General features: G+C 66.8%; 53 protein-coding genes and 1 tRNA gene (2 of these 54 running past the window's edge). 16 read left to right on the top strand and 38 right to left on the bottom strand.

Annotated features, from left to right (window positions below):
* The 5 genes from dnaQ to ACSJJU_RS04880 all read right to left on the bottom strand — a co-directional run.
* A protein-coding gene (gene dnaQ, locus ACSJJU_RS04900) for a DNA polymerase III subunit epsilon (protein WP_435914092.1) crosses the window boundary here: on the bottom strand, positions 1–25 show its beginning. The gene continues 653 nt to the left of window position 1, outside the view; only the first 25 of its 678 coding nucleotides appear in the window; it begins with the start codon at positions 23–25; the stop codon falls past the left edge of the window.
* Between the two features lie 67 nt (positions 26–92).
* Positions 93–746 (bottom strand): dephospho-CoA kinase, encoded by a 654-nt coding sequence (gene coaE, locus ACSJJU_RS04895; protein WP_435914091.1) that lies wholly within the window; start codon positions 744–746, stop codon positions 93–95.
* A complete protein-coding gene (locus ACSJJU_RS04890; RefSeq protein ID WP_435914090.1) occupies positions 743–1588 on the bottom strand; it encodes a shikimate dehydrogenase in 846 nt (281 codons plus the stop codon). The genes coaE and ACSJJU_RS04890 overlap by 4 nt, the downstream gene beginning before the upstream one ends.
* 169 nt (positions 1589–1757) lie before the next feature.
* Positions 1758–2390, bottom strand: a complete 633-nt coding sequence (locus ACSJJU_RS04885) for a Maf family protein (RefSeq protein WP_435914089.1) — start codon at positions 2388–2390, stop codon at positions 1758–1760.
* Positions 2380–3240, bottom strand: coding sequence for a pyruvate, water dikinase regulatory protein (locus ACSJJU_RS04880; protein WP_435914088.1), 861 nt, complete (start codon positions 3238–3240; stop codon positions 2380–2382). Before ACSJJU_RS04880 ends, ACSJJU_RS04885 begins: the two co-directional genes overlap by 11 nt.
* 284 nt (positions 3241–3524) lie before the next feature.
* On the opposite strand from ACSJJU_RS04880, the gene hemE reads away from it, so the two are divergent.
* The 4 genes from hemE to ACSJJU_RS04860 all read left to right on the top strand — a co-directional run bounded on the left by hemE (position 3525) and on the right by ACSJJU_RS04860 (position 7289).
* Positions 3525–4544, top strand: coding sequence for a uroporphyrinogen decarboxylase (gene hemE / locus ACSJJU_RS04875; protein WP_435914087.1), 1020 nt, complete (start codon positions 3525–3527; stop codon positions 4542–4544).
* Between the two features lie 153 nt (positions 4545–4697).
* A complete protein-coding gene (gene hemJ / locus ACSJJU_RS04870) occupies positions 4698–5150 on the top strand; it encodes a protoporphyrinogen oxidase HemJ (protein ID WP_435914086.1) in 453 nt (150 codons plus the stop codon).
* A gap of 150 nt (positions 5151–5300) precedes the next feature.
* The gene (rho, locus tag ACSJJU_RS04865; protein ID WP_435914085.1) at positions 5301–6557 is read left to right on the top strand and encodes a transcription termination factor Rho; all 1257 of its coding nucleotides are present in this window, start codon (positions 5301–5303) and stop codon (positions 6555–6557) included.
* 90 nt (positions 6558–6647) lie between these two features.
* Positions 6648–7289 (top strand): YjbE family putative metal transport protein, encoded by a 642-nt coding sequence (locus ACSJJU_RS04860; RefSeq protein ID WP_435914084.1) that lies wholly within the window; start codon positions 6648–6650, stop codon positions 7287–7289.
* A 425-nt stretch (positions 7290–7714) separates the two neighbouring features.
* Here ACSJJU_RS04860 and ACSJJU_RS04855 read toward each other — a convergent pair whose 3' ends face one another.
* The 4 genes from ACSJJU_RS04855 to ACSJJU_RS04840 all read right to left on the bottom strand — a co-directional run bounded on the left by ACSJJU_RS04855 (position 7715) and on the right by ACSJJU_RS04840 (position 10835).
* The gene (locus tag ACSJJU_RS04855) at positions 7715–8686 is read right to left on the bottom strand and encodes a quinone oxidoreductase family protein (protein ID WP_435914082.1); all 972 of its coding nucleotides are present in this window, start codon (positions 8684–8686) and stop codon (positions 7715–7717) included.
* Positions 8683–9600, bottom strand: a complete 918-nt coding sequence (locus ACSJJU_RS04850; RefSeq protein WP_435914081.1) for a glycerophosphodiester phosphodiesterase family protein — start codon at positions 9598–9600, stop codon at positions 8683–8685. The genes ACSJJU_RS04855 and ACSJJU_RS04850 overlap by 4 nt, the downstream gene beginning before the upstream one ends.
* Before the next feature lie 3 nt (positions 9601–9603).
* Positions 9604–10305, bottom strand: a complete 702-nt coding sequence (locus ACSJJU_RS04845; RefSeq protein ID WP_435914080.1) for a dienelactone hydrolase family protein — start codon at positions 10303–10305, stop codon at positions 9604–9606.
* A gap of 77 nt (positions 10306–10382) precedes the next feature.
* Positions 10383–10835 (bottom strand): methylated-DNA--[protein]-cysteine S-methyltransferase, encoded by a 453-nt coding sequence (locus ACSJJU_RS04840; protein WP_435914079.1) that lies wholly within the window; start codon positions 10833–10835, stop codon positions 10383–10385.
* 116 nt (positions 10836–10951) lie between these two features.
* Between ACSJJU_RS04840 and mnmE the strand changes: the two genes are divergently transcribed.
* From mnmE to ACSJJU_RS04815, 5 genes are all read left to right on the top strand, one after another.
* On the top strand, positions 10952–12262 hold the full coding sequence (gene mnmE / locus ACSJJU_RS04835; RefSeq protein ID WP_435914078.1) for a tRNA uridine-5-carboxymethylaminomethyl(34) synthesis GTPase MnmE: 1311 nt from the start codon (positions 10952–10954) through the stop codon (positions 12260–12262).
* A gap of 261 nt (positions 12263–12523) precedes the next feature.
* Complete coding sequence (mnmG, locus tag ACSJJU_RS04830) at positions 12524–14407, top strand: tRNA uridine-5-carboxymethylaminomethyl(34) synthesis enzyme MnmG (RefSeq protein WP_435914381.1); 1884 nt, start codon at positions 12524–12526, stop codon at positions 14405–14407.
* 5 nt (positions 14408–14412) lie between these two features.
* A complete protein-coding gene (rsmG, locus tag ACSJJU_RS04825) occupies positions 14413–15051 on the top strand; it encodes a 16S rRNA (guanine(527)-N(7))-methyltransferase RsmG (RefSeq protein ID WP_435914077.1) in 639 nt (212 codons plus the stop codon).
* Positions 15048–15848, top strand: coding sequence for a ParA family protein (locus ACSJJU_RS04820; RefSeq protein WP_435914076.1), 801 nt, complete (start codon positions 15048–15050; stop codon positions 15846–15848). Before rsmG ends, ACSJJU_RS04820 begins: the two co-directional genes overlap by 4 nt.
* A 29-nt stretch (positions 15849–15877) precedes the next feature.
* Positions 15878–16828, top strand: a complete 951-nt coding sequence (locus tag ACSJJU_RS04815) for a ParB/RepB/Spo0J family partition protein (RefSeq protein ID WP_435914075.1) — start codon at positions 15878–15880, stop codon at positions 16826–16828.
* Between the two features lie 250 nt (positions 16829–17078).
* Here the strand turns inward: ACSJJU_RS04815 and ACSJJU_RS04810 are convergent, their stop codons facing one another.
* The 5 genes from ACSJJU_RS04810 to ACSJJU_RS04790 all read right to left on the bottom strand — a co-directional run bounded on the left by ACSJJU_RS04810 (position 17079) and on the right by ACSJJU_RS04790 (position 22200).
* On the bottom strand, positions 17079–17507 hold the full coding sequence (locus tag ACSJJU_RS04810) for a GNAT family N-acetyltransferase (protein WP_435914074.1): 429 nt from the start codon (positions 17505–17507) through the stop codon (positions 17079–17081).
* A 157-nt stretch (positions 17508–17664) separates the two neighbouring features.
* Positions 17665–18687: a DNA polymerase III subunit delta gene (gene holA / locus ACSJJU_RS04805; RefSeq protein WP_435914073.1), complete on the bottom strand. Its 1023-nt coding sequence runs from the start codon at positions 18685–18687 to the stop codon at positions 17665–17667.
* A complete protein-coding gene (gene lptE, locus ACSJJU_RS04800; RefSeq protein ID WP_435914071.1) occupies positions 18684–19181 on the bottom strand; it encodes an LPS assembly lipoprotein LptE in 498 nt (165 codons plus the stop codon). Before lptE ends, holA begins: the two co-directional genes overlap by 4 nt.
* The gene (gene leuS, locus ACSJJU_RS04795; RefSeq protein ID WP_435914070.1) at positions 19181–21736 is read right to left on the bottom strand and encodes a leucine--tRNA ligase; all 2556 of its coding nucleotides are present in this window, start codon (positions 21734–21736) and stop codon (positions 19181–19183) included. The genes lptE and leuS overlap by 1 nt, the downstream gene beginning before the upstream one ends.
* A 23-nt stretch (positions 21737–21759) precedes the next feature.
* Complete coding sequence (locus ACSJJU_RS04790; RefSeq protein ID WP_435914069.1) at positions 21760–22200, bottom strand: DUF3576 domain-containing protein; 441 nt, start codon at positions 22198–22200, stop codon at positions 21760–21762.
* 255 nt (positions 22201–22455) lie between these two features.
* Between ACSJJU_RS04790 and ACSJJU_RS04785 the strand changes: the two genes are divergently transcribed.
* Positions 22456–23187 (top strand): porin, encoded by a 732-nt coding sequence (locus tag ACSJJU_RS04785; protein ID WP_435914068.1) that lies wholly within the window; start codon positions 22456–22458, stop codon positions 23185–23187.
* Positions 23188–23322: 135 nt separating this feature from the next.
* Here the strand turns inward: ACSJJU_RS04785 and ACSJJU_RS04780 are convergent, their stop codons facing one another.
* Positions 23323–23892, bottom strand: coding sequence for a thiamine phosphate synthase (locus ACSJJU_RS04780; RefSeq protein WP_435914067.1), 570 nt, complete (start codon positions 23890–23892; stop codon positions 23323–23325).
* A gap of 38 nt (positions 23893–23930) precedes the next feature.
* Here ACSJJU_RS04780 and ACSJJU_RS04775 point away from each other — a divergent pair, with 38 nt between their 5' ends.
* Positions 23931–24611 (top strand): YggS family pyridoxal phosphate-dependent enzyme, encoded by a 681-nt coding sequence (locus tag ACSJJU_RS04775; protein WP_435914066.1) that lies wholly within the window; start codon positions 23931–23933, stop codon positions 24609–24611.
* A 225-nt stretch (positions 24612–24836) separates the two neighbouring features.
* Here the strand turns inward: ACSJJU_RS04775 and ACSJJU_RS04770 are convergent, their stop codons facing one another.
* From ACSJJU_RS04770 to ACSJJU_RS04745, 6 genes are all read right to left on the bottom strand, one after another.
* Positions 24837–25361: a L,D-transpeptidase family protein gene (locus ACSJJU_RS04770; RefSeq protein WP_435914065.1), complete on the bottom strand. Its 525-nt coding sequence runs from the start codon at positions 25359–25361 to the stop codon at positions 24837–24839.
* An 89-nt stretch (positions 25362–25450) separates the two neighbouring features.
* Entirely contained in the window at positions 25451–26275 is an 825-nt protein-coding gene (locus ACSJJU_RS04765) for a hypothetical protein (RefSeq protein ID WP_435914063.1), read from the bottom strand.
* A gap of 184 nt (positions 26276–26459) precedes the next feature.
* Positions 26460–27551 (bottom strand): GTP cyclohydrolase II, encoded by a 1092-nt coding sequence (gene ribA, locus ACSJJU_RS04760; protein WP_435914062.1) that lies wholly within the window; start codon positions 27549–27551, stop codon positions 26460–26462.
* A complete protein-coding gene (locus ACSJJU_RS04755; RefSeq protein WP_435914061.1) occupies positions 27548–28342 on the bottom strand; it encodes an exodeoxyribonuclease III in 795 nt (264 codons plus the stop codon). Before ACSJJU_RS04755 ends, ribA begins: the two co-directional genes overlap by 4 nt.
* Before the next feature lie 387 nt (positions 28343–28729).
* A complete protein-coding gene (locus ACSJJU_RS04750) occupies positions 28730–29389 on the bottom strand; it encodes a LolA family protein (protein ID WP_435914060.1) in 660 nt (219 codons plus the stop codon).
* A 337-nt stretch (positions 29390–29726) separates the two neighbouring features.
* Complete coding sequence (locus ACSJJU_RS04745) at positions 29727–32018, bottom strand: DNA translocase FtsK 4TM domain-containing protein (RefSeq protein WP_435914380.1); 2292 nt, start codon at positions 32016–32018, stop codon at positions 29727–29729.
* A gap of 324 nt (positions 32019–32342) precedes the next feature.
* Between ACSJJU_RS04745 and ACSJJU_RS04740 the strand changes: the two genes are divergently transcribed.
* Positions 32343–33569, top strand: coding sequence for a UbiH/UbiF/VisC/COQ6 family ubiquinone biosynthesis hydroxylase (locus tag ACSJJU_RS04740; protein WP_435914058.1), 1227 nt, complete (start codon positions 32343–32345; stop codon positions 33567–33569).
* Positions 33570–34110: 541 nt separating this feature from the next.
* On the opposite strand, the gene ACSJJU_RS04735 is transcribed toward ACSJJU_RS04740, so the two are convergent.
* The 5 genes from ACSJJU_RS04735 to ACSJJU_RS04715 form a co-directional block, all read right to left on the bottom strand.
* Positions 34111–34470, bottom strand: a complete 360-nt coding sequence (locus ACSJJU_RS04735; RefSeq protein ID WP_435914056.1) for a gamma-butyrobetaine hydroxylase-like domain-containing protein — start codon at positions 34468–34470, stop codon at positions 34111–34113.
* On the bottom strand, positions 34467–34682 hold the full coding sequence (locus tag ACSJJU_RS04730; RefSeq protein WP_435914054.1) for a Trm112 family protein: 216 nt from the start codon (positions 34680–34682) through the stop codon (positions 34467–34469). The genes ACSJJU_RS04735 and ACSJJU_RS04730 overlap by 4 nt, the downstream gene beginning before the upstream one ends.
* Complete coding sequence (locus ACSJJU_RS04725; protein WP_435914053.1) at positions 34682–35347, bottom strand: LON peptidase substrate-binding domain-containing protein; 666 nt, start codon at positions 35345–35347, stop codon at positions 34682–34684. The genes ACSJJU_RS04730 and ACSJJU_RS04725 overlap by 1 nt, the downstream gene beginning before the upstream one ends.
* Positions 35348–35396: 49 nt before the next feature.
* A complete protein-coding gene (gene trxA / locus ACSJJU_RS04720) occupies positions 35397–36314 on the bottom strand; it encodes a thioredoxin (RefSeq protein WP_435914051.1) in 918 nt (305 codons plus the stop codon).
* Between the two features lie 127 nt (positions 36315–36441).
* Positions 36442–36972: a prolyl-tRNA synthetase associated domain-containing protein gene (locus ACSJJU_RS04715; protein ID WP_435914049.1), complete on the bottom strand. Its 531-nt coding sequence runs from the start codon at positions 36970–36972 to the stop codon at positions 36442–36444.
* Between the two features lie 76 nt (positions 36973–37048).
* On the opposite strand from ACSJJU_RS04715, the gene ACSJJU_RS04710 reads away from it, so the two are divergent.
* Positions 37049–37123: transfer RNA gene (locus ACSJJU_RS04710), tRNA-Gly, on the top strand.
* 163 nt (positions 37124–37286) lie between these two features.
* Here the strand turns inward: ACSJJU_RS04710 and ACSJJU_RS04705 are convergent.
* Positions 37287–38321: an Ldh family oxidoreductase gene (locus ACSJJU_RS04705; protein ID WP_435914047.1), complete on the bottom strand. Its 1035-nt coding sequence runs from the start codon at positions 38319–38321 to the stop codon at positions 37287–37289.
* Positions 38322–38513: 192 nt separating this feature from the next.
* Between ACSJJU_RS04705 and ACSJJU_RS04700 the strand changes: the two genes are divergently transcribed.
* Positions 38514–38840, top strand: coding sequence for a YnfA family protein (locus ACSJJU_RS04700; protein ID WP_435914046.1), 327 nt, complete (start codon positions 38514–38516; stop codon positions 38838–38840).
* 15 nt (positions 38841–38855) lie between these two features.
* Here the strand turns inward: ACSJJU_RS04700 and ACSJJU_RS04695 are convergent, their stop codons facing one another.
* Both ACSJJU_RS04695 and ACSJJU_RS04690 read right to left on the bottom strand, forming a co-directional pair.
* Positions 38856–39248: a response regulator gene (locus tag ACSJJU_RS04695; RefSeq protein ID WP_435914045.1), complete on the bottom strand. Its 393-nt coding sequence runs from the start codon at positions 39246–39248 to the stop codon at positions 38856–38858.
* A gap of 181 nt (positions 39249–39429) precedes the next feature.
* Positions 39430–39978, bottom strand: a complete 549-nt coding sequence (locus ACSJJU_RS04690) for a MarR family winged helix-turn-helix transcriptional regulator (RefSeq protein ID WP_435914044.1) — start codon at positions 39976–39978, stop codon at positions 39430–39432.
* 609 nt (positions 39979–40587) lie between these two features.
* On the opposite strand from ACSJJU_RS04690, the gene ACSJJU_RS04685 reads away from it, so the two are divergent.
* Complete coding sequence (locus ACSJJU_RS04685) at positions 40588–45387, top strand: NAD-glutamate dehydrogenase (RefSeq protein ID WP_435914043.1); 4800 nt, start codon at positions 40588–40590, stop codon at positions 45385–45387.
* Positions 45388–45523: 136 nt separating this feature from the next.
* Here ACSJJU_RS04685 and ACSJJU_RS04680 read toward each other — a convergent pair whose 3' ends face one another.
* The 3 genes from ACSJJU_RS04680 to ACSJJU_RS04670 all read right to left on the bottom strand — a co-directional run bounded on the left by ACSJJU_RS04680 (position 45524) and on the right by ACSJJU_RS04670 (position 48475).
* Positions 45524–45949, bottom strand: a complete 426-nt coding sequence (locus tag ACSJJU_RS04680) for a hypothetical protein (RefSeq protein WP_435914042.1) — start codon at positions 45947–45949, stop codon at positions 45524–45526.
* Positions 45950–46342: 393 nt separating this feature from the next.
* Positions 46343–47239, bottom strand: coding sequence for an FRG domain-containing protein (locus tag ACSJJU_RS04675; RefSeq protein WP_435914041.1), 897 nt, complete (start codon positions 47237–47239; stop codon positions 46343–46345).
* 246 nt (positions 47240–47485) lie between these two features.
* Complete coding sequence (locus tag ACSJJU_RS04670) at positions 47486–48475, bottom strand: malate dehydrogenase (RefSeq protein ID WP_435914040.1); 990 nt, start codon at positions 48473–48475, stop codon at positions 47486–47488.
* A 230-nt stretch (positions 48476–48705) separates the two neighbouring features.
* Here ACSJJU_RS04670 and ACSJJU_RS04665 point away from each other — a divergent pair, with 230 nt between their 5' ends.
* Complete coding sequence (locus ACSJJU_RS04665) at positions 48706–49164, top strand: acetyltransferase (RefSeq protein WP_435914038.1); 459 nt, start codon at positions 48706–48708, stop codon at positions 49162–49164.
* A 223-nt stretch (positions 49165–49387) separates the two neighbouring features.
* Here ACSJJU_RS04665 and ACSJJU_RS04660 read toward each other — a convergent pair whose 3' ends face one another.
* From ACSJJU_RS04660 to ACSJJU_RS04635, 6 genes are all read right to left on the bottom strand, one after another.
* Complete coding sequence (locus ACSJJU_RS04660) at positions 49388–50059, bottom strand: LysE family translocator (RefSeq protein WP_435914037.1); 672 nt, start codon at positions 50057–50059, stop codon at positions 49388–49390.
* Between the two features lie 518 nt (positions 50060–50577).
* Positions 50578–51024, bottom strand: coding sequence for a hypothetical protein (locus ACSJJU_RS04655; RefSeq protein ID WP_435914036.1), 447 nt, complete (start codon positions 51022–51024; stop codon positions 50578–50580).
* A 408-nt stretch (positions 51025–51432) separates the two neighbouring features.
* Positions 51433–53022, bottom strand: a complete 1590-nt coding sequence (gene purH, locus ACSJJU_RS04650) for a bifunctional phosphoribosylaminoimidazolecarboxamide formyltransferase/IMP cyclohydrolase (protein WP_435914035.1) — start codon at positions 53020–53022, stop codon at positions 51433–51435.
* A gap of 71 nt (positions 53023–53093) precedes the next feature.
* A complete protein-coding gene (locus ACSJJU_RS04645; protein ID WP_435914033.1) occupies positions 53094–54839 on the bottom strand; it encodes a heparinase II/III family protein in 1746 nt (581 codons plus the stop codon).
* Complete coding sequence (gene rpe, locus ACSJJU_RS04640; RefSeq protein ID WP_435914031.1) at positions 54836–55531, bottom strand: ribulose-phosphate 3-epimerase; 696 nt, start codon at positions 55529–55531, stop codon at positions 54836–54838. The genes ACSJJU_RS04645 and rpe overlap by 4 nt, the downstream gene beginning before the upstream one ends.
* Positions 55532–55581: 50 nt before the next feature.
* Positions 55582–55917 carry the 3' portion of an RsmB/NOP family class I SAM-dependent RNA methyltransferase gene (locus ACSJJU_RS04635; RefSeq protein WP_435914030.1) on the bottom strand. Its footprint extends 939 nt past the window's final position, so only the last 336 of its 1275 coding nucleotides appear in the window; its start codon lies beyond the right edge, outside the window; it ends in the stop codon at positions 55582–55584.

Raw genomic sequence — 55917 nt, 5'->3', positions numbered from 1 at the left:
CCGTATCGAAGACGACCTCGCGCATGATCCTGCCTGTTGTCCCGCCTGTTGTTCTTGTTGTTTTTGGTGGTTTTTACGTCTGTTTTCTTCGCCTAACGGCACTGCATCCGACGCCGGGCCTTCCAGCCCGGCTGGCGCGGCGGCCACTGTCTCGCTTTTCTGCCGCGAAGGCAACGGATGATGCGCTCAACCGCAGCGTTGGCGGGCGCAAGGCCAAGGCCCGAGGGGATGATGAAGTCGGCGCGCGAACGCTTCTCCCGGTCCGGCATCTGCTTGGCGAGGATCTGCCGGAACTTCTCCTCCGTCATGCCGGGGCGGGAGAGCACCCGCTGGCGCTGGATATGGAAGGGCGCGGTGACCACCGCCGTTGCGTCGCAGACGCGCCAGCCGCCGCTCTCGAACAGCAAGGGCACGTCCAGCACCACCAGCGGACGGCGGGCGCGGGCCTGCGCCGCCAGCCAGTTCTGCCGCGCGGCGTGGACCATGGGATGGATGATGGCCTCCAGCCTCTTCAGCGCGGCCGGGTTGCCGAACACCATCGCCCCCAGCTTCTGGCGGTTGAGCCCTTCCGGCCCGGTGGTGCCGGGGAACGCCGCCTCGATGAGCGGCAGCGCCTTGCCGCCCGGTCCCTGGAGCCGGTGCACCACCGCATCCGCATCGAACACCGGCACGCCGTGACGGCGAAACATGCGCGTCGCCGTCGATTTGCCCATGCCGATGGAGCCAGTGAGCCCGAGGATGATCATGCCAGCAGCCGTGCCCTCAAGTCCGCCTCGCTGACCGGATCGCGCGGCGGCTCGGCGTCGAAGAACAGGCGGAAGGCATCCGCCGCCTGCCCCACCAGCATGGACAGGCCGTCAACCGTGCGCAGCCCCCGCGCCCGCGCCTGCCGCAGCAGGTCCGTCTCCAGCGGGACATAGACGATGTCATAGACCACCGCATCCTGCGCCACCGGCGCAAGATCCAGCTCCAGCGGGGGATAGCCCTTCATGCCGAGGCTCGACGTGTTGACCACGAGCGCCGCCCCCTCAAGCGCCTGCCCCGCCGCCTCGAAGCCGTAGACCGCGCCGGGAAGCCCGAACTCGGCCCGCAGCGCCTCCGCCTTGTCCCGCGAGCGGTTGATGAGGCGCACCTCGGAGACGCCCAGCGCCTTCAGCGCCGCCAGCACCGCCCGCGCCGCGCCGCCCGCCCCCACCACACAGGCCGGGCGGCCCGCCAGCGCGGCACCGCGCAGCGGCTCGGCAAAGCCGGTCACGTCCGTGTTGTAGCCGACGAGCCGCCCCTCGGCCGTCACCACCACCGTATTGACCGCGCCGATGGCCCGCGCCTCGGGCGTGATCTCGTCCAGCGCTTCCATCACCGCCTGCTTGTGCGGAATGGTGACGTTCACCCCCCGCAGCCCCAGCGCCGGCAGGGCGCGAATGGCAGTCTGCAACCCTTCCGGTGCCACCGGAAAACGCGCGTAATGACCGTCCATCCCCAAAGCCTCCAGCCAGAAGCCATGGATGACCGGAGACTTGGAATGGCTGATCGGCCAGCCAATGACAGCGGCTACAGGCGGATTGGGCCGGGTGTGGGATGCGGACATGAGCGACAGGACCGTTTCTCTTTGTTCTCTTTGTTTTTCTTTGCAGGGGTCATGGACCCCTGCGACCCCCTTCGTTTTAGCGGTACGTGTGTCCAGAGTGCGCTGGAGACACGGCCCTGTAAACTAAAGGGAGGTGCAGGAGGGGCAAGCCCCTCCTGCATAAAAACACTTACCGAATCAAAACCTTGCGTTCCCGCAGGTAGTCCAGCACCGCCAGCAGCGGCAGGCCGAGGATGGTGAAGAAGTCTCCGTTGATGCGGGAGAACAGCTGCGCGCCCCGCCCTTCCAGCCGGTAGCAGCCCACGCAGCCGAGGATCGCCTCGCCTTCGTGGGCGAGGTAGTCGTCCAGGAACTCTGGCGTGAAGGCGCGCATGGTAAGGGTCGCCGTATCGACGAAGCGCCACACCGCCTGGCCGTTCTGGGCGATGACGGCGGCGGAGATGAGCTTGTGCTCCTGCCCCCGCAGCATTTCCAGATGCTGGCGGGCTTCCTCCAGCGAGCGCGGCTTGTCGAGCATGTCCGCCTTGCCGAAGCTGAGCACCTGATCGCACCCCAGCACCAGCGCGCCGGGGATGCGGCTCGAGATCTTCAGCGCCTTGGTTTCGGCCAGCGCGTCGGCGATGGCGCGGGGGCTGGCCTTCTGCGCCTTGAGGCTGGCTTTCAGTTCGTCCTCGTCGACGCGGGGCGGGATCGCCTCGAACGGCACGCCTGCGGCCGTCAGCATGGCCTGGCGGCTGGCGCTGGTGGAGGCGAGGATCAAGGCGGGCGCGGCCGGTCCGCCCGGTGCCGGATCAGTTGCCATTTCCGTTCCCGTTCCCGTTTCCATTCCCGTTCCCGCCCAGCGCTTCCTGGCGCTGGACCAGATAGTTGAGGATCGCCGCCGCCGTTTCCTCGATCGAGCGGCGGGTCACATCGATAACGGGCCAGCCGTGCTGCGTAAACAGGCGGCGGGCGAAGGTGATCTCGGCCGACACCTCGTCCTCGCGCACATAGTCGCTGTCGGTGGGCTGGTTGAGGGTGAGCAGTCGGTTGCGGCGGATCTGCACCAGACGCTCGGGCGAGGTGGTGAGGCCCACCACCAGCGGCCGGGTGAGCTGAAACACCTCCGGCGGCAGGGGAATGCCGGGCACCACCGGCACGTTGGCGGTCTTGTAGCCGCGGTTGGCGAGATAGATGCTCGTCGGCGTCTTGGAGGTGCGGGAGACGCCGAGAAGCACGATATCCGCCTCGTTCAGCGTTTCCGCCGACTGGCCGTCGTCATGGGCCATGGTGAAGTGCATGGCCTCGATGCGGTTGAAGTAGGCCGCGTCGAGCGCGTGCTGGCGGCCGGGCAGACCGCGCGCGGCCTGGCCCAGCGTCTGGCTGAGCGCTTGCAACACCGGGTCGAGCACGGAAATGGCGGGCAGCCCCAGCTGCAGGCACCGGCTTTGCAGGCGGTCGCGCGTGGCCGGATTGACCAGCGTGTAGAGCACCAGGCCCGGCCGCTGGGCGATTTCCTCCATCACCCGTTCGATCTGCCGTTCGGAGCGGATCATCGGCCAGAAGTGTTTCACGGCCTGCACACCCTCGAACTGGGCAAGGCACGCCTTGGCGACGGACTCGAGGGTTTCGCCTGTGGAGTCCGACACGAGATGAAGATGAAGCCTGGTCATAAGCCTGTGGATAACTGTGTGGAACGCGCCTTGGTGGACAGGGTGTATCCCGGGCATCCACGCCAGCCGGTGAGTCGTGCCCAACTTATCCCCAAATTGTCCGCATGGGGATGAAATTTAAGGCTTCCTGGGGATATTGGGGATAACTCGGGGGAAGAAGCGGAATCCCTTGGCAAACGCGACCGAAAGTTCCATGGCCACGTTGTGGATTAGTGGATAAACCCGATTCACACCGCACAACCACAGCCACAGACTCTCAGATTCATAAAGGAAGGAAGTAGGTAGTGGAGACGAAGCCCCTGTTACGTGTGCTCGCCGGCGAGCGGCTCGATCCGCCACCTGTCTGGCTCATGCGCCAGGCCGGCCGTTACCTTGGCGAGTACCGCGAAGTGCGCGCCCGCGCCGGCTCCTTCCTCGATCTCTGCTACACGCCGGATCTGGCGGCCGAGGTAACGCTGCAACCGATCCGCCGCTTCGGCTTCGATGCGGCCATCCTGTTCAGCGACATCCTGGTGGTGCCGCACGCGCTGGGGCAGACGCTGTGGTTTGCGGAAGGCGAAGGCCCCCGGCTCGCGCCCCGCATGGCGGAGACCGCGCTCGAGGCGCTCACCCCCGCGCCCGAGCGGCTGGAGCCGGTGCTGGAGACCGTGCGCCAGGTGAAGGCGGCCCTGCCGCCGGAGGTGACCTTCATCGGCTTTGCCGGGGCGCCCTGGACCGTTGCCACCTACATGGTGGAGGGGCGCGGCAGCCGCGATCAGGCGACGGCCCGCTCCATGGCCTATCAGGAGCCGGAGCGGTTCGGGCAGCTCATCGATGCCATCGTTGACCAGACCATCTCCTACCTCCTCGGCCAGATCGCGGCGGGCGTGGAAGTGGTGCAGATCTTCGACAGCTGGTCCGGTACCCTCTCGCCCGAGCAGTTCCGCGCCTGGGTGATCGCGCCCACCAGACGCATCGTCGATGCCATCCGCGAGAAGCACCCCGGGTTCCCCGTCATCGGCTTCCCCAAGGGCGCGGGCGCCAAGCTGGTGGAATACGCGCGGGAGACCGGCGTCTCGGCCGTCGGGCTCGACGAGACGGTGGACCCGGCGTGGGCCAATGCGGCGCTGCCGAAAGGGCTTCCCGTTCAGGGCAATCTCGACCCGCTCGCCCTGCGCGCGGGCGGCGCGGCGCTGGACCGCGCGGTGGACGCGATCCGGGAAGCCCTTGACGGCCGCCCGCATATCTTCAACCTCGGGCACGGAATTCTGCCGGACGTTCCGGTTGCGCACGTGGAGCAGCTGTTGTCCCGCTTGCGCGGTTAGGATTTGATACGTTTTGCGAGGGTCTCGGACCCTCGCGCTCCCTTGTCATGACAGGGCCGCGCCCCGTCCACGCGCACGGGCCCATGAAACAAAAGGGAGGTTGCAAGGAGGGTCCGGGACCCTCCTTGCGAGGAAAACAGGAGACCAGTGAACGTGGAAGGGTTTCTCGGCGGCGCCTACCTGTGGGTGAAGGCATTTCATCTCATATCGGTGATCTTCTGGATGGCGGGCATGTTCATGATGCCGCGCTTCTTTGCCTATCATGCGGAGGAGAATGCGGCGCACGGGGTGGGCTCGGCCCCTGATCTGACCTGGCGCGAGCGCGAGCGCCGCCTGATGCGGATCATCATCAACCCGGCGATGATCCTCGCCTGGCTGCTGGGGCTTGCACTGGCGTTCGATCTGGGCTGGCAGGGCGGCTGGCTGCACGCCAAGCTGGTGATCGTGCTGCTGCTTTCCGCCTACCACGGCTTCCTTTCCCGCTGGCGCAAGGCCTTTGCGGCCGGGAACAACCCGCGCTCGACCCGCTTCTACCGGGTCGTCAACGAGCTACCGACTCTGGCGGTTGTGCTGATCGTCATTCTGGTGATCGTAAAGCCGTTCTGATCTGTTTTGTCGTCAAGCGACGCTTGACTTCTTCCACAGTGCTGCTTACGTGCACGGGAGCCCTGCGCCGTCCTGGCGCGGCTCCCTTCCCTACATCTTCCGCGTGCACCGAAACAGACAGACCGCGGACCCCTACCATTAGGCACAGCTATGCATTTGCATGACCTGAAGCGGAAAACGCCGGCCGAACTTGTGGCGATGGCCGAAGAGCTGGGTGTCGAGAACGCGTCCACCCTGCGCAAGCAGGACCTGATGTTCTCCATCCTCAAGCAGATGGCCGAAACCGACGTCCAGATCATGGGCGCCGGCGTCATCGAAGTCCTCCCGGACGGCTTCGGTTTTCTGCGGTCGCCCGAGGCCAACTATCTGGCCGGTCCCGACGACATCTACGTCTCCCCCTCCCAGGTTCGCCGCTTCGGTCTGAGAACGGGCGATACGGTTGAAGGCGAGATCCGCGCTCCCAAGGAAGGTGAGCGTTACTTTGCCCTGACCAAGGTTTCGACCATCAACTTCGACGAGCCGGAAGTGGTTCGTCACCGCGTCAACTTCGACAACCTGACGCCGCTCTATCCGAACGAGAAGTTCACCCTCGATCTCTACGATCCGACCCGCAAGGACATGTCCTCGCGCGTCATCGACATCATCTCGCCGCAGGGCAAGGGCCAGCGCGCCCTCATCGTCGCCCCGCCGCGCACCGGCAAGACGGTTCTGCTCCAGAACATCGCCCACGCCATCACCGCCAACCACCCGGAAGTCTACCTCATCGTTCTGCTGATCGACGAGCGCCCGGAAGAAGTGACCGACATGCAGCGCTCGGTGCGCGGCGAGGTCATCTCCTCCACCTTCGACGAACCGGCGGCGCGCCACGTGCAGGTGGCGGAGATGGTCATCGAGAAGGCCAAGCGCCTCGTCGAGCACAAGCGCGACGTGGTGATCCTGCTGGACTCGATCACCCGCCTCGCCCGCGCCTACAACACCGTGGTGCCCTCCTCGGGCAAGGTGCTGACCGGCGGTGTGGACGCCAACGCCCTCCAGCGGCCGAAGCGCTTCTTCGGCGCGGCCCGCAACGTGGAGGAAGGCGGCTCGCTCTCCATCATCGCCACCGCGCTGATCGATACCGGCAGCCGCATGGACGAAGTGATCTTCGAAGAGTTCAAGGGTACCGGTAACTCCGAAATCATCCTTGACCGCAAGGTGGCCGACAAGCGCATCTTCCCGGCCATCGACGTGGGCAAGTCCGGCACCCGCAAGGAAGAAATGCTGGTGGACAAGGCCACCCTGTCCAAGATGTGGGTGCTGCGCCGCATCCTCATGCAGATGGGCACCGTGGACGCCATGGAGTTCCTGCTCGACAAGATGAAGGACTCCAAGACCAACGAGGATTTCTTCGCCGCGATGAACCAGTAAGGCCGGACGGCGTCCTTTCCCGAAAAGGGTGCCGTCGGCTTTTGCGGCGGGTTCTTTCAGGCCGGTTACGGCCGAGCAGAGGACGGTATCGTGGAGTCAATCATCCAAGCCCTGTCGGATCCGGCGGCCCTGGCTGCCTTCTTCCAGGTGGTGCTCATCGACATCACCCTGGCGGGCGACAATGCCATCGTGGTCGGCGCGCTGGCGGCAGGCCTGCCGAAGCAGGACCAGAAGAAGGTCATCTTCATCGGCATCCTGGCGGCGCTGGTGCTGCGCATCTTCTTCGCCCTGGTGGCCTCCCAGCTGCTGGAGATCATCGGCCTCCTGCTGGCGGGCGGCATCCTGCTGCTGTGGGTGGCGTGGAAGATGTGGCGCGAACTGAACCCGGCCTCGCCGCACAAGGTGCAGGGATCGGACGAGTTCCCCGTGGACGAAGGCGTCAAGACGCCCAAGTCCTTCGCCCAGGCCGCCTGGGCCGTGGCGCTGGCGGACGTGTCCATGAGCCTCGACAACGTGCTGGCAGTCGCCGGCGCGTCGCACGAGCATCCGTGGGTCATGGTGTTCGGCCTGGTGCTGTCCGTGGCCCTGATGGGCGTGGCCGCCGGGTTCATCGCCCGCGTCATCGACCGGTTCCGCTGGCTCGCCTACATCGGCCTCCTCGTGATCGTCTACGTCGCCCTCTCCATGATCTGGGACGGCTGGCACCAGATCTCGCCCTACGTCGGCGGGTAAGACACAGCGCCAGACAGAAAACAGCGGGCGTCGGGAGCCATCCCGGCGCCCGTTCTGTTTGGGGGCCCGTTCTGTTTGGGTTTATTTGATTTTTTCTTTGCAGGGGTCTTTTTTTGCAGGGGTCTTGGACCCCTGCACCCCATTCGTTTTCAGGGCCGCGTTTCCGGTGCGTCCCTTTCGTCGCCTTGAAAGAAAAGGGCCGTGCCCTTCATCACGCGCACAGCCCTTTCATCGCCCGGAAAGAACGGGGCCGCGCCCTTCGCCACACGCACGGCCCTTTCATCGCCCGGAAAGAACAGGGCCGCGCTCTTCATCACACGCACGGCCCGATAAACAAAAGGGAGGTGCAGGAGGGTCCAAGACCCTCCTGCAAAAAATCCCCCTGCATAAAGACAATCCAGGATCAGGAACTCCCGGACCAGCCCCTACGGCTCGATGATCGTGCACCCGGTGGTCTTGCGGGCGGCGAGGGCGCGGTGGGCCTCGGCGATGTCGGCGAGTTTGAAGGTTTGCTCGATTTCCACCTTGAGTTCGCCGTTCAGGATCTTGCCGAACACCTGTGCGCAGTAGCGCTCCCGTTCTTCCGGCGTCGCGTAGTAGTGGATGAGCGTTGGCCGGGTGACGTAGAGCGATCCTTTGGTGGAGAGGATGCCGAGGTCAACGCCGGTGACCGGGCCGGAGGCGTTGCCGAAGGAGACCATCAGGCCGCGCGGCTGAAGGCAGTTGAGGGACGCCTCGAAGGTGTCCTTGCCGACGGAATCGAACACCACCGGCACGCCCCGGCCGCCGGTGAGTTCCTTCACGCGGGTTGCCACGTCCTCCTCGCGGTAGAGGATCACATGGTCGCAGTCGTGGGCGCGGGCCAGCGCTGCCTTCTCGGGGCTGCCTGCCGTGCCGATGACGGTCGCGCCGATGGACTTGAGCCACTGCACTGCCAGCAGCCCCACGCCGCCCGCTGCGGCGTGCCACAGCACCGTCTCGCCTGCTTTGACGGGGTAGGTGCGGCAGACCAGATATTCGACTGTACAGGCCTTCAGGAGGCTTGCAGCGGCAATGCGGTCGTCCAGCCCTTCGGGCAGCTTCACCACCCGGTCCGCCGCGATGGTGCGGTACTCGGCATAGGCGCCGACCGGCCCCCAGGCGTAGGCGACGCGGTCGCCCTTGGCGAGGTGCGTCACCCCCTCGCCCACGGCCTCGACCACGCCGGCGCCTTCCTGACCCGGCGTGAACGGCAGCGGCAGCGGATAGAGCCCGCTGCGGTGGTAGGTGTCGATGAAATTGAGGCCGATGGCGGTGTGGCGCACCAGGATTTCGCCGGGCGCGGGTGTGGGCGTGGGCAGGTCGACGAGTTCCAGAACCTCCGGCCCGCCGGTGCGGGAGACCTGAACGGCTTTCATGGCGTGTCCTTCGTATTGCTGTTCCGGGAGTGGCTGATGGCCTGCTGTACGATCCCAGCCCTGTCGCTGGCGATGACAGTGACGCCCTGGCGCACCAGATCACTATACTCGGCCGGGTCACCATCGGCCAGATATAGGTCGTCCAGCCGGACGCGGGCGCGCCCGTTGGTGCCGAAGGCCGCCTCCACCCCGTGCCGGCGCAGCGCCTCCCACAGCGACGGGCTGGGCTTCTGCGTGCCGGTCCAGGCGATGAGCCGGGAGAGATCGAAGCCCCGGCGTTGCAGGTCCCTGAGGTCCCTGACCGAGCGGATCGGGGTTGAGACCATCACCCTCGGGTCGAGCCGGTGCACCCGGAGCGCGTCCGACAGGCGATAGGTGACGATGATGACCTGCCCGGCCATCTGCTCCGCGTCCACCGTCTGGAGGACAGCCTCCACCCGGGTGCGGGGCTTGATGTCGAGTTGCAGCCAGGCGCCCCGCGTCCGTGCCCAGCGCAGCGCCTCGGCGAGGGTGGGTACGGTTTCCTCCAGCGGATTGCCGTGCCGGTCCTTGAGGCGGCAGGCGCGCACCTGCGCCAGCGTGGCGGCGCTGACGGGGCCTTCGCCGGTGGTGGTGCGCTCCAGCCGGTCGTCGTGGAGCAGCACCAGCGCTCCGTCCGCCGTGGTGGCCACATCCACTTCCATCAGCTGGATACCGGCCTCCCACGCGGCCTGGAGGCCGGAGAGCGCATTCTCCAGCGTATGGGGGTCCGGCCGGCCCCGGTGAGCGGCGGCGATGCCGGCCTTCCGCTCGCGCAGCCGGTCGAGCTGCACGGTCAGGTCGGCCGGAGCCGCTAGGGCGTCGGCGTCCGGCGAGGCGGCCGCCGACGCGCCGTCGCGTTCCGCCGCGCCGTCGCTCTCCGGGGCGACGCTCACCGGTTACTTCAGGTGTTCGGCGAAGAATTCCGCCGTGCGGCCATGGGCCAGATCGGTGGCCTGCCGGTCGAAGTGCTTGCCGTTGATGCGGGTGAAGGCGTGGTTCACGCCCGGGTAGTCGTAGAGGGTCACCAGCGGGTGATCGTCGAGCGCGGCGTGGATCTGCTTCTGCGCCTCCTTGCTGACGAACTCGTCTTCCTCGGCGATGTGCATCAGCAGCGGCTTGGTGATGCTGGCGGCCTCGTCCAGCATCGACTCGATGGTGACGCCATAGTAGCTCACGTTGGCGTCCGCGTTGGTGCGGGTGGCGCAGAGGTAGGCCATCCGCCCGCCAAGGCAGAAGCCGACCGTGCCCACGTTGCCGGTGCAGCCGTGGGTCTGGCGCAGGGTATCGATCGCCGTCTGGAGGTCTTCGACGCCCTTGTCCACGTCGAACCCGTTCAGCAGCGCGAAGGCCTTGTTCCATTCCTCCTGGGTCTTGTCCGTGATCTGGACGCCCGGTTCCTGCCGCCAGAACAGGTCCGGCGCGAGCGCGAAATACCCCTTCTCGGCCCAGGCGTCGCACTTGGCGCGCACGTCATGGTTCACGCCGAAGATTTCCTGGATCACCACGATGCCGGGGCCGGTGCCGCTGGCCGGTTCAGCCAGATAGGCGGAAAACTCGCCCGAGCCGTCGCTTGCCGTAAGAGTGATCTCGCGTCCCATTGATCTCTCCTTATGATTCTGAAAATGCTCGAAAAAAATCAGATACGCCGGAAAAGCGCCCGGTCAATGGCTAACGATCAGTGATCAAGGGCGCCTTCCAGGCGCAGCAACAGGGTCTTGGTCTCCGTGCCGTCGCCGAAGCTGTAGTAATCGGAGCCGGGCGTGCTGCTCAGCACTCGGTGGCAGGGAATGAGGATGGGGATCGGGTTGTTGGCGCAGGCCTGCCCCACGGCGCGGGCCGAGGTGCCCAACTCCTTGGCGATTTGTCCGTATGTTTTGGTCTGCCCATAGGGGATGGCGGCCATGGCCTGCCAGATCTGCTGGCGGCGCGGCGTGCCCCAGGGCGCCAGCGGCAGGGTGAACTGCCGGAGCTTGCCGTCGAAGTAGGCGTCAAGCTGCTCCCGGGCCGTCCGCAGCAGGGGCGTTTCCTCCTGCGCGCTGCCCCAGCCCCACTCGACCGCGACGATCTGGCCCTCGTCCTCGCACAGGGTAATGTCGCCGATGGGGGTATGAAGCGAAAGGGTGGGCATTGCGGCCTCCTGCGAACAGAACGACAGTGGCCGAAGTCTTAGCACGAACAGGTGCTTGCGGGGGAAGATCTGATCGGCGTATCCCGCAGGCGAACGGCAAGGAAGGTGGCAGACCGATGAGCGAGACGATCTTCGCCCTGTCCTCGGGGCGCGGCCCGGCGGGCGTGGCGGTGGTGCGCGTCTCGGGCGCGAAGGCGGGCGAGGCGGTCCGGCTCCTGACCGGCGGGCCGCTCCCCCCGCCCCGCACGGCGGCGCTGCGCCTTCTGCGCGACCCGCAGGACGGCGAGGTGATCGACCAGTCCCTCGTGCTGTGGTTCCCCGCCCCCCACAGCTTCACCGGCGAGGACGTGGCGGAGCTGCACGTGCACGGCGGCCCGGCGGTGGTCTCCGGGGTGCTGGCGGCCCTCGGGCGGCAGCCGGGGCTGCGCCCTGCCGAGCCGGGCGAGTTCACCCGCCGCGCCTTCCTCGCGGGCAAGATGGATCTGACCCAGGTGGAGGGCCTCGCCGACCTCATCAACGCCGAAACCGAAGCCCAGCGGCGGCAGGCGCTGCGCCAGATGCAGGGCGTGCTCGCCGACCTCTACGAGGGCTGGCGCGAGCGGCTGGTGCGGGCGCTGGCCTATGTGGAGGCGGACATCGACTTCGCCGATGAGGATGACGTGCCCGAGCACGTCTCGGCGCAGGTGAAGGATCAGATCGCCCGGCTCTCGGCCGAGATCGCCCGGCATCTGGCGGACGGCAGCCGGGGCGAGCGCCTGCGCGACGGGCTGAGCGTCGCCATCATCGGCCGGCCGAACGCGGGAAAATCAAGCCTTCTCAATGCCTTGGCCAAGCGGGACGTGGCCATCGTCTCCAACATCGCCGGCACCACCCGCGATGTGATCGAGGTCCACCTCAACCTCGGCGGCTACCCGGTCACGCTGATCGATACGGCGGGCCTGCGGGAGACCGACGACCCCGTCGAAGCCGAAGGCGTCGCCCGTGCCCGCGCCCGTGCCCGGGCCGCCGACCTGCGCCTCCACCTCACCCCCTGCGGCGAGGAACCGGCCGCAACGGCGGCGGAAGGTGAAAGCCTCTCCGTCATCACCAAGATCGACCTCGGCGGCCTGCCCCCCGGCTGGCACGACGGCCGCTTCCACATCTCCGTCGTAACCGGCCAGGGCCTTGCCGAACTGGTCGCCCACCTCGCCGTCTGGGCAGGCAAGGCCCTGGGCGGCGGCGAATCCGTGCTCCTCACCCGCGAGCGGCACCGGCACGCGCTTGAGGCCTGCCGCGCCCACCTGGAAGCAGCCCTCACCCAGCCCGACCTTGTTCTGATGGCGGAAGACATGCGCCTCGCCGCCCGGGCGCTCGGGCGCATCACCGGCCGCGTCGACGTGGAAGACCTGCTCGACGTCATCTTCCGGGATTTCTGCATCGGGAAGTGAGGTTGGCGTTTTCCCACGAAAGGGGGTCTCGGACCCCCTTTCGATCCCCCTTTCGTTTCAAAGGGCCGCGCCCGTTCGATACCGCGCACGTCCCGATAAGATAAAGGGAGGTTGCCAAAAGGGTCCGCGACCCTCCTGCAATGAAACCCTCAGCGGCAATGTTCCACGTGGAACACTCACCCCGCGCACCACACCCACTGTTTCACGTGGAACACTGCCTCCCTGTTTGACTTCCGCCTGGCAAAACCATACTGATGGGCGATCATGCCAAGCTACGACGTTATCGTTATCGGCGGGGGTCACGCCGGCTGCGAAGCCGCGGCGGCGGCCGCGCGCATGGGCGCGAGGACTGCGCTTGTCACCCACAGGGTGGAGACCATCGGCGAGATGTCGTGCAACCCGGCCATTGGCGGGCTTGGCAAGGGGCATCTGGTTCGCGAAATCGACGCGCTGGACGGAGTGATGGGCCGGGTGGCGGACGCGGCGGGCATTCAGTTCCGCCTGCTCAACCGCCGCAAGGGTCCGGCGGTTCAGGGCCCGCGCGCGCAGGCGGACCGCAAGCTGTATCGCCGCGCGATGCAGGACGTGATGCTCAACTACCCCAATCTGACGGTGGTTGCGGCAGCCGCGGAAGACCTGACCTACAGCGAGACGGAGTCCGGCCCGGTCATCTCCGGTGTGGTGCTGGCGGACGGCACCCGGCTGGCGGCGGGCGCGGTGGTGCTGACCACCGGCACCTTCCTGCGTGGCGTTATTCATATCGGCGAGACGCAGATTCCGGCGGGCCGTGTGGGCGAACAGCCGTCCGTTGGCCTGTCCGACACCCTGAAGCGGTTTGGTTTCGCGCTCGGGCGGCTCAAGACCGGCACTCCGGCCCGTCTCGACGGGCGGTCCATCGACTGGGCCGGGCTGGAGGCCCAGCCGGGCGATGACCCGGCGGTGCCGTTCTCCTTCCTGACCGGGGCGATCACAACCCCTCAGGTATCCTGCTACATCACGCGGACCACGGCGAAAACGCACGAGATCATCCGCGCCAACATTCACCGTGCCCCCATGTATGCGGGGCGGATCGAGGGCGTCGGCCCGCGCTATTGCCCATCCATCGAGGACAAGGTGATGCGCTTTGCCGACAAGGACAGCCACCAGATTTTCCTCGAACCGGAGGGGCTGGACGACGCCACCATCTACCCCAATGGCATTTCCACCTCCCTGCCGGAGGAAGTCCAGGACGCCTTCCTGCGCACCATTCCGGGCCTGGAGCGGGTGAAGATCCTGCGCCCCGGTTACGCCATCGAGTACGATTTCGTCGATCCGCGGGAGCTGAAGCCCAGCCTCGAGACGCTGAAGGTGAAGGGCCTGTTTTTCGCCGGGCAGATCAACGGTACCACTGGCTACGAGGAAGCGGCAGCGCAGGGTCTGCTGGCCGGTCTCAATGCGGCCCGGGTGGCGGGCGGCAGCGCCGAGCCGTTCCTCATCGACCGCGCCGACGCCTACCTTGGCGTGATGGTGGATGACCTGACGACCCAGGGCACGCGCGAGCCCTACCGCATGTTCACCTCCCGCGCCGAGTATCGCCTGCGGCTGCGGGCGGACAACGCCGATCAGCGCCTCACCCCGCTGGGCATTGCCGCCGGATGCGTCGGCGCCGAGCGCGCCGCTGCGTTCCGCCGCAAGATGGACGCCTTGCAGGAGGCGCGGGCGATGGTGGAAGGCCGCGCCCTCTCTCCCACGCAGGCGGCGCGGCATGGTCTCAGCGTCAATCAGGACGGCATCGTCCGCACGGCGTTCGAGCTGATGCGCTACCCGGATATCGATTGGGCGCGGCTGTGCACGGTGTGGCCGGAGCTGGCCGAGGTGGACCCGGCGGTGGCCGAGCAGATCGAGATCGACGCCAAGTACGCCACCTACATCGACCGTCAGCGGGAAGATATCGAAGCGTTCCGCCGCGATGAGGCCCTGACCCTGCCGCAGGATCTGGATTACGCCGCGGTGATGGGCCTGTCCGCCGAGTTGCGGGAAAAGCTGTCGGTGGCCCGTCCGGCGACCCTAGGCGCGGCGGCCCGGCTGCCGGGCGTCACGCCGGCGGCGCTCACGGCCCTTCTCGCCCACGTCAGGAAACACGCCAGCCGCCGGTCCGCAGCATGAACGACATGGTCCAGGAAACGTCCGGTCCCGAGGTGTTGACCGACGTGATCGATGTTTCACGTGAAACACTGAGCGCCCTCAATCGCTACGTGCTCATGCTCAAGGACTGGCAGACCCGGCTCAATCTGGTGGGCCCGGCCACCCTGCCGGACGCCTGGCGGCGGCATATCCTGGATTCGGCCCAGCTGTTCCGGCTGGTCGAAAACCCGCAGGACAAGGTGTGGATGGACATGGGCTCCGGCGCGGGCTTTCCTGGCCTCGTCATGGCGATCATGGGCGTAGGCGAAGTCCATCTCGTTGAATCCATTGGGAAAAAGTGCCGCTTTTTGGAGGCGGTGGTGGACGCCCTCGCCCTCCACGACCGGGTGATCGTCCACAACGAGCGGCTGGAGAAGATGACGCGCTTCAAGGCCGACATCATCTCCGCCCGTGCGCTCGCCAGGCTGGCGCAACTGTTTGACTGGGGCCACCCCTTCGCGGCATCATCCACCCGTTGGCTCATGCTCAAGGGCCAGGATGTGGAAGCGGAACTGGCTGAGGCCCAGCAGAAATGGGCCTTTGAGTATCACCTTCATGCCAGTCTGTCGGACCCCCGCGGCCGTGTCGTCGAGGCATGGGGCGTGGCGCGAAAGGCCAGGAAATGACGGGTAATTCCCCTGATTGTCGCATCATCGCCATCGCCAACCAGAAGGGCGGCGTGGGCAAGACCACCACGGCGATCAACCTTGCCACCGGCATGGCGGCCGTTGGCCGCAAGGTGCTGGTGATCGACATGGACCCGCAGGGCAACGCCTCCACCGGACTGGGCGTGGACCGGGCCCATCGCGCCCTCTCCACCTACGACCTGTTGCTGGGCGAAGCCACCGTGGCCGAAGCGCGGCAGGAAACCGTGGTGCCGAATCTCTGGCTCATCCCCTCCACCATTGACCTCTCGGGCGCCGAGATCGAGCTGGTGGACATGGAGCAGCGCAGCTTCCGCCTCAAGACGGCGCTGGCCGAGGCCTGCGCGGATTACGATTACGTCATCATCGATTGCCCGCCGTCCCTCGGCCTGCTGACGATCAACGCCCTGGTGGCCGCCGAAGGCGTGCTGGTGCCGCTTCAGTGCGAGTTCTTCGCGCTGGAAGGCCTGAGCCAGCTGCTGCAAACCATCGATCGGGTGCGCGGCAACTTCAACCCGATGCTGGGCATTTCCGGCGTCGTGCTCACCATGTACGACAAGCGCAACAAGCTGTCCGACCAGGTGGCGGAAGATGTCCGCAGCTGCCTCGGCAACCTGGTATTCGAGACGGTCATCCCCCGCAACGTGCGCCTGTCCGAAGCGCCCTCCCACGGCAAGCCGGCGCTGCTCTACGATCACAGGTGCCCCGGCTCGGAGGCCTACATGAAACTGGCGACCGAAATCCTGCGGCGCATGGAAGCGGCCGTGGAAGCGGCCTGACGCGACCTTGACTTGAGGACTGGTGAAACATGGCGACTCCCAAACGACCGTCGGGGCTGGGCAAGGGGCTGGAGGCCCTGTTCGGGGAATTCAATGCCAGCGTGAAGGCGCAGCCGTCCCGTTCGGCCGCCGCTGCAGATCTGGTGGAGGCCGCCGCCGAAACCGCAGCCGCGCCGCGCCAGGCACCGCAACGCATCGCCATCGACAAGATCATCCCCAACGCCAAGCAGCCGCGCCGCAGCTTCTCGGACGAAGCCATTGACGAACTGGCCCGCTCCATCCGCGAAAAGGGCGTGCTCCAGCCGCTGCTGCTGCGCCCCGCCCCCAACCGGCCCGGGTTCTACGAGATCGTGGCAGGCGAGCGCCGCTGGCGCGCCTCGCAGCGGGTGCCGCTGCACGAACTGCCCGCTATCGTTCGCGATCTGGACGACAGCACCACGCTCGAAATCGCCCTCATCGAGAACATCCAGCGGCAGGACCTCAACCCCATCGAGGAAGCGGAAGGCTACCGCCGCCTGATCGACGAATTCCACCACACGCAGGAAGAAATCGGCAAGCTGGTGGGCAAGAGCCGCAGCCACATCGCCAACCTGCTGCGCCTCCTCGACCTGCCGCCCTACGTCCGCGCGCTGGTGGCGGAAGGCACCCTCACCATGGGCCACGCCCGCGCCCTGGCCAACACGCCGGACCCGGCCAAACTCGCCGACGAAGTGGTGGAAAAGGGCCTCAGCGTCCGCCAGACCGAACTGCTGGCGCAGGAAGCCAAGAACCCGGCCACGGCCGCCGCGCCCAAGGCCGAGGCGAAGCTGAAGCCCGGCAAGGACCCCGACACCCTGGCGCTGGAACGCGACCTCTCCGCCGCCATCGGCATGGCCGTCACCATCAACGACCGCAACGGCCAGGGCACGCTCACCATCAGCTACAAGAACCTGGACCAGCTGGACGAGATCTGCGCGCGCCTGACGGCCCAGAGGGTGTAAGGTTCGGTTTTTCTTCGGCAATTTTCGGGAAGGGATGATTTGCAGGGGGTCTCGGACCCCCTGCACCCCCTTTCGTTTCTATCCGGCCGTGCTTCCAGAGGCCGCTGAATGCACGGCCCAATAAAAGTTTATTGGGGCGCACCCTTTCTTTAGAGGGCGCGCCCCGAAAAAAACGAACAGGGGGTCGCAGGGGGAACAAGTTCCCCCTGCAAAACATCAAACCCGATGTTTCACGTGAAACACGCGCGGGTCAGGAGAGCGTCTTGCTCATGAAGTAGCGGGCCCCGCCCCGCGGATGACCCGGCAGTTCGCCGAACACACTGAAGCCCAACTTCTCGTAGAAGCCCCGCGCCTGGAAACTGAATGTGTCCAGCCAAATTCCGGCTGCGCCCCGGTGCCGGGCGATGTCTTCGGCCCGTTTCATCAGTTGGGTGCCCAGCCCTTTGCCCCGCAACTGCTCGGGCACGGCCAGCAGCTCGACAAACAGCCAGTCGTAGCTGAACCGGCTCCACAATCCGCCGCTGGCGCGCCTTTGGCCGGGCTCGTGCAACAGGAGGGTGATGGTCTCGCGCCGCGCCGGCCCTGCCGTGCGGGTATTGTAATCGATCAGCGGTGCGGCGATGGCGTCGTACATGCCCGCCGTGGGCGATGTGGACAGGACGATATCGACCTGCGTCATGGGCGCGGCTCCTGTCAGCCTCTTCCGAAGCGCCATGCTGACGCAAGGGGGAGGCCCCCGCAAGGGCGTTGCGAGACCGTTGTCTCAGGCGCGGCCGTGAAAACGAACGGGGTGCAGGGGACTGGGTCCCCTGCATGATATTCTTGAGAAACCCCGCTCAGCGCCGGGCGCTGCCCGCGGCGGCGAGTGCCATGAGGCACTGGTGGGCGATGACGTCACCGGCGCTGCCGGAGGACTTGATGTCCCGCTCGGCTGTCAGCAGGCGGTTGAGGGCGGTGCGCAGCCGCTCCGGGCCCCAGCGGCGGGCCTGGGCCGCGAGTGCGTCCTTTTCCTTCCAGAAGACGGGCGGGCGCAGCGCGCCGATGGCGGCGTCGAGGGACTGTCCGTCCGCCATGGCGGTGCGGACCTCCAGAAGCTGCCACAGGCGGCGCAGGACGGCGCGCAGCAGGGCGATGCCGGCCTCGCCCTCCTCGGCCATGCGGTCGATCTGGCGGGCGGCTTCCACCGCGTTGCCGCCCAGCACGGCGTTGATGAGCTTGTCGTAGCTGGACTGGCCGAAATCCGCGCCGACGGCTTCCATGTCCTCAAGGCGCACCCGGCCGCCGCCCGTATAGAGCGCCAGCTTGTCCAGTTCGTTGCGGGCGATGTCCCGTTCCGGCCCTACGGCGCGGGCGAGCAGTTCGATGGCGTCCTGATCCATCTGGAGGCCGCGGGCCTGCGCTTCCTGCTGGAGGAAGGAGGAGAGGCGCACCCCCTCCTCCGCGTAGCAGGCGATGGCGAGCGCGCGCGGGTGGGCTTCGGTCGCCTTGCGCAGTTTGGAGGTTTTGGGCAGGTCACCGCTGATGGCGACCACCAGGTTCTCGGCGGTCGGGCTGTCCAGCAGGGCTTCCACGGCCTTGAGGCCGTTGTCGGCGAGGCCGGTGACGCGGATCAGCTTGCGCCCGCCCAGCATGGGCAGGCTCGCGGCCTCGTCCGCCAGCACGGCGTCGTCGTCCGCCACCTGCTTGCCGTCCAGATCGACCACCAGAAACGGGTCGGACAGGTCCTCAACCACCTGACGGCCGAAGATGCGGGCGCGTTCGCGCACCAGGGCTTCATCGGGCCCGAAGATGTGAACGAGGCGGATGCCCGGGTCGAGGCGTTTCAGCGCGGCCTGTATCTGGGCGGGACCGGGTTTCACTGGCTCTGGGTGCGGAAATAGAGCGCCAGACGGGTGATGATGCGGCTGGCGATGGCCCGGGTGTTGCGCTCGAACGCGGTGCGCTCGGCGGCGACCACCGCGTATTCGCTGCGCACCACGTCAATGCCGGCGTCGGACCGGGCCACGTCTTCCAGCACGATCTCGTCGGTCTCCACGTTCACCAGCCGGTAGGTGGCGGTGAGGGAGACGCGTTCGCGGGCGACGGATTCGTCGCCGCGGATACCGAAGCCCTCGATACGCTCCTGAAGCGTCACGTCCAGCCGGTAGGCGGGCGTGCCCTGGGGCTGGATCTGACGCAACAGTTCCTCGCGCAGCATCTGGCCGCTGCGATCCGCGATCGGGCTCACAGCGACCAGGGAGAGCTGCTCGGCGGCGACGCCCTCGCGTCCCTCCGCGTAGATGGGTTGGAGGCCGCAGCCCGCCAGCGGCAGGCCGAGACCGATCAGCAGCAGAGGGAGGGCGAGCGCGCGCATCAGATCACCAGATTGACCAGCCGATCGGGCACCACGATGACCTTGCGCAGGGCAGCGCCGTTCAGGGCCCGCTGCACCTTCTCCGACGCGAGGGCGGCGGCTTCCAGCGCGGCCTTGTCCGTGCCCTTGGCCACGGTCAGCGTGTCGCGGAGCTTGCCGTTCACCTGCACCGCGACGGTGACCTCGTCGGCCACCAGCAGGGCGGGGTCGGCCTTGGGCCAGGGCGCTTCCGCCACCAGCGTCTCGAAGCCCATGAAGGCCCAGGCCTCCTCGGCCAGGTGCGGCATCATGGGGGCGACCATCTGGACGAGCGCGATCAGGCCCTCGCGGCGGGCGAAGGCGAGGCTTTCATCGTCCTTCGCGGCCGAGAGCGTGTTCACGAACTCGTAGAGCCGCGCCACGGCCTTGTTGAAGTGCAGGGCGGCGATGTCGGCGGTGACGCCGTCGATGGCCTTGTGGGTGGCCTGACGCAGCTTCTTCGCCGCGGCGTTGTCGGCGGGCTCGGTTGCGCCCGAGACCTGCGGCCAGCTTTCGGCGACCAGACGCCACACCCGGTTGGCGAAGCGCCAGGCGCCCTCGATGCCGGCCTCGGTCCAGGAAAGGTCGCGCTCCGGCGGGCTGTCGGAGAGCATGAACCAGCGCACGGCGTCCGCGCCGTACTGGTCCACGATCACCGTGGGATCCACGGTGTTCTTCTTCGACTTGCTCATCTTCTCGGAGCGGCCCACCGTCACGGCAAGGCCGGTTTCCTTCTCGAAGACGCCGTCGTCGCGCCGCTCCACCTGCCCCGGCTCAAGCCAGCGGCCGTCCAGCGACTTGTAGGTCTCGTGGGTCACCATGCCCTGGGTGAACAGGCCCCGGAACGGCTCGGTGATGTCGATGCGGCCCACCCGGTTCAGCGCGCGGATGAAGAAGCGGCTGTAGAGCAGGTGCAGAATGGCGTGCTCGACGCCGCCGATATACTGGTCCACCGGCAGCCACCACTCCGCCGTCCCCTTGTCGAACGGCTGGTCCTTGGGCTGGCTGGCGAAGCGCACGAAATACCAGGAGCTGTCGACGAAGGTGTCGAGCGTGTCGGTCTCGCGCACGGCGGGCTTGCCGCACGTGGGGCAGTTGACGTGCTTCCAGGTGGGGTGACGGTCGAGCGGGTTGCCCGGCACGTCGAAGGTCACGTCCTCCGGCAGCTTCACCGGCAGCTGGTCCTTCGGCACGCCGACCGGGCCGCAGCTCTCGCAGTGGATGATGGGGATGGGCGTGCCCCAGTAGCGCTGGCGGGAGATGCCCCAGTCGCGCAGGCGGTAGGTGGTGGTGCCCTCGCCCCAGCCCTCGCTTTCGGCGCGGCTGATGACAGCCTTCTTGGCCTCGTCCACGCCGAGGCCATCGAGGAAGCGGGAGTTGGCGAGGCGGCCCGGGCCCGTGTAGGCCTCGTCCGCCACCGCGAATTCGGCCGGGTCGGCGCCTTCCGGCACCACCACGGGCGTTACCGGCAGGTTATACTTGCGGGCGAAGTCCAGGTCGCGCTGGTCGTGCGCCGGGCAGCCGAAGATGGCGCCGGTGCCGTATTCCATCAGCACGAAGTTGGCGATGTAGACCGGCAGCTCCCAGTTCGGATCGAGCGGGTGCCTGACGCGGATGCCGGTATCGAAGCCCAGCTTCTCGGCGGTTTCCAGATCGGCCGTGGAGGTGCCGGACTTGCGGCACTCCGCCACGAAGGCGGCGGCTTCCGGGTTGTCCCGCACCAGCGCCTCGGCCAGCGGGTGGTCGATGGCGATGGCGCAGAAGCTGGCGCCGAACAGGGTGTCCGGCCGGGTGGTGAACACCTCGATGGTCTCCACCGGCGCGGGCTGGCTCACCTGGAAGCGGAACTTGAGACCGGTCGACTTGCCGATCCAGTTCTCCTGCATCAGGCGCACCTTCTCCGGCCACTGGTCGAGCGTTTTCAGCCCTTCCAGCAGATCCTCGGAGAAGTCGGTGATCTTGAAGAACCACTGGCTCAGCTTGCGCCGCTCCACCAGCGCCCCCGAGCGCCAGCCGCGGCCGTCGATCACCTGCTCGTTGGCGAGCACGGTGTGGTCCACCGGGTCCCAGTTGACCCAGCTTTCCTTGCGATAGACCAGCCCGGCGTTGAACAGGTCGAGGAACAGCGCCTGCTCCTGCCCATAGTATTCGGGATCGCAGGTGGCGAACTCGCGGGACCAGTCGATGGCGAAGCCCAGCAGCTTCAGCTGGTCGCGCATGGTGGCGATGTTGGCGTAGGTCCAGTTCGCCGGGTGCACCTTCTTCTCGAAGGCGGCGTTCTCGGCGGGCATGCCGAAGGCGTCCCAGCCCATGGGGTGCAGCACCTCGTACCCCTGCGCGCGGCGGAACCGGGCGATCACGTCGCCCATGGTGTAGTTGCGCACATGGCCGATGTGGATGCGCCCCGAGGGATAGGGGAACATCTCAAGCACGTAGGCCTTGGGCTTGCCGGACTGGTCGTGCGCCTGGAAGGTCTTGCGCTCTTCCCAAATGCGCTGCCACTTGGCCTCCGCGGCCTTCGGATTATAGCGAGTCATGGACCTGAATCAGTTCTGTACGGTTACTTCGACGAGCCAACCGTGCCCTGCCGGATCTGGCGGGCGCGGGTGAGAATGGCGTCTTCCAGCTTCTGGACGGTGCCGGCCTGAACCGGGGCATCCACCCAGGCGCCGTTCTGCTGCACCTGGCGATGCACCGCCACCTTCACGGCGTCGGCGCGCAGGTCGCGGTCCAGCACATAGGCGGAGACGCGGAAACGTTCGGTGGGAGCCTTGGGGTTGACTTGCCAGTCGGTGAGAATGACGCCGCTGTCCGCATCCACCTGGGTTGTGGGCATGAACGACAGCACGTCCAGCGCCGCGCGCCACAGGTAGGTGTTGATGCTGAGCGTCGTCACCTTCGCGGGCGGCAACTTCGCGGGCGCCGGGTGGTTGCCGCCGCCGCAGGCAGCCAGACCGAGCGCTGCACCCAAACCCAAGCCTATCCGCACGAGCAGTGTCATAGTTTTCCTCATTCGACTCGGGAACCCTGTCCCCGCGAGACTTGCTCTCTTATAGACACGCGTACCGGGCCGGGCCAAGGCCCGTCACGCCCCTGAATGGATAAGGTTTGTGGATTCGTCGCCACAGTTTCGTCCCATTCCGCCAGGGAATGTCCGGGCTGACGGAAGAATTGCTGGAAAACAAGAGTTTCTGTAGTCATATCTGGAAAAAAATTGGACCAGAGGACAATGACGGCGTTCGCACGAGTATTGACGTTGGCTCTCGCAGTGGCGGCCACTTCGGCTGCGGCTGCCGAGTCCGCGCGTCAGGACACGGCGCGGCAGAATGCCGATTCCGACTCCGGTTACCTGTATTTCCGCGACATGGGCTCCGTCACCACGCTCGATCCCAAGAGCCCGGGGGCGTTGACGCCGTCGCTTCTGGAAACCAAGCAATCCGCCCGTTCCGTGGTGGCGCCGCTGCGCGCCAATGGCAAGGCCAAATCGGCGGAGCGCACGTTCCTGTTCACGCCGTCCGGCAAGGCCAACGATCGCAAGGCGCTCAGCGTCGGCGTGACCACCCGCACCCTCAACATCACCGATCAGGAAGCGGAAAAGGCAGCGGCGGGCATCGACGTGTCCGGCTACAACGTCGGCCTGTCGGTGGCGTATCGCGGCTTCTCGGTGGAGGCTGGCTACACCCGGGTGGAGGATGCGCACCTGAACGGCAGCCGGGGCATGGATCTGGGCCTGTCCTACCGGGGCAAGGACTGGAAGACGACCCTCCAGGTCGCCGGCGAGCGCTACAGCGACGACAAATCCGCTACCGCGCTGGGCGTGGACAAGAGCTACAGCGTGGAGCTGGGCGGTGCCTACCTGCTGACGCCGCGCCTCAGCCTGACCGGCGGCATCAAGTATCAGGTTGTCTCGCCGCGCGAAGAGCTGCGCATCGGCGAAGGCGATCAGGCCAGCGGCTCGGTCTACGTCGGCACCAACCTGAAGTTCTGATCCGGCCCGGTCGGATCGAACCCAGGCGCCAGGTTTCAGCCTTACGGACTATGAAGCGGCGGGGAGACGGTGGTTTCCCCGCTGTTTTCGCGTGCGCGGCGTCCGGGCAGCGCGTCCGTGAAGGACCGGGGGCGCTCAGCCCCTCACCCAGGCGTCGATCGCGCCCCAGCCGTAAGGCCGCAGCGGGGCAAGGCGCCGGGCGGCGCGGGCGTCCATGCCCCCCAGCGCCAGCACCGGCAGCGCGGGTCTCAAGCCCCGCGTCAGCAGGCCGAAGCGGCAGGGCCCCAGCGTGCGCGCGCCCGGGTGGCTGCGGGTGGGGAACACGGGGGAGAGAAACGCCCCGTCCACCCCCAGCCGCCCGGCGCGGACAAGCGCGGCGCGGGAATGGGCGGCGGCGGTGAGGCGGAACCCCGCCTTCGGGCGGCGGCCGCTGCCCCGGCGCGCCTCCCGCTCGGGCAGGTGCGCGCCGTCCGCCCCCAGCCGGAGCGCGAGGGCCGGCGGCCCGGCGAGCAGGACGACGAGTCCGCGCCTGCGGCAGGCGGCAACGAGGCGCCGCGCCAGGTCCCGGTCCCGCGTCAGGCTTGGAACCCGCACGATCACCCCCACATCCTTTGGCAGCCGCGCGATTGCCTCCCGCACCGCATCGCCCAACCGGCTGTCGGTGAAGAACCATCGTCGGGGAAGGATGCGGGATCTGGAAGTCATTGGCGGCTCGCGATTCTCCCTCTATACACCGCAAGGCCATGGATACCACAGACACGCTTCTTCAGGATGCCGCCCGGCGGCTTGCCGACATCCGCGACCGGATGGCGAAGGCCGCGCGCCTCGCCGACCGCAAGCCGGAGGAGACGCGCCTCATCGCCGTCTCCAAGACGTTCGGGCCCGAGGCCATCGAGCCGCTGCTGGCGGCCGGTCAGCGCCTGTTCGGCGAGAACCGGGTGCAGGAGGCGCAGGCCAAGTGGCCCGCGCTGCGGGAGAAATACCCGGATGTGGAGCTGCACCTGGTCGGCCAGCTCCAGTCCAACAAGGCGGTCGATGCGGTCACGCTGTTCGACGTCATCCACAGCCTGGACCGCTCCTCGCTGGCGCAGGCGCTCGCCCGGGCGATGGAGAAGACCGGCAGGCGGCCCGCCTGCTACGTGCAGGTGAACATCGGGCAGGAGGACCAGAAGGGCGGCGTCGCCCTCGATGCCCTGCCCGCGCTGCTGGAGGAGACCCGGGCGCTGAACCTGCCGGTGGTCGGCCTGATGTGCGTGCCGCCGGTCGACAAGGAACCCGCCCCCTACTTCGCCCTGCTCGCCAAGCTCGCCCGGCGCCACGGCCTGCCCCGCCTTTCCATGGGCATGTCCGGCGATTTCGAGACAGCAATTACCCTCGGCGCAACCGAAGTCCGCATCGGCACCGCCCTGTTCGGCGCGCGCTGACGGGTTGGATTTACAGGGATTTTTTGAGGGTTTGTTGCAGGGGTCCCGGACCCCTGCACCCCGTTCGTTTTCAGGGCCGTGCCGGTGATGACCGTCGCGGCCCTGTGTCTTCAAGGGATCATCAGGCCGCGCCTCACGAAAGCGCGCACGGATCACGCGGCCGATAAAGGCAGGGAGTGCAGAGGGTCCGAGACCCTCTGCAAAAAAAAAGACCCCTGCAAAAACCTACTCCCGGATCTCGATCACCGTCTGGGGTGTGCAGGTTTTCAGGATTTCGGCGAGCGTGGCGCGGGGCACGGCGATGCAGCCGAGGGTGGGCTTCATGGCGCCTGTGTCGTCGTATTTGCAGCAGTGGAGGTAGATGGCGCTGCCGAGGCCGGGCGTGGCGGGCGCGTCGTTGTGGCCGAGCACGACGATGAGGTCGTAGAGCCCGTCCTCGCGCCACAGGGACTCGGCGCTGGCGTCGCACGGCAGCAGGATGGGCCGGTTGTAGGCCGGGTGGGCCGGGTCGTCGCACCAGCCGTCGCGGCGGCAGAGGCCGCGGATGGGAAGATCGGTGGCCGGCGGCGGCACCCGGTCGGGGCGGTAGTAGACCCAGCGCAGCGGATAGGTGCCAAGCGGGGTTGCGCCGTCCCCTTCCCGCTTGTCCGCCGCCGGTTTTGCCCCGCCCTTGCCGATGGCGCAGGGGGTGGATTGCTTGCCCCAGTGCAGCACGCCGGCTGCGGTTTCCACAATCAGTCGGTCAACCATGTCCGGGCGGATGCCTTTCTCCAGCGGCGAGGGTGGGCGATGTTATCGCGGGCCCGCCCTCATGGCCACAGGCGCGGCGCGGCCGGGCGTTACTGACCCTGCTGCTGGCTGCGCTTGAGGGCGTCCAGCTTGTCCAGGTTGGCGGCCATGCGGGCGGCGAAATCCGCGTCGCCCATGGCAGGCGCAGGGGCAGTCGCGACCGGGTGCGGGCGCTCGGGCAGGCGCTCGTTCAGGCGCTCGGCCCGGCGTTCGTTCGGGCGTTCGTTCTGGCGCTCCTCGCTGCCGCGCGCCGGGGCGGGCATCGCCGCGGGCGCGGAGGCGCCAAAGGCGGTCATGAGCGCGGCGAACTGGTCGGAGCTCATTTCGACGGGCGCGGAGCCCGGCAGCGCGACAGGCCGGGCCGGGCTGCTGGCCGCTCCGGTTGCCACGGGGGCTTGCGCGTCCTTTGGGGCTTGCGCGCCCTTCGGCGATTGTGTTGCGGCGGGGTGCAGGCCCGGGCGGGTCTTGCCCGCATGGATCGCCTGATCGCCGTTGAAGGCGGTGGGGCCGGATTTGACGTTCCCCGCCTGCACCAGATCCTCGCCGCCCTTCTTGCCCTTCGATCCGCCGAACAGCGCGCCGAACAGGCCCTCGATGAGATAGACGCCGACGCCCACCGCCGCGCCCACGGGCCCGGCGACGGCCGCGCCCAGCCCCACGTGGCCCGCGAATTTGGCGCCGTCGGAGATCTTGTCCTTGGTGACTGCCCGGTACGCCTGCGAGACGACCGGCACATGCTGGAGCGGATTGACCGTATCCACCAGCTCGCCGAACAGCGACGTGTTGTTGCGGTGTGCGTCGGCCTCGACCCGGATGGTGGACGCCGGGCCCTGGCGCATGTGGGGCATCAGCAGGTCAACGCGGGTGGCAGGCATGGCAGTCTCCTCGGGCAGATGACCAGCAAGCTCCGTGCCAGTTGGCGGAATTCCGCGATTTCAAGGGGTTGGCCGGTAGTGGCGGGCCGGAGGCAGGGCCGGCCCGGCAGAGTTTGCCCTGTGCGGGCGGCGGGCGGCCGACAGGAGTTGCCGGGTTGGCGGCCGCGCGGCGCGACAGGCGCCGTTACAGCAGGTGCCCGGTGCGCTGCTGCTTGGTGCGCAGGTAGCCCGCGTTGTGCGGGTTGGAGGGGAACTTGTGCGGCACCCGCTCCGCCACCCGGATGCCGCAGGCTTCAAGCCCCGCCACCTTCTGCGGGTTGTTGGTCATCAGCCGCACGGCGGTGAAGCCCAGGAGGGTGAGCATGCGCGCGGCGGGCCAGAAGGCGCGCTCGTCCGTCTCGAAGCCGAGGCGGTGGTTGGCGTCCACCGTGTCGAAGCCCTGATCCTGAAGCGCGTAGGCGCGCAGCTTGTTGATGAGGCCGATGCCCCGCCCCTCCTGCGCCAGATAGAGCAGCACGCCCGCGCCGTGCTCCGAGATCGCCTTGAGCGCGCCGCGCAGCTGGGGGCCGCAGTCGCACTTGAGGGAGGCGAGCAGGTCGCCGGTGAAGCATTCGGAGTGGAGGCGCGTCAGCACCGGCTCGTGCCGGCACGGCTCGCCGATGACGATGGCCAGATGTTCGAGCGCGCCATCGTCGGCGCGGAAGGCGACGATGCGGGCGTTCTCCGCGTCCTCCAGCGGCACGCGGGCCTGCGCCACGATCCTGAGGCGGGCGGCGCGGGCCTCCGCATAGCCCAGTACGGACGGGGCGGTGACCTCGATCCAGTCCGGCTGCGCCGCCGGGTTGAGGACGACGAGACAGGCGGGCAGCAGGCGGGCGGCCTTGGCCAGCTCGATGGCGGCCTGCCCGGCGGTTTCGTGCGCGCCCATCGCCAGCGGGCGGAACGGCCCCTTGAGCGGCGCGGCCAGATCCTCCACCGGGTCGGCGACGCTGAGCAAAAAGCCGAGGTCGGCGCGGGGCTCGCGCTCGATCATCACCACCTGATGGCCGGCGGCGCGGGCATCACCGGTGATCTTGAGCACCTGCGCGCGGCGGCCGCTGATGAGCAGATGGGCGGTGCCCCCGGCGCGGGCCTCGAAGGCGGCGACGGTGTCGTCGGTGGCAAGGTCCAGCGCCATGGCGGCGAGGCGCGTCGTGCCGTCCGTCACCACGACGGGGCGGCCCCGCCGCAGCTCGTCGACCGCCCGGTCGACCGCCAGGAGGGCGTCCGCCGTCACCAGTTGAAGCTCGCGATGATCGGTGCGTGGTCCGAGGGCTTGTCCCAGCCACGGACATCTTCCAGCACCTGATAGTCGATATGGGTTCCGGCCAGCTCGGGCGAGAGCCAGATGTGGTCGAGTCGCAGGCCGCGATCAGTCACCTGCCAGTCCTTGGCGCGGTAGCTCCACCAGGTGAACTGCCGCTCCGGTGCGGGAATGGCGACCCGTCCCAGGTCCACCCAGCCGTGGCTCTGCCGAAGCTGTTCCATCTTCTCCACCTCCACCGGCGTGTGGCTGACCACCTTGAGCATGTGCTTGTGGTTCCACACGTCACAGGGTAGCGGGGCGATGTTGAAATCGCCAAGCAGGATGGTAGGCCGCCGGAGCTTTTCCGACCAGCGGGTCATGCGGTCGTAGTAGTCCAGCTTCTGCCCGAACTTGGGGTTGAGCCTGGCGTCGGGGATGTCCCCGCCCGCCGGGATGTAGACATTCTCCAGCCGGATGCCGCCGGGGAGCGTCGCGCCCACGTGGCGGGCCTCGTCGTTGCCCTGCCAGTCGTGGCTGTCCGCCTCTGTCAGTTCCACGCGCGAGAGGATGGCAACGCCATGATGCATGCGCTGGCCGCGCAACTGCATGTGGGTATAGCCATGCTCGGCGAAGAAGGCGGCGGGGAAGTCGCCGTTGGCGGCCTTGATTTCCTGAAGGCACAGCACGTCGGGCGCATATTCCTTCAGGAAGCGGGCCACCAGGTCCAGACGCGCGCGGACGGAATTGATGTTCCAGGAAGCGATGCGAAGAGTAACAGACATTGGCGGTTGTACTAAGCTACACGGTCTCTCGGGACAAGCTTTACGCGCATACGCCGTCCCTGCAACGGAAGATGCGTGCAGACACGCCAAATCCGTCCTTCAGAGGAGCATCAGTGCCGGGGTTCAATGCCGGGGTTCTATGCCGGAGTTCAGTGCCGGGGGTCCGCAAACGCGAAGGACCCCGCCTCGGGGGCAGGAGGCGGGGTCCAGACTGCGCTCGTCACGCAAGCAGCGACAGTGGTCGGGCAACAGGGGGGCAAATCCCGACGACAAGAGTGCCGCTGCCTCATCAGAAATAGGATTGGCCCCTTCCCATTTCAACCGCGGCAGGATGCAGGAATGTCGCGGGTCAACGCAGCTAGGCGACATTCCTGCACGGTTTGTCGCTCAGCGAAGGCGGCCTGGTCTGGCGGTGCGCAGGCCGCGCGGATCCTTGAAGCGGAAGGCGCTGTCGGAGACCGCCTCGTTCAATTTTTGATTGGACAATTGAACCATGGTTGTGCGCCCTTGTCCATCCAGCACGCGCCAGCCCATCAGCATGAGGCCGGCCGGTCCCTTGGGCGTCTTCTGGAAGAACAGGGTGATGGTGCCGTATTCGGGATGCTTGGGGTCGCGGCCCTCCACGGCGATGAAGCCCTGGGGTGTCTCGTCGGCGGGGAGCACCCGCGCCCGCCCGGCCAGCGACACCTTGTCGTCCAGCAGCAGGGCGAGCGGCGTCTCCTTCACCGGCCAGCGGGTGACCTGCGCCACCTCGTAGTCCACCATCGACAGCACGCTGCCGTTGGAGACGATGAGCAGCGGCGAGTCCTTGCCGAAGTCGAACCGCACTTTGCCCGGCTTGGCGAGGATCATCTGCCCTGTGGCCACGGCGCCGGTGTCGGCGGTCTGGGTAAAGTCCGCCTGGAGGCTCTTCACCTCGCGCAGGTGGGTTTCAACCTGGGTCAGGGCCGAGGAAGCAGACTGCTGCGCCACGGCCGGGCCTGCCATCACCCCTGCGCCCGCGGCGGGCACGGCGAGACTGAGCATCAGGGCGGTCAGAAAACGCATCGTACAATCTCCAAATCTCACCTTCAGGTGGCCGGTTTCGCCTGAACTCCGGCTGAACCGTTTGATTTCTAATGTCATCTTTCAAGAGACAAAGCGAGGGTGCGCGGAAGCGCGCAAAAAAAGAGACAAGCAGGGGGAAAAGAGACAAGCAGGGGGATCTGTAATCCCCCTGCACCCCCTGTCCGTTTTTCGGGCCGCGTTTCAGGCGTGCGCTGGAAACGCGGCCGAATGAAAACCTGCCTGATTGGGCCGCGCCCTTGCATAGGCGCACGTCCCGATAACGAAAGGGAGGTGCAGGAGGGACCGGGTCCCGCCTGCGAAAAATCCCACATACCTCCTACAGCCGGGTGCCGTCGCGGTCGAGGAACACCTCGCGGCGGCCCACATGGTCCGGCTGGCCCACCAGGCCTTCCTTCTCCATGCGTTCGATCAGGCGCGCGGCGCTGTTGTAGCCGATCCGCAGCTGGCGTTGCAGGTAGCTGGTGGAGGCCTTCTGCGATTCCGCCACGATCTGCACGGCGCGGCGGTACATGTCGCCCTCGCCGCCGTCGTCGCCCGCCTCGCCGTCGAAGCCCACGTCCTCGTTCTCGTCCGGCTCCTCGGTGACAGCTTCCACGTAGTCCGGCATCCCCTGGCTGCGCCAGTGGTCGGCGACGCGCTCCACCTCCTCCTCGGAGACGAACGGGCCGTGCACGCGGGTGATCTGCTTGCCGCCCGCCATGTAGAGCATGTCGCCCTTGCCGAGCAGCTGCTCCGCGCCCTGCTCGCCGAGGATGGTGCGGCTGTCGATCTTGGAGGTGACGGCGAAGGAGATGCGGGTCGGCAGGTTGGCCTTGATGACGCCGGTGATGACGTCCACCGACGGCCGCTGTGTCGCCATGATGAGGTGGATGCCCGCCGCGCGCGCCTTCTGGGCGAGGCGCTGGATGAGCACTTCCACTTCCTTGCCCGCCACCATCATCAGGTCGGCCAGCTCGTCCACCACCACCACGATCAGCGGCAGCGGGTCGAAGTCGAAGGTCTGCTCCTCGTAGATGGGCTGGCCGGTTTCGCGGTCGTAGCCGGTGTGGACCTTGCGCACCAGCGACTGGCCGCGCGCCTTGCTCTCCATCACCTTCTCGTTGAAGCCGGCGAGCGAGCGGGCGTTGACGCTGGCCATCTTGCGGTAGCGGTCATCCATCTCGCGCACGGCCCACTTGAGGGCGGCGATGGCCTTCTTCGGCTCGGTGACGACCGGGGCCAGCAGATGCGGGATGCCGTCGTAGACGGACAGCTCCAGCATCTTGGGGTCGATCATGATGAAGCGCAGCCGGTCCGGCCCCATGCGGTAGAGCAGGGAGACGATCATGGCGTTGAGGCCGACCGACTTGCCCGAGCCGGTGGTGCCCGCGATCAGCAGGTGCGGCATGGGGGCGAGGTCCGCCACCACCGCGTCGCCGGCGATGTCCTTGCCCAGCACCATGGGCAGGGTCTTCTTGTCCGTGGTGAAGGCGTCGGAGAGCAGCAGCTCCTTCAGGTAGACGGTGTCGCGCTTGGCGTTGGGCAGCTCGATGCCGATGACATTGCGTCCCGGCACCACCGCCACGCGGGCCGAGATGGCGCTCATGGAGCGGGCGATGTCGTCGGCGAGGCCGATGACGCGGGACGACTTGATGCCCGGCGCGGGCTCCAGTTCGTACATGGTGACCACCGGGCCCGGGCGCACCTGGATGATCTGGCCCTTGACGCCGTAGTCCTCGAGCACGGATTCCAGCAGGCGGGCGTTCTGCTCCAGCGCCGCCCGGTCGAAGCCCTTGTTGTCCGATTTCACCACCGGCGCCAGCAGGTCGAGCGAGGGCGGATCGTACTTGTCGCCCAGCTTGAGGTCGCCCTGGCGGCTCTGCGTCTTGGGGGCGGCGGCCGGCTCCTTCTTCTTGGGCGGCAGGATGCGGTCGCGCAGGCGGGGCCTGGCGTCCTCCTCCTCCTCCATCGCCGGGGCGGGCGCGTCGGGTGCCATGAGCTTGGGCTCGCGGCGGATGCTCTGGGGCCGGGGCTCCTCCTCCTCCCGCTCATAGGGCGGCACGTAGCGCTCGGGCCGCTGGAACAGGGCCTTGAGCCGCTCCCAGTCGCTGCTCTCCAGCCCCAGGCTGAAGACGAACAGCACAAGGCCGATCAGCAGCAGCGGTACGCAGAACACCCAGCCCAGCGGCTGCCAGCCCCACTGTTCGGCAAGGGCAGTGACGCCCCGGACGCCGAGGAAGCCGACCACGCCGCCCACGCCCGCGTCCACCGGCCAGGAGGGCCAGGCCGGCACCCAGCCGCAGGCGAGGCTGAGCACGATCGCGCCGCAGAAGGCGAAGATCACCGAGCGGCGCAGGTTGCGCGTCGGCAGGCGGCGCAGGGCGCGGAAGGCCCAGCACAGCACCGGCAGCACCACGAACCAGATGCCGAGGCCGAACACCTGATAGGCCAGATCCGCCAGCGTCGCGCCCGGCCGGCCCAGCCAGTTGTTGGGGGCGGCGGCGGTGGCGTGGTTGAGCGACGGATCCGCCGGGTCGTAGCTCAGCAGCGCCGTCAGCAGGCACAGGCCGATCAGGCTCAGCCCCAGTCCGCCGCCCAGGCGCAGGACCGGTTCGCCGATCGCGCCCATGCGTTCGCTGAGGGAGCCGGGCAACTTGGGGAAGCGCGCACGTGCCACTGCTTTGATACCTTGTCCTGCCTTAGCCGAGAGTTTGCGCCGGTACTGCCGGAATCGCACCTTGTCCTTGGACCGCTTATGAGCCGGAAGCCCCCGCCACCGTCAAGTCGGCGCGGTCCGGCTCACGATAAACCGTTTGCCGGAGCCCGAACAAGCCGGGCACCCCGCCGTGCCCGGCCTGTTCGCGGCGCATTGGTCTCGATCATGGAAATTCCTACCGTCCGGGGGCATAAGGCGGCATACAAGGGTGCCGGAGCAACAGCGAGGGACAGGTTCATGGCGGACGAGAACAGGGCGATTTCGGTCGACGCGATCATCATCGGCGGCGGCCTTGTGGGCATGACCCTGGCGCTGGCCCTCTCCAGCCATGGCCTGGAGGTGGCGGTGGTGGACAGCGCCGATCTCAACGCCACCCTCGAGGCCAGCTTCGACGGGCGCGCCTCGGCCATCGCCAACGCCTCGGCCAAGATGTTCCAGGCCATCGGCGTGTGGCCGCACCTGGCGGACGTGGCCCAGCCCATCCGCAAGATCCTGGTGACCGACGGCGACTCGCCCCGCTTCCTCCAGTTCGACAGCGCCGCCATCGGCGACGAGCCGCTGGGCTACATGTTCGAGAACCGCCTGCTGCGCGCCGGGCTCATGGCCGCCTACCGGCAGAGCGAGGGCATCCGCCTCCACGCGCCGGACCGGCTGGTCTCGTGGAACCGCTCCAGCGCCCGGGTGGAGGCGGTGCTCGCCAGCGGCACCCGGCTGGTCGCGCCGCTGCTCGTCTCCGCCGAGGGGCGCCGCTCCTCCCTGCGCGAGCAGGTGGGCATCCGCGTCGCCCAGTGGTCCTACCGCCAGCACGGCATCGTCACCACCGTCGCCCACGAGAAACCCCACGGCGACGTGGCGCACGAGCGCTTCCTGCCCAACGGCCCCTTCGCCATCCTGCCGCTCCAGCACAACCGCAGCGGCATCGTCTGGACCGTCTCGGACAAGGACGGCCCCGCCTACATGGGCCTCAGCGACCGCGCCTTCCTCGCCGAACTCCAGCGCCGCTTCGGCGACTTCCTCGGCAAGGTGGAGCTGGCCGCGCCGCGCTGGTCCTACCCGCTCGGCTTCATCCATGCGGAGCGCTACATCGACGACCGCTTCGCCCTCATCGGCGACTCCGCCCACGGCATCCACCCCATCGCGGGACAGGGCCTCAACATGGGCCTGCGCGACGTGGCCGCCTTCACCCAGGTGTTGGTGGAATCCGCCCGCATCGGCCTCGACATCGGCTCGCCCGACGTGCTCCGCCGCTACCAGCAGTGGCGGCGGCCGGACAACGTCTCCTCCGCCGCGGTGATGGACGGCCTGGTGCGCCTGTTCTCCAACGACCTGAAAACCGTCACCTTCGCCCGGCGCTTCGGCATCGGCCTCGTCAACCGCATCCCGCCGCTCAAGGGCTTCTTCATGCGCGAGGCCATGGGCGCCACCGGCAAGCTGCCAAGGCTCCTCCAGGGCGAGCGGGCGTAAGGGGTTTTCAGGAGCGTCTTGTTTTTTGTTTTTTCGCAGGAGGGTCGCGGACCCTCCTGCACCTCCCTTTCGTTTCGGGCCGCGCCTTTTCTCCAGCGGGCGCGCCAGAACGGCCAAGTGCGGCCCGAAAGATCACTCGGGGGTCGCAGGGGGATCAAGATCCCCCTGCATCCTGAAAATATTTCTTCCTGAAACTGGTTATTGAACGGCCGCGCCTTTTTCCGATCTGGCAAATCGACGCTACGGGGGTTTAAACGCTCGTATAGAGGTTTTTGCCTATTTTGGCTAGGGAGGTAGCGGGCAGGTCTGTTTCGGCGCTGCAAGGTGCCTTTACGGGCGATTACGGGCCATGCGCGAGGCCACTCTCGCCCCGTTTGGCGTCTGGCAGGGGGATTTTCCGGGACGTACCCGGCCCAGCCGTTGGCGCGCCCCGTTTAAACCCCGCTTTCCAGCAGGGCGCGGGGAACACGTCCCGAAACGACAGGGAGGTGAAGGAGGGACAAGTCCCTCCTTCAAAACCGAACCCCTGAAACCACCCCCCTCACGTCCGGCTGAGGCCGCGGGCGGACAGGGCGGCGAGGTAGTCGTCCCACAGCCGGTCTTTTTCCCGGCCCAGCTTGTGGAGGTAGTTCCAGGTGTAGAGGCCGCTGTTGTGGCCGTCGTTGAACACGATGCGCACGGCGTAGCGGCCCACCGGTTCGATGCGTTCGATTTCCACCTGTGCCTTGCCGGCGACGATCTGCTTCTGGCCGGGTCCGTGGCCTTGCACTTCGGCCGAGGGGCTTTCCACCCGCAGCAGTTCGGCGGGCAGGGTGAAGGTTTCGCCGGAGTCGAAGGTGACGGTGAGCAGCCGGGTGCTGCGGCTGTAGGTCAGGTCGCGCGGCCAGGGGGCGGCGGTCATCGGGTTTCCTCGATCTGCCGGGCTTCGTCCACCAGCATGATGGGGATACCGTTGCGGATGGGGTAGGCGAGGCCTGCCGAGCGGCTGATCAGCTCGCCTGCCTCCCGGTCGTATTCCAGCGGCCCCTTGGTCAGGGGGCAGACCAGAATTTCCAGGAGGCGCGGGTCCAGGGCCCGGTTCTCGTTCCCGGTCTTGTTCTCGTTCTCGCTCATCAATGCCTCACATCGGTTGGGCCGGTCTCTCCGGCGGCGAAGCGCATCAGCAGGATGACGGCCTCCGTTCGCTCGGGCAGCGACGCGGCTTCCAGCAGCGCCTGTTTCTCCGTCTCCCCGAAGGGGCAGAGCATGCAGATGGCGCTGACCAGCATTTCGTCATCGGCGTTGTGGATGGAGTCCCAGTCCGCCTTCAGGGTGCGCGCTTCCAGGTACTGCACCAGCTGGTCGAGCAGTTCGCCGCGCAGGGTGGAGGGCAGCGGCGCGGCGGGCATCCGGTCCTGCACGTAGGGGGCGTAGTCCGCCTGCACCTGGCGGTAGGGTGTAGTCACCGCCAGCTCGCGGGCGATGCGGAAGCGGCACACGCCCTTGAGGGCAATGAGCAGGCGGCCGTCTTCCGTTTCCTCGCACTGGGCGATCTGCCCGGCGCAGCCCACCGAGAACAGGCCGGGGCGGCCATCGTCCAGCACCCCGTAGGGCTGGACCATGCCGATGATCTTCTCGCCCTTCATGGCGTCGCGCACCATGGCGAGGTAGCGCGGCTCGAAGATGTGCAGCGGCAGATGGGCGCGCGGCAGCAGCAGCGCCCCCGGCAGGGGAAAGACCGGGATCACGCCCGGCAGCGGGTCTGCCTGTGCGCTTCCAACACCCCCTGATACAGCCATGGGTCTGCTCTCTTTCTGCGTCCTGCCGCTGCTCTGGTGTTCCACGCCGTCAGGAAAACAGAACCGACGAGAGGCGGCGGCGGGTCGCCTTCGTGAACGGGTCTTCGAGGCCGATGGCGTCGAACATGCGCAGGAGGCGCGCCTTGGCCTCGCCGCCGTTCCAGTTCCGGTCGCGGCGGACGATCTCCAGCAGGTGATCGGCGGCCCCTTCCCGGTCGCCCACGGCCATCAGGCCGCCGGCCAGCTCGTAGCGCCTCTGGTGGTCGCCCGGGTTGGCCTCCACGTAGGCCCGCAGCCCGTCCAGATCCTCCACCGGCCGGGCCTCCGCCGCCAGCGCGACGACGGCGCGCGCCTGCACCACCGCCGGGTCGCCGGCGCTGTCCTCGGGGATGCGGTCGAGCAGCGCCCGGGCGCCCGGCAGGTCGCCTGCCGCGCAGCGGGCGCGGGCAAGGCCGGTGAGCGCCTTGAGGTTGTCCGGGTCGAGGTCGAGGATTTCGCCGAACAGCGTCTCGGCGGAAGCGTGGTCACCGGCCGCGACGGCCGCCTCGGCCGCTTCCAGCAGCGCGGTCATGTCCTGCTCGTCCCCGGCCGGCACCTCGCCGCCGAGGGCGTCCAGCAGCCGGTCGATGAAGGCGCGCAGCTGGCTCTCCGGCAGCGCGCCCATGAAGCCGTCCAGCGGGCGGCCGCCGCCGAAGGCGTAGACCGTGGGGATGGACTGCACCCGGAACTGGCCCGCCAGCATCTGGTTCTTGTCCACGTCGATCTTCACCAGCCGCACCCGGCCCTGGTACTCCGCCACCACCTTTTCCAGGAGCGGGGTCAGGCTCTTGCACGGCCCGCACCATTCGGCCCAGAAATCCACCAGCACCAGCGCCTGCATCGAGGCGTCGATCACCCGCTCGCGAAAGGTCTCCGCAGTGGCGTCCGTCACGAGGGCTGCCGGCGCATTGATCGATTCCAAAGCCATAGGGGTCGCCTCCCGAAAATCCCACACATCAGTCCAGTACATGTCTTGCCGCCTTATGTGACGATTGTCGCGACAAAATCCAACCGTCCTCATGGCGGGCGAGGGCCGAATCGACCGGCGCGGCGGGTCAGGCGAACCGGTGCGCGATCGGGGTCCAGCCGCAGTCCTCGATGAAACGCACGAGGTCGGCGGAGGAGATGCCGGTGGTTGCCTCATTGTGCAGCGGATGGAACCACACGGTGGGCGCGTCGAGCAGCGTCTGGTCCAGAACGATTCGCAGCCGGTCCCGATTCGGATGCCGCTGCGCGTTGAGGAGCGCGAAGGGCGTCACCGCCCCGGGCCACACGCCCAGCCATTCGAACACCCGCTCGGGCCGGGCGAAGCTGAGGCGGCCGACGCCGCAGGTGCGGGCGATGGCCTGCACATCGACGGGCGCGTCCTCCTGCACCACGCCGAGCACGTATTCGTCCTTTTTTGACTTCAAAAACAGGTTCTTGGCGTGTCCGCCCGGAAGGTCGCCCCGCAGCTCCTTCGCCGCCTCCACCGTGTGGGCGGGCGGGTGGTGCACCGTGCGGTGGGGAATGCCCAGCGCGTCCAGCCGGTCTCGCACGAGCGCTTCGAGACGCTTTTTTTCATCATCAATCACAAGAAATGTCATCTTTGCCCTTGCGCACTGTGTGCCGGCATAGTATCAGCCCGCCCGTCGACGCGACACACCGCAGCGACAACGCCGAGCGGGCGTAGCTCAGGGGTAGAGCACAACCTTGCCAAGGTTGGGGTCGAGGGTTCGAATCCCTTCGCCCGCTCCAGTTTTCCCTCCGGGGAACTGCAAGATTTCGAAAGCGCCCTCCGGGGCGTTTTTTTGTTTCTGGCGGGTTCCGGATCTGGTGCATCGGCACGCGCCCCACCCCCACCCCCGCCCCTGACAGTTCCTTCTCTGACACGCCGAATCGCGCAGCAATGTGCCCGGCCTCACGTCTGCGGCGGCGTCAGGCTGCGAATCCGCTCGTAGAGCGCCTTCGGCACCCGGATGCCGGTGCGCCGGGCGGCTGCCCGCGCCGCGTAGCGCCGGTCGCCCGGCAGGCGCGCACCCTGTGCCGTGATTCGGGCGAACAGATCCTCCGCCGCTGCCTCTGAGTCCCCGGTGGCGGCGGCCAGAATCGCCGGGTTGAAGGCGACGATCAGCTCGCCGTGGCACGGGGCCGCCTTCACGCCGCCGTCGAACGCGGCGGACTGGCGGCTGGTGCGATCGCCGATGAAGGGGCCTGCCAGCAGCTCCACCATGGTGGCGAGCGCCGAGCCCTTGTGCCCGCCGAACGGCAGCATGGACCCGGCCAGCACGGCGGCCGGGTCGGTGCTGGGGCGGCCTTGCGCGTCGAGGCCCCAACCGGGCGGCAGCGTCTCCCCGCGCTGGCGGCGCTGCGCGATCTCGGCGCGCGCCCCGGCGCTGGTGGCGAAATCGAACACATAGGGCGGGCGCCCCGGGCGCGGCCAGGCGAAGGCGATGGGGTTGGTGCCGAGCGCGCCCCGGGTGCCGCCTGCCGGGGCCACCCAGTCGTGGGTGGGGTTCATGGAGAGGGCGGCCAGGCCGTGGGTTGCGATCTCCTCCACCACCGGCCAGAGCGCGGTGGAGTGGAAGCCGTTGTTCACCGCCAGCAGGGCAACGCCCAGCGTGCGGGCGCTGTCGATGAGCAGCGGCAGGCCGCGCTCCGCTGCCAGAATGGAGAAGCCGTAGTCCGCATCGACGCGGATGACGGCGGGGGTCACCGCCTCCGGGCGCGGGTCGGCGTGGCGGTTGAAGGCCGGGTGCGCCAGGGTGTCCAGCGTGCCGGGCAGGCGTTGCAGGCCGTGCGAGGTGCAGCCGTCGCGCTGGGCCGCGCACAGGGTGCGCGCCATGGCGTCCGCCTGCGCCTCGCCCAGCCCGTGGGCCATCAGGAACGCCCGGGCAAGGGCGAGCACCTCGCCTTCGGACAGAACGATTTCCTCGGGGCTGACGCCGCTGGCCATGACTCTTTCCTCCGCAAAGCCGCAAAAACCGGCACTCTAGCGCCCGGCTCCGCCCGGGTCCAATGCGGGGGGCTCCGACGGGCGTATGGGTGGTAACAGGGGCGGTAACAGGGGCGGCTGCGCCGGCGGTTGCCCGGGGGCCTGCGCCGCGATACGCCTGTGGGCGGGACCGCAGCGGGACGGGAGGGGCGCATGGCCGCCATCGGCTGGTACATTCTGGCGGCAGCGGGCGAGATCGCCGGATGCTTTGCCTTCTGGGCGTGGGCGCGGCTGGGCAAGTCCGTCTGGTGGCTGTTGCCGGGCCTCGCCAGCCTTGCCGCCTTTGCCTTCGCCCTCACCCGGGTGGAGGCCGATTTCGCCGGGCGGGCCTATGCGGCCTACGGCGGCATCTACATCACCGCCTCGATCCTGTGGCTGTGGGCGGTGGAAGGCCATGCGCCGGACCGGTGGGATCTGACCGGCGCGGCGGTTGCGCTGCTGGGCGCGGCGATCATCCTGTGGGGGCCGCGCGGGGCATAGGGAATTCCGGTCGTCTCAGGCCGTAGCGGCTGCCGCCGCTGCCGCCGCTGCCGCTGCGTTGACCGCCGCCAGCAATTCCTCGTCGCCCGCCGGCTTGTAGAGAACGGCGGCCGCGCCGTGGAGGTCGGCAAGGGCGGTGGCCTGCTCCAGGCTCGCCCCCGGCCCGCCGCCCGAGATCAGCACCACCGGCAGCGGCCGCGGCCGGTTGCGCAGCGCCTTCAGCACCTCAAGGCCGCTCAGCCGGGGCATCCAGATGTCGAGCACCGCCATGTCGAGGGAGTCGTCGGCGCTGTGCGCGATCGCCGCGGCGCCGTCCTCCACGCACACCACCTCGTGGCCGGCGGCTTCCAGCACCAGGCGCATGGCGGCCCGCGCGGAGTCCAGATCGTCTGCCAACAGGATGCGCACCGGCAAGCTCCTGCGTGTCCGCCTCAGGATGGGAAGGAAAACACCCGGCTACAGCCCGCTACGGAAGGAGTGACGTCGGAAGGAGTGATGGCCGGCGCCTGTCACCGGAAAGGCAACGGGCGGACAGCCCGGTCAAGGCCGCCGCCCGTAAACGCCGATGGCGCTGCCGTTGTTTCAGGCTTCAGGCGTGAACCATGAACGGATTGGCGGCCTTCTTCTGGCCCTTCTTCTGGCCCAGCCGCTCGAACAGGTGCTCCAGCATGACGGTCAGGTTATGCTGCTGGTCCGCCGGCAGATTGCCGAGAATTTCGGCAAGGCGCAGGATCGGGTCCTGAAGAATGAGCTCCTCGCCCTGCGCCGTGAGCGACAGGCGCATGACGCGGCGGTCGCGGCTGTCGGGCGTGCCCTTGACGAAGCCCTTGCGGATCAGCGCCGAGATGGCGCGGGAGGCCGGCGCCAGCGTCACGCCCAGATAGCGGGCAAGACCCGCCACCGTGGCCGCTTCCCGGTTGGCGCGGGCCAGATAGCGCAGGGCTGCCCACTGGCCCGGATGCATGGCCTGCGGCGAGCGTTCCGGATAGATGAGCCGGACAGTCTGTTCCAGCAAAACGGCCAGGCCAACGAGATTGCGCTGCGAGCCCGAAGGTGCGGTCTCACGGAATGCTGGTTCGGATACCGGGGCGACGGTCTGATCGTCTTTGAGAATGGGAGAAACATTCATGTAATTCATAGAACCCCCCTGTGCCTGGACTGTCCGGGAGAGTTAGCCGATAGCAATAATCTCCAACTGGACAATTCCGACGCCACGCCGAACCAGTCATTGTTACGCTATCATTGCTAGCGCCTTCAGATGAACGACGCATGAATGAAATGGTTCAATATTAATTTTCACTATCATAACGATAGTTCGGCGATTTATCGATTTATCACATAGTACAGTTTTCCGTTACGCGCACAATCATTAACCAGTATTCTTTAAGAACTATAACATTTGTTATACATCTCTCTCGTTAATGCAGTCCGTAATTATACTATTCGAGGGATTCTGCGGGCCGCTGGCAACTCGCGTTTTGCTTTCGTACAAATGTACTGGAAATATTTTCGCGAAGTTTTTCGGCGTTGTTGGACATTCGTATGAATGTGTTGCCGAAATGTGTCAGTCCCCCGCAACGTGACCGGAAGATCGCTGCACATCGGAGCCGATGCGCTGAGAATCGTCGGCAAGGGCTGACACTTGGCACTGGTTGGCCTAGGGTTCGGCGCTAGAATGTCAAGCGCGGCCCCGTCCACGGCAGTTCGCTGTCGACCAGGCTGCGCAACAGCATGAGGGAAGCGAATCATGTCAGTTCTGGGCCTCGCGCAGAAACATGCGGAGGAAGTTGTTTCGCACCTGGGAGTCGAGGGCGAAGCGAAGGCGGATTTACAGAGGTTTACCAGCGCGTTCTTCCGGGATGCCTTGCCCGAGGAGCTGCGCGGCCTCGATGCGGCGGACATGGCGGGCATCGCCCGGTTTGCGTGGGAGGCGGCGCGGGAGCGCCAGCCCGGCCGGCCGGGCATCCGGCTCGAGTCCCACAAGATGGACACGGACGCGCCGGGGTCGCGGCGCACCATTCTGTGCATCGTCAACGACGATATGCCTTTTCTTGTCGACTCCGTGGCGGCCACGCTCGCCTCGCGCGGGTTGACCGTTGACCGCATCATCCACCCGGTGCTGGACGTGCGCCGCGACGGCGCGGGGGTGCGGGTGGAGACCGTCGGTCCCCGCCAGGGGGCCTCGCCCGCCGACGGGCTGGTGCGCGAGTCCGTGCTCTACATCGAGCTGGAGCGCGTCGGCGCCAAGGATCGCCAGGAGCTGCTGACCGCCCTTGAGGCCGTGCTGGCCGACGTGCGCGCGGCGGTGGAGGACTGGAAGCCCATGCTGGGCGCGCTCAGGACCGCCACCGACGGCCTGCGCAACGACCCGCCGCCGGTGAGCGCGGACGAGCAGGCCGAGGCCGTCGCCTTCCTCGAATGGCTGGCGAAGGACAACTTCACCTTCCTCGGCTACCGCTACTACAGCTACGAGGGCGACCTCGGCGACGAAACCCTGGAGCCGAAGTCGGACCTCGGCCTTGGCTACCTGCGCGACCCGGACTTCCCCGTCTGGCGCGGCCCGGAGGGCTACACCCAGGTGTCGCCGCAGCTGCGCGAATTCCTGATGACGCCGGAGCCGATTCTCGTCACCAAGTCCAACGCCCTCTCGACCGTCCACCGCCGCGTGCACATGGATTACGTCGGCGTGAAGGCGTTCCGGGACGGCCGGGTGGTGGGCGAGCACCGCTTCATCGGCCTGTTCACCTCCGCCTCCTACGCGGTCAGCCCGCGCAGCATCCCCATGCTCCGCCGCAAGGTGGACAAGGTGCTGGAAGCCTGCGGGTTCGACCCGAAGGGCCACGCCGGCAAGGCGCTGCTGCACGTGCTGGAGAACTTCCCGCGCGACGAGATGGTGCAGATCGACCCCGACCAGCTCACCCAGGTGGCGCTCGGCCTGCTCTCCCTCATCGACCGGCCCCGGCCCAAGCTGTTCCTGCGCCGCGACCGGTTCGAGCGCTATGTCTCGGTGCTGTGCTGCATCCCGCGCGACCTCTACCGCAGCGACATCCGGGTGACGGTGGGCCGTATGCTCTCCGCCGCCTTCCAGGCGCGGGTGTCCCTGTTCTCGGTGGAGCTGCGGGATGACCCGGTGGCCCGCATCCACTTCATCCTCGGCACCACCCCCGGCTCGGTGCCGCAGGTGGACGAGCATGATCTGGACCGCCGCCTGCGCGCCCTCGTGCTCGGCTGGGACGACCAGCTGGAGACCGCGCTCGCCGAAATCCTCGGCGAGGCCCGCGCCGCGCGCCTGCGCCTCAGCCACGGCCGCATGCTCTCCGCCTCCTACCGCGCCCAGTACTCGCCGGAGGAAGCGGCGACGGACATCGAGCGCCTCATCGCCCTGCGCGACGAGAACGACCGCGATGTTCTCATCTACCGCCGCAATGACGACGCCCCGCACCGCATCCGCCTGAAGATCTTCCGCCTCGGGCAGATCATCCCGCTCTCCGAGTGCGTGCCGGTGCTGGAGCATCTGGGCCTGCGGGTGATCGAGGAATATCCGTTCGATCTGGCCGAGGGCCGCCTCGGCTGGATTCACGACTTCCTGCTGGAGGACCCCAACGGCCAGCCGCTCGACCTCGACTGGCTGAAGCCGACGCTGGAGCCGGCGCTGCGCGCCATCCTCGGCGGCGAGCAGGAGGACGACGGCTTCAACGCCCTTGTCATCAAGGTCAACCTCAGCGTCGAGCAGGCCGGCCTGTTCCGCGCCTACTTCCGCTACATGCGCCAGATCGGCCTGCCCTACGGCCAGGACACGGTGCAGGCGGCGCTTGTCGCCTATCCGCAGCTGACGGCGGCGCTGGCCGACCTGTTCGCTGCCCGCTTCGACCCCGACCGGGCCGATCCCAAGCTGGAGGAAGCCGTCCTTGCCCGCATCGGCGAGGCGCTGGCCAAGGTCGAGGCGCTGGCGGACGACCGCATCCTCCGGCTCTACCGCTCGGTGATCCTGGCGACGGTGCGCACCAACGCCTACCAGCCGGAGCGCGAGGCGCTGGCGTTCAAGATCAACTCCTCCCAGGTGCCGGGCCTGCCCCTGCCCGTTCCCTTCCGCGAGATCTTCGTCTACTCGCCGCGGGTGGAGGGCATCCACCTGCGCGGCGGCAAGGTGGCGCGCGGCGGCCTGCGCTGGTCCGACCGGCGCGACGACTTCCGCACCGAGGTGCTCAGCCTCCTGAAGGCGCAGATGGTCAAGAATGCGGTCATCGTGCCGGTGGGCGCCAAGGGCGGCTTCTATCCCAAGCAGCTGCCCCCCGCCTCCGACCGCGAGGCCTGGCTGGCCGAGGGCAAGGCGGCGTACCAGATCTTCATCCGCGCCCTGCTGTCGGTGACCGACAACCTGGTGGAGGGCGAGGTGGTGCCGCCGGTGCGCGTGGTGCGCCACGACGACGACGATCCCTACCTGGTGGTGGCGGCCGACAAGGGCACGGCCACCTTCTCCGACATCGCCAACGCCATCTCGCTGGAGCGCGGCCACTGGCTGGGCGACGCCTTCGCCTCGGGCGGCAGCCACGGCTATGACCACAAGGCGATGGGCATCACCGCCAAGGGCGCGTGGATTTCCGTGGAGCGGCACTTCCGCGAAATGGGCATCAACGTGGCCACCGACCCGGTGCGGGTGGTGGGCGTGGGCGACATGTCCGGCGACGTGTTCGGCAACGGCATGCTCCGCAGCCGGGCGATCAAGCTGGTGGCGGCGTTCGACCACCGCCACATCTTCCTCGACCCGAACCCGGACCCGGAGGCCAGCTTCCGCGAGCGCGAGCGCCTGTTCAACCTGCCGCGCTCGTCGTGGGCGGACTATGACCCGGCGCTCATCTCGCCGGGCGGCGGCGTCTTCCCGCGCACGGCCAAGTCCATCGACCTGACGCCGGAGATCCAGGCCATGCTCGGCGTTGCCGAGTCCAGCCTCACCCCGGTGGAGCTGATCCGCGCCATCCTGAAGATGGAGGCGGACCTGCTGTGGATGGGCGGCATCGGCACCTACGTGAAGGCCGCCAGCGAGCCCCATTCGGCCGCCGGCGACAAGGCCAACGATCCGGTCCGCATCGACGCGGAGGAGCTGCGCGTCAAGGTGGTGGGCGAAGGCGCCAACCTGGGCTTCACCCAGGCGGCGCGCATCGCCTTCGCCCGCAAGGGCGGCCGCGTCAACGCCGACTTCATCGACAACTCGGCGGGCGTGGACTGCTCGGACAACGAGGTGAACATCAAGATTCTCCTCAACCCGATCGTGGCCAGCGGCCGCCTGCCCATGGCAGAGCGCGACAAGCTGCTGGAGGAGATGACCGACAACGTCTCCGCCCTCGTGCTGCGCGACAACTACCTCCAGACCCAGGCGCTCTCGGTCGCCGAGGTGGGCGGGGCGCACGCCGTGCCCGCCTATGCCCGGCTCATCCAGACGCTGGAAGCCTCGGGCCACCTCAACCGCGCGGTGGAGGGCCTGCCGTCCGACGAGGAGCTGGAGCGCCGCATCGCCGCGGGCGAAGGTCTCACCCGGCCCGAGCTGGCGGTGCTGCTGGCGTATGCCAAGCTGCGGCTCTACGAGGCGCTGCTGGATTCGGCCATCCTCGATGATCCGGTGATGGAGCAGGATCTCATCCAGGCCTTCCCGGAGCAGCTGCAACAGCGGTTCGCGGCGGAAATCCGCAACCACCCGCTGCGGCGGGAGCTGATCGCCACCAAGCTGTCCAACGCCGTCGTCAACCGGGGCGGCATCACCCTCGCCTTCGAGCTGGCGGAGGAAACCGGCGCCGGGCTCGACCAGGTGGTGGGCGCCTTCGTGGTGGCCCGCGAGGTGTTCGACACCCGCGCCCTGTGGCGTCTCATCGACAGCTACGACTACCGCATCGCGGCGGACCTCCAGATCCGCCTGCACCGGGAAGCGGCGGGCGCGCTCAAGCGGCAGATCGAGGACGTGCTGCGCTTCTCCGGCGAGAGCCTGTCGCCCAGCACCATGATCGTGCGCCTGCGGCCGGGCATCGACCGGCTGATCCCGCAGGTGAACGAGCTGCTGCGGCCGGAGCCGCGCGCCATGGTCGAGCAGTACCGGCAGACGCTGGTGGAACGCGGCACGCCGCCGGACGTGCAGGAGGCCCTCCTGCTGCTGGTGGTGCTCAACGGCGTCGTCGGCGTCGCGCTGCTGGCGGAGGAACTGGGCGCGGACGAAGCGGACGTGGCCCACGCCTACACCCTGCTCGGCGACCGGCTGGGCCTGGACTGGGCGGCCGGCATGGCCTCCAGCCTCATGCCCGCCGATCCGTGGGAGCGCCTGCTGCTGGCCGGCACCGCCCACGACTTCGAGCGGGTGCGCCTCGAGCTGATCCGCCGCCTCGTCCAGACGGCAGGCGGCGGCTCGGCCCAGGCGGCGGTCGAGCGGTGGCTGGCGGAGCAGGAGCCCTGCGCCGACCGCATCCGCGCGCTCGTCGCCAACGTCCGGGCCTCCAAGCCCGCCACCACCGCCAAGCTCACCCACCTCGCCTCGCAGGTGCGCCAGCAGCTGTCGCGGTAAGCGGAGACCGGATGGGGATTTGATTGCAGGAGGGGCCCCGTGCGCGGAGGCGCACATTCAAGGGTCTCCCCTCCTGCACCTCCCGTTCGTTTAAAAGGGCCGTGCTCCGGCAACCGGAGTGCGGCCCTTGCCGTTTTCAGGCGATTGCCTGCAGGTGCCAGCGGGAGTTCACCGACTCTTCCGTCGCCCAGCGCAGCAGGATGGCGTTTTCCACGATCCATTCCCCCAGCCTGCGCGTGCCAAGCACCCGGCAGCCAAGACCTTCCAGCCGGTACAGGTCATTCAGCGCCGGAACCAGGGAATGGCTCTCGGGGAGCACCCGGACGATGACAGGTGACAGGCCCAGGCGCATCTCCAGAAACTGTTCGCGGTGATGCCTGAGCGCTTCGTAGACCCGGCGGTCGAAGCTGCGGGCGTCCACGTTTCGCGCCGGCAGCACCCACAGCTCCCAGCGGGCCGCACAGGAATTGTATTCCAGCAGGGCCCCGCGCGGCGCGGCCTCGGTTTGGTCCAGAAGGCGCAGAAGCGTATGGCTGTCGGCTACCAATACTCTCTTATCCATGTGAGAATCCCCTTCTCAGGATCGGAGACCGCGCGAACCATTGTTATCTGCTGTCATCTGCGCCAACGCCTTCAGCTTCTCGCAGTTTCTCGAAATTAATGTCTAAAAAATGGAGTAGTATCCCAGAACGATGCATGATGTGAGCATAAAACTACACCAGGGGGTCGAAGTATATGTATTAAAAACCAAAATAATTAGATTTAAAATATCGATTGTTTAAGGAAAACGTTTGGCATAACGAGGGGTTTGTGTAATTTTAAGATAAATGAATAATAAAATGATAATAATTTCCGGTTTGAATTGTGTTGCGTTTACATCAGTAATCTGTATATCTTGAAAAGTTGAGGGCCGGAACATTGGGTCGCTTCGGCCCAACTGTACTCAATAATTGGACTATTTGGAATAATTAAGTGTGTGTTCTGATTTTAATTTAATGTCTTGACATATGTTTTCAATGTCTGGAAAAAGCGACCTTCGAGTTATATTTAGTTTTTCAAGCTGCCTTATTATGTTAATTTTTTCTGTTGATGGCACGATGATCTCAAGCTCAACTGGCGATTTTATTCTGGTCTGTATGCCTGACGCTATAAAAGCGCCGGACTGGGCAATTATTCTCCTATTATTTTTAGGAGGGTGTATAAAATAGTATCTATTTAAATCTAGTATTTTGAGTTTGTTTTCAAAATATGGTTTTTCTGTTCTTATAAAACTTAAAAGTCTTTCAGTCGCTTTTAACGATGTAAATAGGTCTTTTGATCTTTCGTTTACTTTTCTGTATGATTCTTTTGATGCGATGGACTCGAAATATAAGTATAAAAAATAACTATTTATTTCTTCTTTCTCTTCATAATTTAGTAACGCCATATTGCATATTATGCTAATTGTGTCGCTATTGGGAAATTTTGAATCTGTTCTGTTGAATTTAAATACTGCAACCTTGCCATCTTTGCCGTTTTCCTCGCTGCATGCGAAATATAATGCCACAAGGGGATTCATTGTGACGTCAAGAAGTCTTGTTGGTAGGCCGTAGTGCTGAGCTCTTACTAATCTTTGATATGCAGTTTTATCTGTTGAGAATTCGTCTGGTATTTCTGTGAAAAGTTCAATTAATATCTTGTCCTCAAATTCAGAATATCCATTTCGGTATATACTGGGTATGAACGGCCATATATGGGACGATTGTCCTCGGTAGCATCTTAGGGTGTCGTGATCGTATTGTATTTTTTCTATTACATTTACAAACTCGGATATGTTTTTGATATGTATTTTTTCTACGTTCTCTTCTTCCATAGGCTTTTTGCTCTGTCGACTGCTTGCCCGAGAGCTTAAAGATATAAATTTTACAATGTATTACAAAACGAAAACGCCGCCCTGCCCGGGGGCAGGACGGCGTAACCTTTGGAGCGGTTCGCACTTACCTTCTCGTTCCCAGGCTGCGCCTTTGATCGCGCGCGCGTCCCTGTAACGACAAGGGATGTTGCCAGGAGGGTCATAGACCCTCCTGCAAATCGAAAGACAGAACGCTCCGGTGCCAGATCAGCCGTTGAGGATTTCCAGCACGGCGTCGCGCTCTTCGATCAGCTCCTGCACGGAGCGGTCGATCTTGGCGCGCTGGAATTCGTTCAGCTCCAGACCCTTCACGCGCTCGAAGGTGCCGCCGGCGGTGGTGATCACCGGCACCGAGCACATCAGGCCCTCGGGGATGCCGTAGGAGCCGTCGGACGGAATGGCCATGGACACCCAGTTGCCGTTGGAGCCGAGGAACCAGTCGCGCATGTGGTCGATGGCGGCGTTGGCAGCCGAGGCGGCCGAGGAGGCGCCGCGGGCTTCGATGATGGCGGTGCCGCGCTGGGCGACCGTCGGGATGAAGGTGTCCTTGTACCAGGCTTCGTCATTCACCAGCGCCGGCAGGGCCTTGCCGCCCGAGGAGGCCTGGAAGTAGTCGGCGAACATGGTGGGCGAGTGGTTGCCCCAGATCACGAACTTCTCGATCGAGTCGACGGAGACGCCGGTCTTGGCCGACAGCTGGGCGAGGGCGCGGTTGTGGTCGAGGCGGGTCATCGCCGAGATGTTCTCGGCCGGGAAGTCCGGCGCGTTGTGGGCCAGAATCCAGGCGTTGGTGTTGGCCGGGTTGCCGACCACGATCACCTTGGCGGTCTTCTTGGCCACGGTGTTGAGAGCCGCACCCTGTACCTTGAAGATGGCGGCGTTGGCGGCGAGCAGGTCGCGGCGCTCCATGCCCTTCGAGCGCGGACGCGCGCCCACGAGGAAGGCGGCGTCGATGTCCTTGAAGGCCTCGTTCGCGTCGTCGGAAACGGTGACGCCAGCCAGCAGCGGGAAGGCGCAATCCTCAAGCTCCATCACCACGCCCTTCACGGCGTTGAGGGACTGCGGAATGTCGAGAAGCTGGAGGATAACCGGCTGGTCCTTGCCGAAGACATCGCCATTCGCGATGCGGAACAGCAGCGAGTAGCAGATCTGCCCGGCGGCGCCCGTGACGGCTACGCGGAGAGGGGATTTGGCCATTTCATCATCCTTTCATACGACTCGAGAACTTCGGTCTGCATTGTCCGGCGCTAGAACGTGGGGGCTTCGCAGCTGGTTCGCCCCGGGGCACTGCTATACCTCTTTTTGCAAAAGGGGGAGGGTGGGATGCGTCTTTTTTTGGCCAAGGCTATTTTTTCAGCTAGGCCCGACAAGGGGGATCCTGCCGCCGGCCCGCCCGTCACGACAGAAGACGACAGAAAGTGCCGCCCATGACAACACTTCGCCCGTCCGCGCCCGCCGACGTGCCGCACCTGCACTCCCTCTGGCGCCGGTCGGTGCGCGCCACCCACCACTTCCTCGCCGAGGCGGACTTCCGCGAGATCGACAGGGTCGTCGGCTCCCTCTACCTGCCCCACGCCCAACTGGTTGTCGCCGTAGACGACAGCGACCACCCGCTCGGGTTCATGGGGTTGAACGGCAGCCATATCGACAGCCTGTTCATCGACCCGGACCACCGCGGCGCGGGGCTCGGCAGGATGCTGGTGGAACACGCCGCCCGCCTCTGCGGCGTGGTGACGGTGGACGTGAACGAGCAGAACGACCAGGCCGTCGGCTTCTACCGGAAGATGGGCTTCACCGAGACCGGCCGCTCCCCCACGGACGACGACGGCCGCCCCTACCCCCTCCTGCACATGGTGCGGACGCAAGAGCTCGTTCCTTCGCGATAAGTGATGATTGTTCTTCGGTTTTTTGCAGGAGGGTCTCGGACCCTCCTGGCAACCTCCCTTTCGTAACCGGGACGTGCGCGTGGACAGGGGCGCGGCCCGATAAATCAGATTTTCAAACGGCCGCGTTTCCAGGGAATGCCGGAACCACGGCCCCGAAAAACGAAAGGGGTGCAGGGGTCCAGGACCCCTGCAACTCAAATCCAGTTTACAATCCCCGATCCCCTCAACGCTCGCTGAGGGCCAGCCGCACGGCCAGTCCGCCCATGATGCTGGCGGTTGCCCAGCGGATAGCCTGGCCGAGGCGGGCGCTGCCCTTGAGCCGGGCGGCGACGAGGGCGACGGCGAAGTTCACCAGTGTGCCGCTGGTGGTGAACCACAGGCCGAGCGCGGCGATCTGTATCGTCTGATGCCCGTGGGCCGGGTCGATGAACTGGGGCAGGAAGGCGAGGAAGAACAGCCCCACCTTGGGATTGGTCACGTTCACCAGCGCGCCCTGCCGGAAGGCGCGCCGGGCATCCGCCGGAGCCTGGGGTATGTGGGCGGTATCGGGAGCCTCGCTCGGATCGGCTTTGGCCGGGGCCGAGCGGATCAGCCCCCAGGCGAGGTAGAGAAGGTAGGCGGCGCCTGCCCACTTGAGCACGGTGAAGGCGGTCTGGGAGGCGGCGATCAGCGCCGAAAGCCCCGCCACCGCGAACAGGATGTGGACGCAGCAGCCGGCGGCCACCCCCAGCGCGGCGGCGAACCCGGCGCGCACGCCGCTCCGCGCGGCGGAGATGCCCACAAGGGTCATGTCCGCGCCCGGCGTCACGTTGAGCGCCAGCGCCGCCACGGCGAAGGTTGCAAGCTGGGGTAAGGGCGGAAGCACGTCGTTCGGGAGAAGGTCAAAGCCTGTCATGGGCAGTCCCCTGTCCTGGCTCGAGGGATCGACAGCGGCCGGATATTAGGGCGTGTCCTGTTTGCGTACCACATTTTTTGTAATTGCAGGTATGTCAGTTTTGCAGGTGGACTTTTTGCAGGGGTCTTGGACCCCTGCACCCCATTCGTTTGGCGGGCCGCGCGCATGTCCCGAAAATCGAAAGGGAGTGCAGAGGGGCAAGCCCATCTGCAACCCTCTGAAAGAGCGCTCGGACAAGGTTGACTATGGTCGCGGTGTCTGTGCCGCCTGACGGTCCATATCGACCCTGCCCATATCGACCCTGCCCATATCGACCCTGCTTTGGTTGACAGTGGGGCGGGACCTGCGTAACCATCTGCTCTGTACAGGCTCTCAGAGGTGGGAACGGCCTCCCCACACACCACCGGCGCTGTGGCGCAGGTGGTACAGTAGCTCTGACAGAGTACAGTTGCTCTGGCAGAGTGAAGAGATCCGGGCGTGGGCACCCCGGCTAGAGCCATCGTCAAGGGGCTCCCGACCTAACAGGCCAGGGAGCCTTTTCCTTTCATGACGTGACGTTTCATGACTTGAGCGCTGACAAGGTGATTCTTGGCGCGCCGGGCCTCCACCTTTTTCGCAGAGATCGGGTAGATGCTGGTTACGTTGTAGCGCCCCGAGGCGTCTCGAACGATCGCAACCGCCACCAGAAGGTGCTCGTCCCAGCCCGGGGGTCTTCCCACAATCTCGATCTTGCCCTTGTTGCGAAAGTCATCCCCGAAATAGAGGGGATTGGCGATGACACTGGCAACGTGGGGAAGTGCGCGGGAAAAGTCTTCGCCATGTCGTCGGCTGGCATGCCGTTGGGCATGGCCAGACATAACGGCTTCGCCAGGTTCCAGTTCCAGCTGCAACGCCAGATTGATTTGCAAGACAGGCAGGTCGCCAAAATATAATGGCGCTGGCAGGCAGCTGTTCTTTCGGGCCATGGTGCGGGTTTTTTTAAATCGGTATTATGATTTCTATTCCGGGAGTGCCGGGATTGCCGTCGCTTCCATGCAAAAATAATTCAGTGAGATTTTAAATATCTGTGCGATAAAAATGGATTTTTAACTTGTATTTATATTTTGGAAAAGACATTTCTGGTTTTATTTATATTTAATTCATCTCAATTGTTTTCATGGCCCATTTTGTTGCGAATTTCGAACCAGCGATGGTCTGTCTGGTCGGGGGCTGGCGCACAAGTAAAGTGCGGGGGAAACACGTCCCGAAAATCGAATGGCCCGAAAATCGAAAGGGAGTGCAGAGGGGCAAGCCCCTCTGCAAGGAAAGCCCCACAAAACCAAAAAGGGCGGAGCCGTGAGGCCCCGCCCTTCTGTCTGGTCATAAAGACCGGCTTAGTGGCGGAAGTGGCGCTTGCCGGTGAACACCATGGCGAGGCCCTTCTCGTCGGCGGCGGCGATGACTTCGTCGTCGCGGATGGAGCCGCCCGGCTGGATGACGGCGGTGGCGCCGGCTTCAGCGGCGGCGAGCAGGCCGTCGGCGAAGGGGAAGAAGGCGTCCGAGGCCACCACCGAGCCGATGGTGAGCGGCTGGGCCTCACCGGCCTTCTCGGCGGCTTCCTTCGATTTCCAGGCGGCGATGCGGGCGCTGTCCACGCGGCTCATCTGCCCGGCGCCGACGCCCACGGTGGCGCCGTTCTTCGCGTACACGATGGCGTTCGACTTCACGTGCTTGGCGACGCGGAAGGCGAACAGCAGGTCCGCCATTTCCTGGGGCGTCGGGGCGCGCTTGGTGACGACCTTGAGGTCGGCTTCCGTGGTGACGCCGTTGTCGCGGCCCTGCACCAGATAGCCGCCGGCGATCGAGCGGATGTTGTAGCCGGCGCGGGCCGGGTTCGGCAGTCCCTTGGTGAGCAGCAGGCGCAGGTTCTTCTTGGCGGCGAAGAGGGCGATGGCTTCCTCGTCCGCGTCCGGCGCGACAACCACTTCGGTGAAGATCTCGGTGATCGCGCGTGCCGTCGCGCCGTCGAGCGGGCGGTTGGCGGCGATGATGCCGCCGAAGGCCGAGACCGGGTCGCACAGCAGCGCCTTGCGGTAGGCTTCCTCCAGCGACGCGCCGGTGGCGACGCCGCAGGGGTTGGCGTGCTTGATGATGGCGATGGCCGGGGTTGCGGGGTCGAACTCGCCGATCAGCTCAAGGGCGGCGTCGGTATCGTTCAGGTTGTTGAACGACAGCTCCTTGCCCTGGAGCTGGCGGGCATTGACCACGCCCGGCTCGTCCGAGGTGCGGTAGAAGGCGGCGGTCTGGTGCGGGTTCTCGCCGTAGCGCAGCTCGCTCACCTTCCGGGCGGAGAGCGTCAGCGTCTCGGGGAAGGTCTCGCCGTGCACGGTGCCCGAGAACCAGGACGCAATGGCGGCGTCGTAGGCGGCGGTGCGGGCGTAGGCCTTGCCGGCGAGGCGGCGGCGCAGCTCAAGGGTGGTGGCGCCGTCGTGGGCTTCCAGCTCGGCCAGCACGGCGTCGTAGTCGGCCGGGTCGGTGACGATGGTCACGTAGCCGTGGTTCTTGGCGGCGGAGCGCACCATGGAGGGGCCGCCGATGTCGATGTTCTCGATGCAGGTCTCGAAGTCCGCGCCCTTGGCGACGGTCGCCTCGAACGGGTAGAGGTTCACCACCACCATGTCGATGGGCGGGATGTTGTGGTCCGCCATCGCCTTGGCGTGCTCGGGGTTGTCGCGCAGCGCCAGCAGGCCGCCGTGGATCATCGGGTGCAGGGTCTTGACCCGGCCGTCCATCATCTCGGGGAAGCCGGTGTGCTCGGAGACGTCCTTGACGGCAAGGCCGGCCTCGCGCAGGGCGCGGGCGGTGCCGCCGGTCGACAGCAGCTCGACGCCGCGCGCGGCCAGCGCCCTGGCGAAGGGCACCAGACCCGACTTGTCGGAAACGGAAAGAAGCGCGCGGGTGACGCGCACCAGCGGATCGGCCATGACGTGTTCTCCGAAACTATCCTGAACGCTAGAACGTGGTGAGTGTGGACGGGGTTTTCTGCTCGCGGGATCTACTGCTTGGCGGAACGCTTGAACGACCAGTTGACCACCGCACCTTCCGCGGTTGCCTCGCCGCTCAGCACAAGCTGCTCCGTCTTCCGGCGGCGCCCTTGTGCATCAATCCACAGGGACGGTGCAATGGACAAGCTCGCCCCGCGCGCCTTGAACTGCCACACGGTGCCGCCCGGCAGCTTCAGCAGCGCGCCCTGGTTGTCGGCGGTGGCGGTGGCCTCGATGCCCAGCCCCAGGTGGAAGCGGATGTCGAAGGGCACGTTGCCCGAGCCGCGCAGGCTGAGGCCGCGCCGCCGGGCGGGGACCAGCCGGTCCTCGCCGCGGAAGTCCATGCCGTCTCCCGAGAGGTAGAGGCGGCGGCGGTGCTGGAAGCCGAAGCGGCGCACATAGCCGTCGTGGACGGCATCGACCACCACGCCTTCCTCGCTTTCCTGCCGCACCGCGACCACTTCGCTCACGCCCTTGCCGAGCGTGCCGTCGTCGCGGATGCGGGTGGAGTTGGTGTCGTCGATGATGAGGGTGGAGTGGGCGGCCGACGCCCGCAGCACCTGCTGGAGATCGGGGATCAGCGCCAGCGCCGTGCCGCGCCCGCCGCCGCAGTTGACGACCACGCGGTTGAGGCCGTCGGAGAACTCGAACGCCAGCGTGCCGGCGTGGGCGGTCTGGCTCACCCGGCCCGGCGGGGGCGGCCCGGCGTCCAGCACCACGATGCTGCGGCCGCCTTCCAGCCGCTGGAAGCCGCTGTAGATGCCGTTCTTCAGCGGCTTGGCGGAGACGCCGGAGAGCTTGAGCGCGTGCTCCAGCACGTTCTTGTCCGCCAGCCCGCCGCCGTGGACGGCGGAGAGGTGGTTGTCGCCCAGCACCATGCCGCGCAGGCTCGGCACCAGCCGGTCGATGGCGCGGGTAAGGCCCGCCGGCTCCTCCGCCTGGCGCTCCGTGACGACGGAGCGGACGGTGAGCAGCAGCTTGAGGATTTCCAGCTGTTCCTCCGGGCAGCGGGAGGCGACGCCGCCGTCCGCCAGGATGAACAGGTCGAGCGCCCGCTCCAGCGCCTGCGCGCCCTTGTGGGCGCGGGATTCGCCGCCGGGCAGCAGCAGGCCGTTGATCATGAGCCCGGCGGTTGCCTTGATGCGGGCGAGGCCCTCGGGCGTCTTCTCCGCCGTCTGGGCGAGGTGGCGGCCCTGCCGCGCCAGAGCGTTGAGCACGGACGAGCGGTAGACGTGATCCTCCGACGAGAGGATGTAGGGCGCGTGGGTCATCCACTGCATCAGCCGCTCGCCGAGGATATCGGCGCGCCAGGCCAGCTCGTCGAACTTGGTGTATTCGCTCAGCCAGCGCTGCACCAGCGGCTCGACGAACGCCGCGCCCTTCTTGTGGTCCGCCTCGGCGGCGAGGTCGCGCAGCCAGCGGAAGCTGTGCAGCCACTCCAGCCAGGCGGCGGGCGCGCGGATGGCGGAGAAGCGCATGCCGTGGGTGGTGATGGAAATGCCCATGTATTCCAGCCGCCCTTCCATCAGGGCGCGGCCCACGGCCGGGTCGCCCGGCCACAGGTCCGGCGGGGCGGCCAGCAGCTTGAGCGGGAACCGCCCGCGCAGGCGCAGGCCGTGCAGGAACGAGCGGTACTGGAGCCGGCGCAGGCGGTGGCCGATCTTCTCCGTCAGCGACAGGCCGCGGTCCTCGCCGTAGCGCACCAGCCGGTGAGCCGGGGTCTGGGGTGATGCGGCCTTGTCTGCCTTGTCGCTCACGCGTTGCTCCCGCCCGTATCCTTGCGCGCCGCGTCCTTCAGCGCCGTGATGTTGGCGGCATAGGCGTCCGGCCCGCCCTTGAAGCTGGCGGTGCCTGCCACCAGCACGTCGGCCCCGGCGGCGACGGCCGCGCCGATGGTTGCGGTGGTGATGCCCCCGTCCACCTCGAGGTCGATCTGCTTGCCGAGCTTGTCGATCATGCGGCGGATGCGGGCGATCTTCTCGATCTGGCTGTCGATGAACGACTGGCCGCCGAAGCCCGGGTTGACCGACATGACCAGCACCAGATCCAGATCCGGCAGAATATAATCCAGAACCTCGACCGGGGTTGCCGGGTTCAGCGACACGCCCGCCTTCTTGCCCAGCGATTTGATCTTCTGGACGGTGCGGTGCAGGTGCGGCCCCGATTCCGGGTGCACGGTGATGATGTCCGCGCCCGCCTCGGCAAACGCCTCGATGTAGGGATCGACCGGCGCGATCATCAGGTGCACGTCGAACGGCTTGGCGGTGTGCGGGCGCAGGGCCTTCACCACGCTCGGGCCGATGGTGATGTTGGGCACGAAGTGGCCGTCCATCACGTCGATGTGGATGTAGTCGGCGCCGGCGGCGTCGATGGCGCGCACCTCTTCGCCCAGCTTGGCGAAGTCGGCGGACAGGATCGACGGGGCGATGCGAACGGGTTGCTGTGGCATGAATTTGGCTCTTAGCAGGTTGAGCGGGAAGGAGCAATTCAGGGAAGGCGTCAGACCGTCCGGCGCAGCAGGCGGGCCATGAAGAAGCCGTCCAGCCCCCCCTTCCCGGCCATCATGCCGGGCAGGGTGCGGACCCAGCCCCGGGGGTCGAACAGCGCCTCGATGCCGGCGATCTCCTCCGGCGCGACGGGGTCGAGCGCCACGTCGGCGCGGCGCGCCAGGAGGGCCTCGATCTGGCGCTCGCCTTCCTCCGGCTCCAGCGAGCAGACGGCATAGACCATCCGCCCGCCGGGCCTCAGCTGGTCCAGCGCGTGGTCGAGCAGCTCGGCCTGCAGGTCGAGGAGCGGCGTCAGGGTGCGCGCGCCCTTCAGGTGCAGCACGTCCGG

The organism is Pedomonas sp. V897 (assembly GCF_051304405.1).
Lineage (GTDB): Bacteria > Pseudomonadota > Alphaproteobacteria > Sphingomonadales > Sphingomonadaceae > Pedomonas.
This window is presented reverse-complemented; position numbering and strand designations above follow the sequence as displayed.

Coding starts and splice junctions, on each gene's coding strand:
- coaE (WP_435914091.1), bottom strand. CDS start 746: ATGATCATCCTCGGGCTCACTGGCTCCATCGGCATGGGCAAATCGACG.
- ACSJJU_RS04890 (WP_435914090.1), bottom strand. CDS start 1,588: ATGTCCGCATCCCACACCCGGCCCAATCCGCCTGTAGCCGCTGTCATT.
- ACSJJU_RS04885 (WP_435914089.1), bottom strand. CDS start 2,390: ATGGCAACTGATCCGGCACCGGGCGGACCGGCCGCGCCCGCCTTGATC.
- ACSJJU_RS04880 (WP_435914088.1), bottom strand. CDS start 3,240: ATGACCAGGCTTCATCTTCATCTCGTGTCGGACTCCACAGGCGAAACC.
- rho (WP_435914085.1), top strand. CDS start 5,301: ATGCATTTGCATGACCTGAAGCGGAAAACGCCGGCCGAACTTGTGGCG.
- ACSJJU_RS04855 (WP_435914082.1), bottom strand. CDS start 8,686: ATGAAAGCCGTTCAGGTCTCCCGCACCGGCGGGCCGGAGGTTCTGGAA.
- ACSJJU_RS04845 (WP_435914080.1), bottom strand. CDS start 10,305: ATGGGACGCGAGATCACTCTTACGGCAAGCGACGGCTCGGGCGAGTTT.
- ACSJJU_RS04840 (WP_435914079.1), bottom strand. CDS start 10,835: ATGCCCACCCTTTCGCTTCATACCCCCATCGGCGACATTACCCTGTGC.
- mnmE (WP_435914078.1), top strand. CDS start 10,952: ATGAGCGAGACGATCTTCGCCCTGTCCTCGGGGCGCGGCCCGGCGGGC.
- rsmG (WP_435914077.1), top strand. CDS start 14,413: ATGGTCCAGGAAACGTCCGGTCCCGAGGTGTTGACCGACGTGATCGAT.
- ACSJJU_RS04820 (WP_435914076.1), top strand. CDS start 15,048: ATGACGGGTAATTCCCCTGATTGTCGCATCATCGCCATCGCCAACCAG.
- ACSJJU_RS04815 (WP_435914075.1), top strand. CDS start 15,878: ATGGCGACTCCCAAACGACCGTCGGGGCTGGGCAAGGGGCTGGAGGCC.
- ACSJJU_RS04810 (WP_435914074.1), bottom strand. CDS start 17,507: ATGACGCAGGTCGATATCGTCCTGTCCACATCGCCCACGGCGGGCATG.
- lptE (WP_435914071.1), bottom strand. CDS start 19,181: ATGCGCGCGCTCGCCCTCCCTCTGCTGCTGATCGGTCTCGGCCTGCCG.
- leuS (WP_435914070.1), bottom strand. CDS start 21,736: ATGACTCGCTATAATCCGAAGGCCGCGGAGGCCAAGTGGCAGCGCATT.
- ACSJJU_RS04790 (WP_435914069.1), bottom strand. CDS start 22,200: ATGACACTGCTCGTGCGGATAGGCTTGGGTTTGGGTGCAGCGCTCGGT.
- ACSJJU_RS04780 (WP_435914067.1), bottom strand. CDS start 23,892: ATGACTTCCAGATCCCGCATCCTTCCCCGACGATGGTTCTTCACCGAC.
- ACSJJU_RS04775 (WP_435914066.1), top strand. CDS start 23,931: ATGGATACCACAGACACGCTTCTTCAGGATGCCGCCCGGCGGCTTGCC.
- ACSJJU_RS04770 (WP_435914065.1), bottom strand. CDS start 25,361: ATGGTTGACCGACTGATTGTGGAAACCGCAGCCGGCGTGCTGCACTGG.
- ACSJJU_RS04765 (WP_435914063.1), bottom strand. CDS start 26,275: ATGCCTGCCACCCGCGTTGACCTGCTGATGCCCCACATGCGCCAGGGC.
- ACSJJU_RS04755 (WP_435914061.1), bottom strand. CDS start 28,342: ATGTCTGTTACTCTTCGCATCGCTTCCTGGAACATCAATTCCGTCCGC.
- ACSJJU_RS04750 (WP_435914060.1), bottom strand. CDS start 29,389: ATGCGTTTTCTGACCGCCCTGATGCTCAGTCTCGCCGTGCCCGCCGCG.
- ACSJJU_RS04745 (WP_435914380.1), bottom strand. CDS start 32,018: ATGGGCGCGATCGGCGAACCGGTCCTGCGCCTGGGCGGCGGACTGGGG.
- ACSJJU_RS04740 (WP_435914058.1), top strand. CDS start 32,343: ATGGCGGACGAGAACAGGGCGATTTCGGTCGACGCGATCATCATCGGC.
- ACSJJU_RS04735 (WP_435914056.1), bottom strand. CDS start 34,470: ATGACCGCCGCCCCCTGGCCGCGCGACCTGACCTACAGCCGCAGCACC.
- ACSJJU_RS04730 (WP_435914054.1), bottom strand. CDS start 34,682: ATGAGCGAGAACGAGAACAAGACCGGGAACGAGAACCGGGCCCTGGAC.
- ACSJJU_RS04725 (WP_435914053.1), bottom strand. CDS start 35,347: ATGGCTGTATCAGGGGGTGTTGGAAGCGCACAGGCAGACCCGCTGCCG.
- trxA (WP_435914051.1), bottom strand. CDS start 36,314: ATGGCTTTGGAATCGATCAATGCGCCGGCAGCCCTCGTGACGGACGCC.
- ACSJJU_RS04715 (WP_435914049.1), bottom strand. CDS start 36,972: ATGACATTTCTTGTGATTGATGATGAAAAAAAGCGTCTCGAAGCGCTC.
- ACSJJU_RS04705 (WP_435914047.1), bottom strand. CDS start 38,321: ATGGCCAGCGGCGTCAGCCCCGAGGAAATCGTTCTGTCCGAAGGCGAG.
- ACSJJU_RS04700 (WP_435914046.1), top strand. CDS start 38,514: ATGGCCGCCATCGGCTGGTACATTCTGGCGGCAGCGGGCGAGATCGCC.
- ACSJJU_RS04690 (WP_435914044.1), bottom strand. CDS start 39,978: ATGAATTACATGAATGTTTCTCCCATTCTCAAAGACGATCAGACCGTC.
- ACSJJU_RS04685 (WP_435914043.1), top strand. CDS start 40,588: ATGTCAGTTCTGGGCCTCGCGCAGAAACATGCGGAGGAAGTTGTTTCG.
- ACSJJU_RS04680 (WP_435914042.1), bottom strand. CDS start 45,949: ATGGATAAGAGAGTATTGGTAGCCGACAGCCATACGCTTCTGCGCCTT.
- ACSJJU_RS04675 (WP_435914041.1), bottom strand. CDS start 47,239: ATGGAAGAAGAGAACGTAGAAAAAATACATATCAAAAACATATCCGAG.
- ACSJJU_RS04670 (WP_435914040.1), bottom strand. CDS start 48,475: ATGGCCAAATCCCCTCTCCGCGTAGCCGTCACGGGCGCCGCCGGGCAG.
- ACSJJU_RS04665 (WP_435914038.1), top strand. CDS start 48,706: ATGACAACACTTCGCCCGTCCGCGCCCGCCGACGTGCCGCACCTGCAC.
- ACSJJU_RS04660 (WP_435914037.1), bottom strand. CDS start 50,059: ATGACAGGCTTTGACCTTCTCCCGAACGACGTGCTTCCGCCCTTACCC.
- ACSJJU_RS04655 (WP_435914036.1), bottom strand. CDS start 51,024: ATGGCCCGAAAGAACAGCTGCCTGCCAGCGCCATTATATTTTGGCGAC.
- purH (WP_435914035.1), bottom strand. CDS start 53,022: ATGGCCGATCCGCTGGTGCGCGTCACCCGCGCGCTTCTTTCCGTTTCC.
- rpe (WP_435914031.1), bottom strand. CDS start 55,531: ATGCCACAGCAACCCGTTCGCATCGCCCCGTCGATCCTGTCCGCCGAC.